General features: G+C 65.7%; 46 protein-coding genes, 1 tRNA gene and 1 riboswitch (1 of these 48 running past the window's edge). Of the genes, 18 read left to right on the plus strand and 29 right to left on the minus strand.

Annotated features, from left to right (window positions below):
* Positions 1–632: the 5' portion of a LysR family transcriptional regulator ArgP gene (locus QK290_RS09945; RefSeq protein WP_282330504.1), read on the minus strand. Its footprint begins 271 nt before the window's first position; the window shows 632 of its 903 coding nt (coding positions 1–632); the start codon lies at positions 630–632; the stop codon falls past the left edge of the window.
* A gap of 70 nt (positions 633–702) precedes the next feature.
* Here QK290_RS09945 and QK290_RS09950 point away from each other — a divergent pair, with 70 nt between their 5' ends.
* Positions 703–1,326 carry a LysE/ArgO family amino acid transporter gene (locus QK290_RS09950; protein ID WP_282330505.1) on the plus strand — a complete coding sequence of 208 codons (624 nt, stop codon included), beginning with the start codon at positions 703–705 and terminating at the stop codon, positions 1,324–1,326.
* 108 nt (positions 1,327–1,434) lie between these two features.
* Here QK290_RS09950 and QK290_RS09955 read toward each other — a convergent pair whose 3' ends face one another.
* Positions 1,435–2,661, minus strand: a complete 1,227-nt coding sequence (locus tag QK290_RS09955; RefSeq protein ID WP_282330506.1) for a glutamate--cysteine ligase — start codon at positions 2,659–2,661, stop codon at positions 1,435–1,437.
* 219 nt (positions 2,662–2,880) lie between these two features.
* On the opposite strand from QK290_RS09955, the gene QK290_RS09960 reads away from it, so the two are divergent.
* A complete protein-coding gene (locus tag QK290_RS09960) occupies positions 2,881–3,696 on the plus strand; it encodes a DUF559 domain-containing protein (RefSeq protein ID WP_282330507.1) in 816 nt (271 codons plus the stop codon).
* 101 nt (positions 3,697–3,797) lie between these two features.
* On the opposite strand, the gene QK290_RS09965 is transcribed toward QK290_RS09960, so the two are convergent.
* The 4 genes from QK290_RS09965 to QK290_RS09980 form a co-directional block, all read right to left on the minus strand.
* Complete coding sequence (locus QK290_RS09965; RefSeq protein WP_282330508.1) at positions 3,798–5,321, minus strand: UDP-N-acetylglucosamine 1-carboxyvinyltransferase; 1,524 nt, start codon at positions 5,319–5,321, stop codon at positions 3,798–3,800.
* 134 nt (positions 5,322–5,455) lie between these two features.
* A complete protein-coding gene (locus tag QK290_RS09970; protein ID WP_282330509.1) occupies positions 5,456–6,250 on the minus strand; it encodes an energy-coupling factor transporter transmembrane component T in 795 nt (264 codons plus the stop codon).
* Positions 6,247–7,887, minus strand: coding sequence for an ABC transporter ATP-binding protein (locus tag QK290_RS09975; RefSeq protein WP_282330510.1), 1,641 nt, complete (start codon positions 7,885–7,887; stop codon positions 6,247–6,249). The genes QK290_RS09970 and QK290_RS09975 overlap by 4 nt, the downstream gene beginning before the upstream one ends.
* Complete coding sequence (locus QK290_RS09980; protein WP_282330511.1) at positions 7,887–8,537, minus strand: ECF transporter S component; 651 nt, start codon at positions 8,535–8,537, stop codon at positions 7,887–7,889. Before QK290_RS09980 ends, QK290_RS09975 begins: the two co-directional genes overlap by 1 nt.
* Before the next feature lie 64 nt (positions 8,538–8,601).
* Positions 8,602–8,743: riboswitch (TPP riboswitch) on the minus strand.
* Positions 8,744–8,799: 56 nt separating this feature from the next.
* On the opposite strand from QK290_RS09980, the gene QK290_RS09985 reads away from it, so the two are divergent.
* Together QK290_RS09985 and QK290_RS09990 are read left to right on the plus strand one after the other, a co-directional pair.
* Positions 8,800–9,342 (plus strand): heme-degrading domain-containing protein, encoded by a 543-nt coding sequence (locus tag QK290_RS09985; protein ID WP_282330512.1) that lies wholly within the window; start codon positions 8,800–8,802, stop codon positions 9,340–9,342.
* Between the two features lie 41 nt (positions 9,343–9,383).
* The gene (locus QK290_RS09990; RefSeq protein WP_282330513.1) at positions 9,384–9,647 is read left to right on the plus strand and encodes a DUF4235 domain-containing protein; all 264 of its coding nucleotides are present in this window, start codon (positions 9,384–9,386) and stop codon (positions 9,645–9,647) included.
* 117 nt (positions 9,648–9,764) lie between these two features.
* Here the strand turns inward: QK290_RS09990 and mnhG are convergent, their stop codons facing one another.
* From mnhG to QK290_RS10020, 6 genes are read right to left on the minus strand one after another with little or no spacing between them, the layout of a single operon-like run.
* The gene (gene mnhG, locus QK290_RS09995; RefSeq protein ID WP_282330514.1) at positions 9,765–10,187 is read right to left on the minus strand and encodes a monovalent cation/H(+) antiporter subunit G; all 423 of its coding nucleotides are present in this window, start codon (positions 10,185–10,187) and stop codon (positions 9,765–9,767) included.
* On the minus strand, positions 10,177–10,455 hold the full coding sequence (locus QK290_RS10000; RefSeq protein ID WP_111908152.1) for a monovalent cation/H+ antiporter complex subunit F: 279 nt from the start codon (positions 10,453–10,455) through the stop codon (positions 10,177–10,179). The genes mnhG and QK290_RS10000 overlap by 11 nt, the downstream gene beginning before the upstream one ends.
* Positions 10,452–10,997 (minus strand): Na+/H+ antiporter subunit E, encoded by a 546-nt coding sequence (locus tag QK290_RS10005; protein ID WP_282330515.1) that lies wholly within the window; start codon positions 10,995–10,997, stop codon positions 10,452–10,454. The genes QK290_RS10000 and QK290_RS10005 overlap by 4 nt, the downstream gene beginning before the upstream one ends.
* Positions 10,994–12,601 carry a Na+/H+ antiporter subunit D gene (locus QK290_RS10010; RefSeq protein WP_282330516.1) on the minus strand — a complete coding sequence of 536 codons (1,608 nt, stop codon included), beginning with the start codon at positions 12,599–12,601 and terminating at the stop codon, positions 10,994–10,996. The genes QK290_RS10005 and QK290_RS10010 overlap by 4 nt, the downstream gene beginning before the upstream one ends.
* Positions 12,598–13,191: a Na(+)/H(+) antiporter subunit C gene (locus QK290_RS10015; RefSeq protein WP_282330517.1), complete on the minus strand. Its 594-nt coding sequence runs from the start codon at positions 13,189–13,191 to the stop codon at positions 12,598–12,600. Before QK290_RS10015 ends, QK290_RS10010 begins: the two co-directional genes overlap by 4 nt.
* Complete coding sequence (locus QK290_RS10020; protein WP_282330518.1) at positions 13,188–16,232, minus strand: Na+/H+ antiporter subunit A; 3,045 nt, start codon at positions 16,230–16,232, stop codon at positions 13,188–13,190. The genes QK290_RS10015 and QK290_RS10020 overlap by 4 nt, the downstream gene beginning before the upstream one ends.
* A 193-nt stretch (positions 16,233–16,425) precedes the next feature.
* Here QK290_RS10020 and QK290_RS10025 point away from each other — a divergent pair, with 193 nt between their 5' ends.
* From QK290_RS10025 to QK290_RS10035, 3 genes are all read left to right on the plus strand, one after another.
* Positions 16,426–17,829, plus strand: a complete 1,404-nt coding sequence (locus tag QK290_RS10025) for an MFS transporter (RefSeq protein WP_282330519.1) — start codon at positions 16,426–16,428, stop codon at positions 17,827–17,829.
* A gap of 128 nt (positions 17,830–17,957) precedes the next feature.
* Positions 17,958–18,440 carry a TrkA C-terminal domain-containing protein gene (locus QK290_RS10030; RefSeq protein ID WP_282330520.1) on the plus strand — a complete coding sequence of 161 codons (483 nt, stop codon included), beginning with the start codon at positions 17,958–17,960 and terminating at the stop codon, positions 18,438–18,440.
* Positions 18,441–18,445: 5 nt separating this feature from the next.
* Positions 18,446–19,627 carry a cation:proton antiporter gene (locus QK290_RS10035; RefSeq protein WP_282330521.1) on the plus strand — a complete coding sequence of 394 codons (1,182 nt, stop codon included), beginning with the start codon at positions 18,446–18,448 and terminating at the stop codon, positions 19,625–19,627.
* 50 nt (positions 19,628–19,677) lie between these two features.
* Here QK290_RS10035 and dcd read toward each other — a convergent pair whose 3' ends face one another.
* The gene (dcd, locus tag QK290_RS10040; protein WP_185261861.1) at positions 19,678–20,253 is read right to left on the minus strand and encodes a dCTP deaminase; all 576 of its coding nucleotides are present in this window, start codon (positions 20,251–20,253) and stop codon (positions 19,678–19,680) included.
* Between the two features lie 138 nt (positions 20,254–20,391).
* Here dcd and QK290_RS10045 point away from each other — a divergent pair, with 138 nt between their 5' ends.
* Positions 20,392–22,110, plus strand: a complete 1,719-nt coding sequence (locus tag QK290_RS10045; RefSeq protein ID WP_348994453.1) for a CAP domain-containing protein — start codon at positions 20,392–20,394, stop codon at positions 22,108–22,110.
* A 3-nt stretch (positions 22,111–22,113) separates the two neighbouring features.
* Here QK290_RS10045 and QK290_RS10050 read toward each other — a convergent pair whose 3' ends face one another.
* Positions 22,114–22,557, minus strand: coding sequence for an SRPBCC family protein (locus QK290_RS10050; RefSeq protein WP_282330522.1), 444 nt, complete (start codon positions 22,555–22,557; stop codon positions 22,114–22,116).
* Positions 22,558–22,807: 250 nt separating this feature from the next.
* On the opposite strand from QK290_RS10050, the gene QK290_RS10055 reads away from it, so the two are divergent.
* Positions 22,808–22,881: transfer RNA gene (locus QK290_RS10055), tRNA-Gly, on the plus strand.
* 40 nt (positions 22,882–22,921) lie between these two features.
* On the opposite strand, the gene QK290_RS10060 is transcribed toward QK290_RS10055, so the two are convergent.
* Positions 22,922–23,299: a hypothetical protein gene (locus QK290_RS10060; protein WP_282330523.1), complete on the minus strand. Its 378-nt coding sequence runs from the start codon at positions 23,297–23,299 to the stop codon at positions 22,922–22,924.
* 199 nt (positions 23,300–23,498) lie between these two features.
* On the opposite strand from QK290_RS10060, the gene QK290_RS10065 reads away from it, so the two are divergent.
* Both QK290_RS10065 and QK290_RS10070 read left to right on the plus strand, forming a co-directional pair.
* Positions 23,499–23,636, plus strand: coding sequence for a hypothetical protein (locus QK290_RS10065; RefSeq protein ID WP_185261864.1), 138 nt, complete (start codon positions 23,499–23,501; stop codon positions 23,634–23,636).
* Entirely contained in the window at positions 23,633–24,787 is a 1,155-nt protein-coding gene (locus QK290_RS10070; protein ID WP_282330524.1) for a N(5)-(carboxyethyl)ornithine synthase, read from the plus strand. Before QK290_RS10065 ends, QK290_RS10070 begins: the two co-directional genes overlap by 4 nt.
* On the opposite strand, the gene QK290_RS10075 is transcribed toward QK290_RS10070, so the two are convergent.
* A complete protein-coding gene (locus QK290_RS10075; protein WP_282330525.1) occupies positions 24,784–26,181 on the minus strand; it encodes an MFS transporter in 1,398 nt (465 codons plus the stop codon). The genes QK290_RS10070 and QK290_RS10075 overlap by 4 nt on opposite strands.
* Positions 26,182–26,341: 160 nt before the next feature.
* On the opposite strand from QK290_RS10075, the gene QK290_RS10080 reads away from it, so the two are divergent.
* Together QK290_RS10080 and QK290_RS10085 are read left to right on the plus strand one after the other, a co-directional pair.
* On the plus strand, positions 26,342–27,196 hold the full coding sequence (locus tag QK290_RS10080) for a LysR substrate-binding domain-containing protein (RefSeq protein ID WP_282330526.1): 855 nt from the start codon (positions 26,342–26,344) through the stop codon (positions 27,194–27,196).
* A 156-nt stretch (positions 27,197–27,352) separates the two neighbouring features.
* On the plus strand, positions 27,353–27,667 hold the full coding sequence (locus tag QK290_RS10085) for a hypothetical protein (protein ID WP_282330527.1): 315 nt from the start codon (positions 27,353–27,355) through the stop codon (positions 27,665–27,667).
* Between the two features lie 127 nt (positions 27,668–27,794).
* On the opposite strand, the gene QK290_RS10090 is transcribed toward QK290_RS10085, so the two are convergent.
* Together QK290_RS10090 and QK290_RS10095 are read right to left on the minus strand one after the other, a co-directional pair.
* A complete protein-coding gene (locus QK290_RS10090; RefSeq protein WP_282330528.1) occupies positions 27,795–31,274 on the minus strand; it encodes a bifunctional proline dehydrogenase/L-glutamate gamma-semialdehyde dehydrogenase in 3,480 nt (1,159 codons plus the stop codon).
* Positions 31,275–31,553: 279 nt separating this feature from the next.
* A complete protein-coding gene (locus QK290_RS10095) occupies positions 31,554–33,017 on the minus strand; it encodes an amino acid permease (RefSeq protein WP_282330529.1) in 1,464 nt (487 codons plus the stop codon).
* 151 nt (positions 33,018–33,168) lie between these two features.
* Between QK290_RS10095 and QK290_RS10100 the strand changes: the two genes are divergently transcribed.
* The 3 genes from QK290_RS10100 to QK290_RS10110 all read left to right on the plus strand — a co-directional run bounded on the left by QK290_RS10100 (position 33,169) and on the right by QK290_RS10110 (position 35,599).
* Positions 33,169–34,095, plus strand: a complete 927-nt coding sequence (locus QK290_RS10100) for a LysR substrate-binding domain-containing protein (RefSeq protein WP_282330530.1) — start codon at positions 33,169–33,171, stop codon at positions 34,093–34,095.
* A 107-nt stretch (positions 34,096–34,202) separates the two neighbouring features.
* Positions 34,203–34,628: an aspartate 1-decarboxylase gene (gene panD, locus QK290_RS10105; protein ID WP_181037322.1), complete on the plus strand. Its 426-nt coding sequence runs from the start codon at positions 34,203–34,205 to the stop codon at positions 34,626–34,628.
* Between the two features lie 44 nt (positions 34,629–34,672).
* The gene (locus QK290_RS10110) at positions 34,673–35,599 is read left to right on the plus strand and encodes an AEC family transporter (protein ID WP_282330532.1); all 927 of its coding nucleotides are present in this window, start codon (positions 34,673–34,675) and stop codon (positions 35,597–35,599) included.
* A 62-nt stretch (positions 35,600–35,661) separates the two neighbouring features.
* Here QK290_RS10110 and QK290_RS10115 read toward each other — a convergent pair whose 3' ends face one another.
* The 8 genes from QK290_RS10115 to QK290_RS10150 form a co-directional block, all read right to left on the minus strand.
* Positions 35,662–38,301, minus strand: coding sequence for a trehalase-like domain-containing protein (locus QK290_RS10115; RefSeq protein WP_282330533.1), 2,640 nt, complete (start codon positions 38,299–38,301; stop codon positions 35,662–35,664).
* Between the two features lie 121 nt (positions 38,302–38,422).
* The gene (locus tag QK290_RS10120; protein WP_282330534.1) at positions 38,423–39,508 is read right to left on the minus strand and encodes a glycosidase; all 1,086 of its coding nucleotides are present in this window, start codon (positions 39,506–39,508) and stop codon (positions 38,423–38,425) included.
* A 3-nt stretch (positions 39,509–39,511) separates the two neighbouring features.
* Entirely contained in the window at positions 39,512–40,444 is a 933-nt protein-coding gene (locus QK290_RS10125) for a carbohydrate ABC transporter permease (protein WP_282330535.1), read from the minus strand.
* Positions 40,444–41,409: a sugar ABC transporter permease gene (locus QK290_RS10130; protein ID WP_282330536.1), complete on the minus strand. Its 966-nt coding sequence runs from the start codon at positions 41,407–41,409 to the stop codon at positions 40,444–40,446. The genes QK290_RS10125 and QK290_RS10130 overlap by 1 nt, the downstream gene beginning before the upstream one ends.
* 12 nt (positions 41,410–41,421) lie before the next feature.
* Positions 41,422–42,732, minus strand: a complete 1,311-nt coding sequence (locus QK290_RS10135; RefSeq protein ID WP_282330537.1) for an extracellular solute-binding protein — start codon at positions 42,730–42,732, stop codon at positions 41,422–41,424.
* 62 nt (positions 42,733–42,794) lie between these two features.
* Positions 42,795–43,844, minus strand: a complete 1,050-nt coding sequence (locus QK290_RS10140; protein ID WP_282330538.1) for a LacI family DNA-binding transcriptional regulator — start codon at positions 43,842–43,844, stop codon at positions 42,795–42,797.
* A gap of 255 nt (positions 43,845–44,099) precedes the next feature.
* On the minus strand, positions 44,100–45,089 hold the full coding sequence (locus tag QK290_RS10145; protein ID WP_282330539.1) for an LLM class flavin-dependent oxidoreductase: 990 nt from the start codon (positions 45,087–45,089) through the stop codon (positions 44,100–44,102).
* Between the two features lie 185 nt (positions 45,090–45,274).
* Positions 45,275–47,608, minus strand: a complete 2,334-nt coding sequence (locus tag QK290_RS10150) for a chromosome segregation ATPase (protein WP_282330540.1) — start codon at positions 47,606–47,608, stop codon at positions 45,275–45,277.
* A gap of 177 nt (positions 47,609–47,785) precedes the next feature.
* On the opposite strand from QK290_RS10150, the gene QK290_RS10155 reads away from it, so the two are divergent.
* Together QK290_RS10155 and QK290_RS10160 are read left to right on the plus strand one after the other, a co-directional pair.
* Positions 47,786–49,513, plus strand: coding sequence for a helicase HerA-like domain-containing protein (locus QK290_RS10155; protein WP_282330541.1), 1,728 nt, complete (start codon positions 47,786–47,788; stop codon positions 49,511–49,513).
* A 129-nt stretch (positions 49,514–49,642) separates the two neighbouring features.
* Positions 49,643–50,635, plus strand: coding sequence for a hypothetical protein (locus QK290_RS10160; RefSeq protein WP_282330542.1), 993 nt, complete (start codon positions 49,643–49,645; stop codon positions 50,633–50,635).
* Between the two features lie 101 nt (positions 50,636–50,736).
* On the opposite strand, the gene QK290_RS10165 is transcribed toward QK290_RS10160, so the two are convergent.
* The 3 genes from QK290_RS10165 to QK290_RS10175 all read right to left on the minus strand — a co-directional run bounded on the left by QK290_RS10165 (position 50,737) and on the right by QK290_RS10175 (position 55,331).
* Positions 50,737–52,788: an NHL domain-containing thioredoxin family protein gene (locus QK290_RS10165; protein WP_282330543.1), complete on the minus strand. Its 2,052-nt coding sequence runs from the start codon at positions 52,786–52,788 to the stop codon at positions 50,737–50,739.
* Complete coding sequence (locus QK290_RS10170; RefSeq protein ID WP_282330544.1) at positions 52,788–54,941, minus strand: cytochrome c oxidase assembly protein; 2,154 nt, start codon at positions 54,939–54,941, stop codon at positions 52,788–52,790. Before QK290_RS10170 ends, QK290_RS10165 begins: the two co-directional genes overlap by 1 nt.
* 102 nt (positions 54,942–55,043) lie before the next feature.
* Positions 55,044–55,331, minus strand: a complete 288-nt coding sequence (locus QK290_RS10175) for an HU family DNA-binding protein (protein WP_056341443.1) — start codon at positions 55,329–55,331, stop codon at positions 55,044–55,046.
* Positions 55,332–55,827 lie beyond the last annotated feature (496 nt).

A 55,827-nucleotide genomic window follows, 5' to 3' on the forward strand; every position in this document is an offset into this window, starting at 1 on the left:
GTCAGCCTGCGGAAAAACCCGTCCTGCAGGTCATCCTTTCGGTCAAAGTCCACCACCGGGGCCTGGCTCCCTGCAACAAGTTCCGGCCCGTCGGGCCACCAGCGCCGGAGGTAGCCGGGACTTGCCACCGCACGGTACCGCAGGGAACCCAGCCGTTCCACGCTGCAGCCCTGGACCGGTTCCGGCGTTGCGGTAACCGCGGCCATCACCGATCCTGCCCGGAGAAGCTGGGTGGAATGCTGCTCATCTTCCCTGCGGAGTTCGAAGCACGCGCCGAGGTCCGGCGGCAGACTTGCAAGCGCAGGCATGAACCAGGTGGAGAGTGAGTCCGCGTTCACCACCAAGGGGATGGGCGCCATCGGCCGGTCCCGGCTCGTCCCTAGCTCCTGCTGGGCGTCCCATTCGAGCTGCCGGACCTGCCTGGCGAACCGCAGGATGGCTTCCCCGGCAGTTGTGGGCCGGACGGGGTTGGTGCGCTGCAACAGGATCTGGCCGGCCGCGTCCTCCATCGCCTTGAGCCGTTGGGAAATTGCCGACGGCGTGACGTACAGGCTCCGTGCCGCCGCCTCAAGCGTCCCCTCATCCACCACCGCCGCGAAAGTCCGGAGCTGCTCAAACTGGAACATCTTCATTAGCTTTCCTTAATAGAGCTAAGAATATTTAGCTGGAGTAATCCTACGTCCGGCCCGTACGTTGGAGGATATGGATCTGACTGCACTTATAGGCCCCACCGCGCTGGGCTTCAGCACGGGCCTTGCCCTGATCGTGACCATCGGCAGCCAGAACGCCTTCGTGCTCCGGCAGGGCATCCGCGGCGAGCATGTGGCCGCCGTCGTCCTAATCTGCAGCGTCTCCGATGCGCTGCTCATCGCTGCGGGCATCGCCGGAGTGGGGGCGCTGCTCCAGTCGAGCCCCGTGATCGTGGACGTGGTCCGGTTTGCCGGAGCCGCCTTCCTGGTGGGCTACGGCATCTTGGCCGCGCGCCGGGCACTGCGTCCGGGGGCGTTGACGGCATCGGCGCGCCAGCCCGCCGTCGGCCTCGGCGCCGCCCTCAGCACGGTGCTGGCCCTGACCTGGCTCAACCCGCACGTCTACCTGGACACTGTGCTGCTGCTCGGATCGGTGGCCAACCAGCAGGCGCACGATTTGCGATGGTGGTTCGGGGCCGGGGCCATCGCCGCCAGCGTCGCCTGGTTCAGCGCGCTGGGTTTCGGGGCCAGGGTCCTGCGGCCCTTCTTCGCGCGGCCCTCATCGTGGCGCATCCTGGACGGGCTCGTCGCCGTGGTCATGCTCACGCTGGGTGTACGCTTGGCGATCGGTGCGTGACGTCGATGTTCCTTAGCGCGAACGGACACTGCCGTTGACCTTGGAGACGGTGCGTCGGGCACGTGCGGAGGCCGGCGCGAACTGCGTCAGGGGAACGTTCAGGAGAGCTCAGGACTGGCGCACCCGCAGCAGCTCCGGGGCCTCGTCCTCCGCCAGCAACCCGGAGGTGCCGCGCATCGTCACTTCCACGGCGTGGGCAACCACGGCCCCCAGCCCGCCGTCGTCGGGTCCTGTTTTTTCCATTGCTGCGTCCCGGACCCTGCGCTGTTCGTTTGAGCCGGTGCCGCGGGCAATGATGTCCTCAACACCCTGCCGGGCCAAGGCGAGCTCGTCCTGTTCGGCGAGGACAGGCGCCAGATAATCCACTAAAGACCGTACGACGTCGACGGCGGGCGCCGGCCGGAAGGTCCCGAAATCCAGCAGCTCACCGCTCATGCCGCTGCTGCTCGCCTGCCACGCCGCCATCCGCAGCAGCACCGTGGGCACCGGGGCCGGATCCACGCCGTCGCGCCATTCGCGGCTGGCCGATTCGACCAGGGCCCGGACCAGCACCGCGATCAGGGCAGCATCCTCGGCACGGAGGCAGACATCGGCCACCCGGACCTCTACGGTGGGGTGGTTCCGGGACAGGCGCGCGTCGAAGTAAATCATGCCTTCGTCCAACAGCACGCCGCTGTCCAGCAGGCGCGTTACCACCCGCCGATATGCGGAATATGTCGTGAAAATTGCCGAGGGGCCGGACGTGGGCCAGCGGTTCCAGGCCTGGGTGCGGTAACTCTCGAATCCCGTGCGCACCCCGTTCCAGAACGGCGAGTTGGCGCTCAGGGCTGTGAGGACAGCAAGCTTGTCCCGGATCCTGTCCAGCACCGCCACGCCCTCGTCCTTGGACTCGATGAAAGTGTGAACGTGGAAACCGCAGGTCAGCTGCTCCTGCGCAGTCAGACCGAAGCGTTCCAGCATCCGGGCATAGCGGGGGTCCGGGGTGGTGTGACTGGCGAGGCCAAACGGAGAGGTGGCCAGCGCGGCCACCCCTGCCCCGTTTTTGGCCGCCGCCTGGTCCGCCAGCAGCCGGCCGGCCCGGATCTGCGGCAGCAGTTCTGCGTACTCGAGGCAGGGCCGGGTCTGGGTCTCGATCTGCTCAAGCTTCAGCTCGGCAGTCAGGCCTGTCCCCTCGTCGTGCGCGGTTTGGTCCGTACCTGCCATCACATAGTGGCGCTCCGGGGCGTCGTCGGCAGCCATCCGGCGGCCGGACAGCATCGCATCCGCCAGGGCAAGCGGCTCCCCCGTGTCCGGATCAACGATCAGGAGCTCTTCCTCGACGCCGAATGTACGCATGCTTATATTGTGCTGCAACGGGCAAGGACGCGGCAGCCCGCGGGGTCGGCGGATTCTGCTCAATCATCGGGCATGCACGAGCGGTGAGGCCCGGAATGCCGCGGCCTGAAGCCGGGCCAGCGCGAATGATGGTGCAGAATCCGACGCGGGATTTCCACATGGCAAGACTTGGCTCTCCAAACGGGGCCAGAATCGTGGCTAGCTCGATCCATGGATCCCTTGGACTTTCTGAAATCCCTGGGCGGTGTGGCCCGGGTTGGCACGCTTCGCCGGGAAGGCCATTCCGAACGCGCCGTGCGGAGCCTGGCAACGGCCGGAGCCGTCCAACCGAGGAAGGGCGTCTGGGCGCTCCCTGGCGCCGACCCCGAATTCCTGCAGGCCATCGTCGACGATTCGCTGGTGACCTGCGCATCCAGCGCGTCCCGCTACGGGCTGTGGCTCAAAGACAAACCCGGTTGCCTACACTTGGCCAGCAAACACAGACGCGGCGGGCATTCGCCGAGGCACGGCCGTCTCCGTTTCGAACCTCACTACCGCCTGCCGATCGCGAGCCTTGAAGACACCGTTATACACGGTTTGACCTGCCTGAACGAAGTCGACGCCGTGGCGTTGGCACAGTCGGCCATGCAGCAACACGGGGTGACCCGGGCAATCCTCGAGTCCGAGCTGGCAGCCAAGTACTACGGAACAGCACGGAGTCGGCTGGCCAAAGCAGATGGGCTGTCTGAATCGGTGCCGGAAATCAGCGCACGCCTGCTGTTCGAATCGGCGGGGTTCCAGTTCCGCAGGCAGGTGCAGATCCCAGACGTCGGGCGCGTGGATATCCTGATCGAGGGCTGGCTCATTGTGGAAGTCAACGGTTACCAGTTCCACAGCTCGCGCGCGGCCTGGCGCAAGGACATGACCCGGTCCAACACCGCGCAGACCCAGGGTTATGCAGTCCTGAGCTATGCTCCCGAACAGATCTGGAACAGCCCGGACACGGTCCTGCAGGAAATCCGGGCGGTTCTGGAGCGTGGCAGGCCTCACGGGTGAAGGATTCTGCTCAATCATCGGGTATGCACGAGCGGTGAGGCCCGGAATGCCGCGGCCTGAAGCCGGGCCAGCGCGAATGATGGTGCAGAATCCGACGAAGCCTAGTCCTGGAAGTACTCCACCTTGGCGCCGATGGTGTTGAGCCGTTCCGCCAGGTCCTCGTAGCCGCGCTCGATCACGTAGATGTTCCGCAGCTCCGACACTCCTCGTGCCGCGAGCATGGCCAGCAGCAGGCAGGCGGCGGGGCGGAGTGCCGGCGGGCAGCCCACCTCGGCGGCCCGCCACTTCGTGGGGCCATTGACGTAGATTCGGTGCGGGTCCAGCAGCTGCACCTGGGCGCCGAGCCGGTTGAGTTCGGTGAGATAGATGGCCCGGTTCTCGTAGACCCAGTCATGGATCATGGTCTGGCCATGGGCGTTGGAGGCAATGACCGCGAAGAACGGCAAGTTGTCGATGTTCAGGCCGGGGAACGGCATCGGGTGGATTTTGTCCTCCGGAGCCCGCAACTCGGACGGTTTGGTAGTCACATCCACCAGCCGGGTGCGGCCGTTGCGCGCCACGTACTCGCCCGAAATCTCCAGCTGCTGGCCCATCTGCTCCAGCGTGGCCAGCTCGATCTCCATGAACTCGATGGGGACGCGGCGGATGGTCACCTCTGAGTTGGTGACAATCCCTGCCGTGATGAGGCTCATGGCCTCGATGGGGTCCTCGGACGGGAAATATTCAATGTCGACGTCGATGAGCGGCTGCCCGGTGATCTTCAGCGTGGTGGTGCCCACGCCGTCGATCTTCACGCCCAGCATCTCGAGGTAGAAGCAGAGGTCCTGGACCATGTAGTTGGGGCTGGCGTTGCGGATGACGGTGGTGCCGCGGCGGTGCGCCGCTGCCATGATTGCGTTCTCGGTGACGGTGTCTCCGCGCTCCGTCAGCACAAAGGAGCGGTCATGCGTGTCCGGCGGCGGAGCCTGCACGGCGTAGAAACCGGCCGTGGCTTCCACTGAGAGCCCGAACTGGCGCAGCGCCTGCATATGCGGCTCAACGGTGCGCGTGCCCAGATCGCACCCGCCCGCATACGGCAAGCGGTATTCCGCGGATTCGTCCAGGAGCGGGCCCAGGAGCATGATCACGCTGCGTGTGCGCCGCGCGGCGTCCACATCCATGGCGTCAAGGTCCAGGACGGCCGGGCGGCGGAGCTGGAGATCGGTGTCGTTAAGCCACGTGCACTCGACGCCGATGCTGGTCAGGACCTCCACGATCCGGTTGACCTCTTCGATCCGGGCGAGGCGGCGCAGGACGGTGGTGCCGCGGTTGATCAGGCTGGCGCACAGCAGCGCCACACCGGCGTTTTTGCTGCTGTTGACATCCACCGCCCCGGAAAGCGTGCGGCCGCCTTCGATCCGCAGGTGCGTCATCTGCGGTTTGCCCATTTTGACGATGCTGCGGTCGAGAATGGCTTCGAGCCGCTGGATCATTTTCAGGCTCAGGTTCTGCTTGCCCTGCTCCATCCGGGCGACGGCGCTTTGGCTGGTTCCCAGCGCGCCCGCGAGCTGGCCCTGGGTCCAGCCTTTCTCGGTCCGGGCGTCCCTGAGTGTGGCGGCGATATGCTCGGCGGTTTCCTGAATCATCTACAAGAAATATCACGGATGAGCTAAGGCCAGAGTATTTGGCTCTCAAATCCCGGCGCGTCGGCCGGAATACCCGCCCCATGCGATATTCGATACACCGCACACTGCAGGCAGGCCGCCCCCGCAGGATCGAGCTAACGCCAGACGAAGTTCCACGTCCCCATCGCGGCTGCGGCAACCACGGCCGCCGCCGCGATCAGCACGCCGCCCGCCAGCACCCAGGCGTCCAGCGTCGAATAGGTGGATTCCCGGGCCCATGTCCGCTGCCCGGTGCCAAAACCGCGCGCTTCCATGGTGATGGCCAGACGGGATGCGCGGCGGATGGCTTGGACCAGGAGCCCAAAGCTCTGCCCAAGGGTGGCCCGCAGCCGTTTCAGCGGGGTGCCCTGCGAGCCCACCCCGCGGGCCCGCCGCGCCATGCCGATGGTCTGCCATTCCTCGGCCATGAGTCCCACCAGGCGCATCGCGGCCAGCGTGCCGAGGACAAACCGGTGCGGCAACCGGGCTCTCTGGGCCAGCGCGTCGGCGAGATCGGTGGGGTCCGTGCAGGTCATGAGCAGGATCGCAGGGAGGGCAATCGCGAGGCCGCGGAGCATAAAACCGATTCCCAGCTGCAGGGAACCTTCGCTGATGGACCAGATCCCGACGTCGAGCAGTACAGCGCCGCTATCGGCCGCGACGATCGCTGTGCTCCAGCCGCCCAGGGCTGCCGCTATGATGAGCGGCCAGCCTCGCTGCCACGCGAGGCGCAGGGTGAGGCCAGCCAGCGGGAAGAGCGCCAGTTCCGCCGCAATCGCCACCGAGGCAGACACCCAGTCGATGGAGAGCGCCAGCACCAGTGTGATGAGGAAAACGACGGCGAACTTGGCCAACGGGTTGGCGCGCGTCAGCAGTGCCTGGTTGCCGCGGAGAGTCAGGGCATCCCTCATGCCGCACCCGCTTCCTGGCGGGCGCCGCCGCGTGAGACCGGGCCAAGCCGCAGTTCGGCGCCGCCCAGGACGGCGCTGAATTCCTGGTCGTGGGTCACGGAAACCACGGAGGTCCCGGCGTCCAGCAGTTCGGAAAGGAACGATGCGAGCTCGGCCCAGGTATTGGCGTCCTGGCCGAACGTCGGCTCGTCCAGCACCAGCACACGCGGGTGGGCTGCCAGGACGGTGGCCACCGATAGGCGCCGCTTTTCGCCGCCGGACAGTGTGTACGGATTGGCGTCCACCAGGTGCGTCAGGCGCAGCCGTTCCAGCAGCTCTTCAACCCGCTCCTCGCCATGGCCCAGATGCCGCGGACCGAACATCAGTTCGTCCAGCACCCGGCCGGTAACGAACTGGTGCTCGGGCTCCTGGAACACGGTTCCGATGCGGGAAATCAGCTGGTTGGCTTTCCATTTGAACGGATCGATCCCGGCGCCCGCGGAAAGCTCGACGGCGGCAGACACCTTCCCGGCCACCGGCGCCAGCAATCCGGCGAGCGTCAGCGCAAACGTTGACTTCCCGGCGCCGTTGGGCCCCGTGATGGTGAGTGCGTGGCCGGAACGGACCTGGGCTGTGATGCCCTGCTGCACCGGCACCGGCGGGATGGTCCGGAAGCCGCGGCGCCGCGGACGCTCACGGGAGACTGCCAGATCCGCGGCGGCCAGCAGCAGCTCACCGGAGCCTGCGGACGCGCGGCTCCGGGTTGCCGGCACATACCCCGGCACCCAGACGCCAGCACCGATCAGCATGTCCCGGGCATCCGCGAGCACCTGGTCCGGCGGTCCGTCCAGGAGGACAGCGGATGTAGCGGCCAAACTTCCTGCGGAGCCCGCAGCGGAGCCCGGCTGGAGCACCACAATCCGGTCAACCAGGTCCTTCCAGACGGACACCCGGTGTTCCACCACAACGAGTGTGGCGCCGGTTTTGTCCAGGCAGCGGCCCACAGCGTCCCGGACTTCCAGCACGCCGGCGGGATCCAGGTTCGCGGTGGGCTCGTCCAGCAGAATCAGCCCGGGCCGCATCGCGAGGATCCCGGCCAGCGCCAGACGCTGTTTCTGTCCGCCGGACAGAGCCGACGTCGGGTGGTCCAGCGGAAGCCCGGCGGCACCCGGCCCGCCGTCGGCGTCCACACCAGTGCCATTGGCGTTCAAACCAGCTCCGGCCCCGATACTTCGCAGCCCGACGTCGTCGAGCGCTTCATGGACGCGCCGCCAGATCTCGTCCCGTGGAACGGAGAGGTTCTCGGCGCCGAAGGCGACGTCGTCACCCAGGCGCGACAGAACCACCTGCGTTTCCGGGTCTTGCTGCATCAGCCCCGAGCGGCCGCGCTGCCCGCGGGGAACCACGCCGTCGATCAGCAGCGAACCGGTTTCGTCGGCGTCGTCCCCCTCATCCCCCAGCACCCCCGCGAGCGCGTGCAGCAGCGTTGACTTGCCCGCGCCCGAGGGGCCCAGCAGCAGCACCCGCTCGCCTGGTGCGATGTCGAGGTCGAGCCCGTGGACGGCGGGGGCGGAACGGCCGGCATGCCGCCAGCCCCAGCCACGGGCGGACACCGTGGCGGGGCGCACTCCGGAAGTGCCGGCGTCGGAAGCGGTCATCAGTTGAAGACGGGCTCCGACGCTGCCTTCCGGGATGCGAACGAGCTCAGCACACCGGTCCGGGCGAGGCCGCGGGTGGCGATCCAGGACAGCGCGCCCGCAATCACCGCGCCGGAGATGGTGCAGAACACGATGTAGGCGAGCTTGTCGCCGGGCTCGTAGGCGATGTTCCAGCCCCACGGCAGAAACGAGTCGTTGAGGCCGCAGAACAGCCCCGCCCCGGCACCGGCCAGCAGCGCGGCGATGAGGTTGTATTTCTGGTGCAGGAAGGATTTGAACCGGAAGTTGCCGTACACCAGCAGGAAGAACACCAGTTCGGCGCCCAGGCCCTGGAGGAGTCCGGAGATCAGCACCGTGGCGCCGTACTGCGAGCCCATGATGAGTTCGCCGGTGGCGGCCACAGTTTCGCAGAAGAGCGCCGCGCCGGGTTTACGGATGATGAGCATGCCCAACACTGCCGGGATCATCCAGCCGCCGGCGATCAGGCCGGTCAGCGGGGGGTAAACGGCGTTCATGGGGGCGGAAATGATGCCGGCGCCCTGGGACCAGGCCCAGAAGATGACGCCGCCGGTGATGGCGATGAGCGCCGCCACCACGATGTCCACAACACGCCAGGTATTGCCGGTCTTTTTGAATGCTGCAGTTGTCATATTGTCCTCCTGAGGAACAGGAGGGGAAAGTGCCCCAGTAAGCGGCGCTGCCGCCGTTGCCGGACACTTCGAGAACTCGACTCCCTTGCGCCGGTACTAGCCGGATCAGGTTCGAGGGTCTGCGGCTGTCCGCACTCTCAGCGCCAGCCTGCGGTTCCCTGGCAATGCCAGTGATGTCCGACGGCGGCGCTCCCCTGTCGTAATAAATCTGCCCTGATGGGCGTGCTCCAGTTTACACCGCGGGCGGGGTAGATTGTGGGCCATGACTGCCAACAACCCGACTGTGACTGCGTTCAATCCCGACGCGACGGTGCCCCAGCCGGCGGGGCTGCTGGAGGCCCTGATCGCCCGCATCGAGGGCGAGGTCAGCGAGCTGCAGTTTCCCCATTTCACCAGGGATGATTCCCTCAACCTGGGGCTGCTGCTGGTGGAGCTCGGCAAATCGCGCCGGCTGCCTATCGCGATCGACATCACGAAGGGTGACCAAGTCCTTTTCCATGTTGCCCTGGACGGGGCCACCCCCGACAACGAGCACTGGATCCGGGCGAAGCAGCGCACCGCCGCCAGGTATGAGATCCCGTCGTTGCTGGTGGGCCTCCGCGGCCGGCTGCACGGCGGCCGGATCGAGGACCACGGCTGGTTCGATGAGTCCACCTACGCCCCGCACGGCGGCTGCTTCCCGGTCTACGTCGCCGGCGTGGGCGCCGTAGCCACGGTGACGGTCTCGGGCCTGCCCCAACAGCAGGACCACGATCTCGTGGTGGAGGCCCTGCGGGAGATTCTGGAGTCCATGCAGCCGGGTTAGGCTAAAGACAGTCCCGGATCCGCTCACAAGGAGTTCAACGAATGAACCTGTTCATCAAGCTGCTCGGCACCGCAATCAGCCTCGGCGCCGGATTCGTCGGCACCAAGATGGTCAATACCGTGTGGGAAAAGTCCACCGGCCGGAAGCCTCCCACCGGCAAGGATGAAGACACCCCCACGAGCCTCCGCTCAGCGCTGACGTTCGCGCTTATTTCGGCCTCGGTCAGCACCATCATCCAGGTGCTGGCCAACCGCGGCACACAGCGGGCCATTACCCGCTTCGCCAAGTCCCAGGACATCGTCTAAGCGCACCACCAACCCATGAGTTTTTGTCCAGCTAAAGGCCTCCAAACGGCCCTGACGCCGTGTTATCTGGACAAAAACTCACGCGCGGGGCGGGACGCTGGCATCGGCGAATGAGGCTCAGTCCCGCCGGCCGCCGTCGTCCGCTTCATCCCGGGAGGAGTCATCCCGGGCGGATTGTGCCGCCTTCTGAACCACGGCGTCGAGTTCATCGGAGCTGAGCAGCTCGCGGTGCAGGTGCTTGGTGCGGTACCCGGCGCGGCCCACCATGTGGGCAGAAACCGGCACGGTCAGCAGCTGGAAAATCCAGGCCACGAGCAGCGCGGGCCACACCCACCAGGTGCGCATCTGCAGGCCGATGGCCGCAAGGAGCAGGAACAGCCCCAGCACCTGGGGCTTGGTGGCCGCGTGCATGCGGCTGAGCAGGTCCGGAAAGCGGAGCAGTCCGACGGCGGCGGCGAGGGACATGAGGGCACCCACCACCAGGAACACCGCCGACACGGTATCGATGACGTTATCAACCACGCTGGCCTCAGGATTCATTGGCTTGCTCCCGACGGTCGGCCACAAAGCGCGCAACTGTCACTGACCCGATGAAGCCGACAATGGAAAGCGCCACCAGCAGCATCAGGTTGTTCAGGTGCCGGTTGACGGCCATATCGATACACAGGGCCGCGCCGAGGATCGCAAGCAGGACGTCGGAGGCCAGCACCCTGTCCAGCAGCGACGGGCCGCGGGAGATCCTGATGATGGCTCCCGCCGCTGCCAGCGAAAGAATGACTGCCGTAACAGCCAGAACGGTCTGCATCATGCTGCGGCCTCCTGCCGGATTGCTTCGAGTTCTTCGCGGGAACCCATAATCCTGATCAGGCCCGCCTCGATCGAGCGGACTTCCCTGCGCAGGTTCTCGACCTCTTCCGGGCTGCTGACGTTGAGCCCGTGGAGGTACAAGGTGGACGTTGACCGGTCCACTTCCACCACCAGGGAGCCCGGGATCAGGGAGATCACGTGCCCGGTGGCGGTGACCATGAGGTCCTGGTGGCTCCGCAACGGCACTGCGACGACGGAGCTGATGACCCGGGGTCCGCGGACAGCCGCCAAGTACATGACCTCAACGCTCGCTGCCGCCACCCTGCCCAGGAAACGCAGGGCAAATGGCACGGCGTGAAGAATGTTGAAGCGGCCGCTGACTTCTACCGGCGGCAGGTAGAACATCCGGGCCACGAGCACGGCCAGCAACGCGCCGAACAGCAGGCTACCGGGGCTGAAGTCCTGCCACAGGGCGCCCCAGACGATCACCAGCCATACCAGCAGGGGCAGCTCCTGGCGCAGGGAAATCCGCCGGCGGCTCATTTGCCTCCTCCGTCTTTCAGTGCCATCGAGGGAACCTGCGTGTCCTCGCCCAGAACGGCCTGAATGTAGGCGGATCTGTCCAGCATTTCGTGGGCGGCCTGGTCCGAGACGGTGAACAACGGGCCGGCGAAGACCGTCAGTGACACGCCCAGCGCCACCAGGCCCAGCGTTGAACCCACCATGGTCCGGGGCAGCAGCGTGACATTCTTGCGGCCGGCCCGGCTGCCGGTGTCCGAATCCTCGGGCGCAGCCAGCAAGACGGGGTCCGGGTGCTCGGCGTCCGAGGGCTTGCGCCAGAACGCGCGGTTCCAGACCCGTGCGACAGCCAGCAGGGTTAGGAGGCTGGTGACCACGCCGCCGATCACCAGGGCGTAGGCCAACGGCGTGCCCAGTTCGATGCCCGCCTGGATGAGCCCCACCTTCCCCAGGAACCCGGAGAACGGTGGGATCCCGGCCATGTTCATGGCGGGTATAAAGAACAGCAGGGCCAGCATGGGTGACAGCGTGGCCAGGCCTGCCAACCTGTCCACGGAAGAGCTGCCGCCACGGCGTTCGATCAGGCCCGTGACCATGAAAAGGCTGGTCTGAATGGTGATGTGGTGGGCCACGTAGAACACGGCGGCGCCAAGCCCGGCCACCGAGGACATAGCCAGCCCAAACACCATGTATCCGATGTGACTCACCAAGGTGAAGGACAACAGACGTTTGATGTCGCTCTGCGCCAAGGCGCCAAGGATTCCCACCACCATGGTCAGCAGCGCCGCCACCATCAGCGGAGTGTTCAGGCTGTCCCCCGGGAAGAGCAGGGTCTCCGTGCGCACCATCGCGTAGACCCCGATTTTGGTCAGCAGGCCAGCGAATACCGCGGTGACCGGCGCGGGCGCCGTGGGGTAGGAGTCAGGCAGCCAGAAGGAGAGCGGGAACACGGCCGCCTTGATGCCGAAGGCCACCAGGAGCATCACGTGCAGCAGGGTCCGGGTTCCCCCGTCCAGGTCCGCAAGCTTAATGGCGAGATCGGCCATGTTCACGGTTCCGGTGGCGCCGTAGACCATGGCGATGGAGATCAGGAACAGCACCGAAGACACCACGGAGACCACCACGTACGTGACGCCGGCGCGGATGCGCGGGCCGGTTCCGCCCAACGTCATCAGCACATAGCTTGCCGTCAGCAGGATCTCGAAACCGACGTACAGGTTGAACAGGTCACCGGACAGGAACGCGTTGGAGACCCCGGCTACCAGGATCAGATAGGTGGGGTGGAAGATCGACACCGGCGCGTCGTGGTCGCCGTCGGCCATGCCCTGCCCGGTGGCATAGACCAGCACGGCGAGGCTGATGGCCGACGACACCACGAGCATGAGGGACGAGAACTGGTCCACCACCATCGTGATGCCCCACGGCGGCAGCCAGCCACCGATATTCACGGCGGCGGTTCCGCCGTCCCACACGGAGCCCAGCAGCAGGCACTCCAGCACGAGCGTCAGGGACAGCACCCCGATGCTCACCGCGCGCTGGGCGCGGGAGTGACGGATCAGGAGGAAGGCCAGGGCAGCACCGAGGATGGGAAGAACGACGGCGAGCGGGGCAAAGCTTGCGATGTTCACTTCACACCTCCTTCGGGACCAGGGGTTACGTTCTGCGAGCCGGGTTGCTCTTCAGCGGCGGCATCCGCGGCAGGAATCTCCTTGGCCCCGACCGTGACAAAACCGCCGGACGCTTCCGGGCGCTCCGCCGTCGGGGGGTGGTCAGAGACGGCGCCCCCGTCGCTGCCGAGCATGGTCAGGGGAAACTCGGACGTTTCGGCTGGGATAGGGGCATCATCCTCGGCATCGAAGCGGGGCGTCTCGGCGACGCGGAGGTCCTCGACGTCGTCCTGGATCTCATCCTGGCGGGCCAGGACCCACGTGCGGTAAATGATGCCGAGCATAAAGGCCGTCACTGCGAAGGAGATCACGATCGACGTGAGGATCAGCGCCTGCGGAAGGGGGTCCGAGTACTCCTGGGCGGCGGTGTCCTTGTTGTACAGCGGCGCCAGCCCGGCATAGCCGCCGGTGGCCAGGATCAGCAGGTTGGTGGCGTTGGCCAACAGCATCAGTCCCAACAGCACCCGGGTGAGGCTGCGTTCCAGGATCAGGTAGATCCCGCACGCATACAGGGCACCCATGACGGTCAGCAGAGTCAGGTTGATGCTCATCCTTGGTCCGTAGCGGCGGCGCCGGCGGGGACGCCCACGGGCTCCTGCACCCGGGCAGCGGCAGGGTCGTGGTCGGTTGGCAGGTCTTCGGCAGGAGCAGTCCGCTGCTCTTCGAAGTGTTCGTCGATCTCGGAGCCCAGGCTCCGCAGAACGTCCAGCACCAGGCCGATCACCACGATGTACACGCCGATGTCGAAAATGGTGGACGTGACGAACTTGATGTCCCCGAATACCGGAAGCCAGAGTTCAATGATGGCGGTCTGCAATACCTGGCCGCCCAGCAGCAGCGGCACCACACCGGAGGCGGCCGCCGTAGCGAGCCCGATCCCCAGCAGCGTCCCGGCGCCGACCGGGGTGGCCTCGCGCAGTTCGAACCGGCCACCGGCCAGGTACCGGATGGCCAAGGCAAGCCCGGCAGTCAAACCGCCGGCGAATCCGCCGCCCGGCAGATTATGGCCGGCCAGAAGAAGGTAGAGCGAGAAGATGATCAGAGAGTGGAAGATCAGCCGGGTGACCACTTCAAAGATAATGGAGCGCCGTTCCGGTGCCAGGGTGCGCCCCGCCACAATCCAGGCGTCCCGGGCGGAGGCTGCGAATTTGCGGCTGATGGCCAGAGCTGCTGCGTCCCGCGACCCTGGTTCCACCGCAACCTGGCGGCCAACGCTGCCCTCGGCGATAGTGTCAGGGACCCTGCTCCGGTCTCCACGGCCGCGGACGAAGATAAGGCTGGCCACCCCTGTGGCGGCCAGGGCCAGGACTGATATTTCACCGAAGGTGTCCCAGGCGCGGATGTCCACCAGCGTCACGTTGACGATGTTCAGACCGCCGCCGCCTTCATAGGCGAGGCGGGGGAATTCCAAGGACACCGGGGCGGCCACCCGGGCGCCCATGGCGTGGATGGCGGCGAAGACCATCGTGATTCCGAAAGCCGCCCCGATGATCACCCGGACCACCCGGTACTTGCCGCCGGTGCGGTCGCGGAGTTCGGCGGGCAGGCTGCGCATGGCCAGGACGAAGGCCACCAGAATGATGGTTTCCACAAGTACCTGGGTGAGGGCCAGGTCCGGTGCGCCCTGGAGCGCGAACATCAGGGCGATCCCGTATCCGGTCACGGAGACCATCAGCACAGCGAGGAACCGTTTGTTGGCCTTGACCGCGGCAAGCGCGCCGATCACAACCCCTGCCCCGACCACCGGCTGCAGCGGCGAGTAGGGGTCGATGAAATAAAGGTTCGCAGGGAGCGGCTTGCCCGCCATCAGCATGGCCGTCAGCGGCAGGACGAATGCCACGGTGAGGATCACGGCGAGGTAGAAGTACAGCGAACCACGCTGCGTGCGGCCCGTGATCCAGACGGCGGTGTCATCCAGGGCGCCGATGGTGAGCTGGTAGATGCGGTCGCCGTCGATCCAGCTGGGCACGCGGGACTGCGCGCGGGCCACCAGGGTTCGTCCGAAGTACATCGCCAGACCCAGCGCGAACGTGAGGGCCGTCAGTCCCAGGGATGCCGTGAAACCGTGCCACAGCGCAAGGTGGCCTGCCTGCTCGGCCGGTGTGCCGGCGTCGGACGCGGTGGAGGCGAACAGCGCGGCGTAGGGCTGGACCCAGGCGTCCACCGGCGCCGGCCAGAGGCCGTAGACGATACTCAGGAGGCTGAGGAGGGCCGGGGCCGCCAGGAAGGAAGGCTTGACCGCCTTGAACGTGGTCCGCTCAATACCCGGCTTCACCGCGAACGCTCCCCACATAAAGCGGGCACTGTAAGCGAACGTGAGAATGGACCCAATGACGATGCCCACGAGCACCACCATGCTCCAGGCCTCGCCGTCGGATGCGTGGTGGACAAAGGCTTCCAGGACGGATTCCTTGGCCACGAACCCTGCGAGCAGCGGGACACCGGCCATCGAGGCGGCACCGATGCCGGCCACAATTCCGAGCGCCCGCGACGACCGGAATACGCCGGACAGCTGGCGGACATCCCGGGTCCCCGCCTGCTGGTCGATGATGCCAACCACCAGGAAGAGGGTGGCCTTGAAAAGTCCGTGGGCGAGGAGCATCGCGAGCCCTGCGAGGGCTGCATCCGGCGTGCCCAGGCCCGCGACCATGGTCAGGAACCCCAGCTGGCTGACGGTGCCGTAGGCCAGGATGAGTTTGATGTCGGTCTGCCGGAGGGCCCGATAGCCGCCTACCAGCATGGTGGCCAGGCCCAGCCCCAGCACGATGATTTGCCAGTACGTGGTGTCGGAAAATCCCGGGGCGAGCCGCGCCACCAGGTAAATCCCGGCCTTCACCATCGCCGCGGCGTGGAGGTATGCGCTCACCGGGGTGGGAGCCGCCATGGCTCCGGGAAGCCAGAAGTGGAAGGGAACCAGGGCGGACTTACTGATGGCGCCCGTCAGGATGAGTACGACGGCGGCAGCAACGGTTGCGCCCGAAGGTCCGCTCACCAGGGTGGGAGCCTGCGCCAGAACCGCCGAAATCCGGTAGGTTCCGGCACTCTGCCCCAGCATGATCAGCCCCACCAGCATGGCCAGTCCGCCCGCGGTGGTGACCATCAGGGCCTGCAGCGCCGAACGCCGGGCCGCCAGCCTGGTCCGGGCGAAGCCAATCAGCAGGTAGGACAGGATGGTGGTGAGTTCCCAGAAGATGAACATCAGAAGAAGGTCGTCAGCGATCACCAGGCCAAACATCACTCCCGCGAAGGCGAGGAATTGGGCGGCGAACCCACCCAGATCCCGGTCTTCGGGGCTGAAATACCGGGCGCAATAGACGAGCACCAAGGCGCCGACGCCCAGGATCAGCAGCGACATCACCCAGGCAAGGGGATCGAGCCGGAAAGCGAATTCAAGATCCAGCCCGGGAATCCACGGGAAGACCTGCGAGACCGCGCCGGCGTCCGAGTACACGGCGCCGTGCTGGAACAGCAGCCAGGCAAAGGATGCAGCGGGCACAGCCGCCAGCGCGTAGAAAGCGTTGCGCCCCCACGCCCTGAAGAGAAACGGCGCCACGGCGGCCACCGCAAAGTGCACGGCAAGAACTGTGATCACTGGTATCTCCGCAATGTCAGGGATTCGATTGTCAAAATGTCAGGGCAGGCGGTTCATGTGTCAGGTTCGGTGGCCACAGTTTAGCAAGGCAGCCCTGACACTTCCCCGGACCAAACCACGCCGCCCTGGAATTTCCCCGGTGCTCGGCGTATCATCACCGCCCTGTTCGCCACGGGCGGATACGATTCAGGCTATGAACACCGCCAGCGCTCCTGAGGCCATGCAGCCGTCATCGGAACTCGCGGCCGGAACCCATGCCACCAGCAAGGGCCGGGTGCTCGCCTGGGCCGCCTGGGACTGGGGTTCGGCGGCCTTCAACGCAGTCATGACCACCTTCGTCTTCACCGTCTACCTCACCTCCAACGCCTTCGGCGGCGAAGACCAGGCTTCTGCCGTTCTTGGCAGTGCACTGGCCATTGCGGGGATCGCCATCGCGCTGCTTGCTCCGGTGACCGGGCAGCGCTCGGACAACGGAGGCCGCCGCAAGCTGTGGCTTGGGGTCAACACGGCCGCCGTGGCCATCCTGACGGGCCTGTGCTTCTTTGTCTTCCCTCGGCCGGAGTTCCTTCTGCTGGGCGTTTCTCTCATCGCGCTGGGGAATGTGTTTTTTGAGTTCGCCGGCGTCAACTACAACGCCATGTTGGCCCAGATCTCCACGCCGAAAAACATCGGCAAGGTTAGCGGATTCGGCTGGGGCATGGGCTACCTGGGCGGCATTGTGGCATTGCTGATTGTGCTGCAGCTCTTTGTGCAGCCGAGCTTCGACTGGTTCGGCGCCTCCACCGAGGACAGCCTGAACATCCGGCTGGTAGCTGTGTTCTCCGCCCTGTGGTTCTTCATCTTCGCCCTGCCGGTGCTGTTCGCTGTCCCTGAACTCCCGCGGCCGGAGCGGGCCCAACCCCTGGGACTCCTGGCCTCCTACCGCCTGCTGTTCCGGCGGATCAAGGCAATCTATGCCACCAGTCCGCACACCATCTATTTCCTCCTGGCCAGCGCCGTCTTCCGCGACGGCCTCGCGGCCGTGTTCACGTTCGGCGGCATCATCGCGGCCGGCACGTTCGGCTTCGAATTATCCGAAGTCATCTTCTTCGCCATCTTTGGGAACGTGGTGGCGGCCGTGGGGGCGGTCATCGGCGGGTTCCTGGACGACCGGGTGGGGCCCAAGGCCGTCATTGTGGGTTCCCTCGTGGGGCTGCTGATCGCCGGGACCATGATCCTGGTCCTCGGCAACGGGGACTACATCTTCTTTGGCACGGCGTGGGCAGGCAGCACTACGTTCTGGGTCTTCGGACTGTTCCTGTGCCTGTTTGTGGGACCCGCCCAGTCCTCGTCGCGGGCATACCTGGCCCGGCTGGCACCCCACGGTGAGTCCGGCGAGCTGTTCGGCCTCTACGCCACCACCGGCCGCGCCGTCAGCTTCCTGGCTCCGGCGCTGTTCACCCTGTGCATCGTGCTGGCCACTCCTCTGGTGGCGCCCGGCGAGGCCCAGCGCTGGGGCATCCTCGGCATCATGGTGGTGCTGCTCGCCGGCCTGCTGGTTCTGCTCCCGGTGAAGTCGCCGGACAAGACCGCCATCGCCGTCGTCCCCGTCTCCTAGCACCAACGGATACCTGGGCCCCGCTCCCTGGAAGCGCGAATGGGCGCGTAAAGAGCCCCCGGCCGCCTGCCCGAGCCGCCCTGCGCACACCCAACCGAAAACCGTTGGTGGAGACTAGGCTGAGTTGTATGAACGTGGACGAGACTGACCTCCCCGGCCTGGGCCGTCGGAAGGACTTCATGACGGCTTCCGGCCGCCGCATCGGCGTGGTGGAGCTGCGGGAGGGCACGATGGAACTCATCGTTTCCACCTGGGACGATCCTGACACCTGCCAGGCGTCGATTCCCCTGACCGGGGATGAGGCCGCCGCCCTGGGTAACCTCCTGGGCGGGCAGCACCTGGCCATGAAACTGAGTGAAGAGCACAAGGAGATTCCGGGCATCGTGACCCGTCAGTTCTCCATCGCTCCGGAATCGCCGTTCCAGAACCAGCCCATGGGAAAGGCCTGCATCCGCACCCGCTGCGGAGTCTCGATCGTGGCGATCATGCGTGAAGGAGAGGTGCTCCCGTCGCCGGGACCCGACGTCGTCCTTCACTCCGGTGACCTCCTGGTCGCAGTGGGAACGCAAGAAGGCCTCGATTCGGCGGCCGACATCCTGCGCAACGGCTGAGCGCCATGGACCCGCTGGCCCTGACCCTCATTGAACTGGGGGCCGTTGTGTTCTGCCTTGGCCTCCTGGCCAGGCTGGCCGGACGGATCGGAATGTCGCCCATCCCGCTCTACCTCGTTGGCGGACTCGCCTTCGGCGCAGGCGGCGTGGTCAAGCTCGAAGGCATGCAGGAATTCGCACATCTCTCCGGCGAAATCGGCGTGATCCTGCTGCTGCTTATGCTCGGTTTGGAATATACGGCTGCCGAGCTCTTCACCGGTCTGCGTAGGTCCTGGCAGGCCGGTGTTCTTGACCTGGTGCTGAATTTCATCCCGGGCGCGGGGCTGGCGCTGCTGCTTGGCTGGGGCCTGGTGGGCGCGATGGTCATGGGCGGTGTCACGTATATATCGTCTTCCGGGATCGCGGCCAAGGTCATCACGGACCTGGGCCGGATCGGTAACCGCGAGACCCCCGTGGTGCTGTCCATCCTGGTGTTTGAGGACCTGGCCATGGCCGTGTACCTGCCGATCCTCACCGCAACCCTTGCCGGCGTCGGCTTCCTGGGCGGGCTCACTACCGTGGGAATCTCCTTGGCAGTGGTCACCGTGGTGTTGATGGTGGCGCTCCGCCACGGCCACCGGGTATCCCAGGCCGTGCACAGCGAAAATTCCGAAGTCTTCCTGCTCAATCTCCTCGGCGCTGCACTGCTGGTGGCTGGCGTAGCATCCGCCCTGCAGGTTTCGGCCGCAGTGGGCGCGTTTATGTTGGGCATCGCCATTTCGGGGGCCACCGCCCACAGCGCCACCCGGATCCTGGAACCGCTGCGGGATCTCTTTGCAGCCATCTTCTTTGTGGCCTTCGGGCTCAACACCGACCCGACCACCATCCCGCCGGTGTTCGGGTGGGCCCTGATCTTGGCTGTCATCACGGCCATCACCAAGATGGTCACAGGCATCTGGGCCGCCAAGCGGGCCGGCATTGCCCGCCCGGGGCGCTTCCGTGCCGGCGCCGCCCTGATTGCGCGCGGCGAGTTCTCCATCGTGATCGCCGGGCTGGCCGTGGCGTCAGGCGTGGTCCCGGACGAGCTGGCCGCCCTGGCAACCGCCTACGTGCTGATCATGGCCATCCTTGGGCCGCTGGCAGCGCGCTATGTGGAGCCGGCGCTGAAGGCCTTCGGTGGATCCGTCCGGTTGTCCGCAAAGGCGTAGGGCCGGGCTCAATCACGCATCCGGGGGATCTCACCCCTCGCTGAAGCGGCTCAGACCTCGGTGCGGTGGAAGTTCAGGTGGCTGCGGCTGGCTGTTGGCCCGCGCTGGCCCTGGTAGCGGTTGCCGTATTCGCCCGAGCCGTAGGGGAACTCAGCTGCAGAGGTCAGCCGGAAGAAACACAGCTGGCCGATCTTCATGCCGGGCCAGAGCTTGATGGGCAGCGTGGCCATGTTGGAGAGCTCCAGCGTGACGTGGCCGGAAAATCCCGGATCAATAAACCCTGCGGTGGAGTGGGTCAGCAGGCCCAGGCGGCCCAGCGAGGATTTGCCTTCCAGCCGCGCAGCAATATCGTCAGGCAGCGTGACAGTCTCGTAGGTGGAGCCCAGCACAAACTCGCCGGGGTGCAGGATGAACGGCTCTCCGCTCTCCACTTCCACCAGCCGGGTCAGCTCAGGCTGCTCTTCCGCTGGGTCGATATGCGCGTACTTGTGGTTGTCGAAGAGTCGGAAAAACCGGTCGATCCGGACATCCACGGACGACGGCTGGACCATCTCGGGATCGTACGGTTCGAGGACGATCCGTTGGGAGTTTAGTTCGGCACGAATGTCGCGGTCAGAGATCAGCACCGTCCCAAATTACTATGTGTTGTCCACAGCGCACACTTTTTCGTTGTTGCTGCCGCCTACTGGGGCTAATGTTGCCTCAGAATGACACCGCCGGATGGTCTCCCCGGTTGGTACAACTGAACTGATCTGGGGTTGGTTTTGAATAAATTTGCGGCGCCCGCCGTTGTGGCGATGCTATGTGCGCTCGCGCTGGTGTCCCCGGCCGCCGGCATGTATTCCGGCCCACCAGTGGATGGGCCGTCAGTCCAGGTGGGTGCCCTGGGGCCGCGCACGGTCACGTTGGGCCCGGCGGGAACAGCGGACGACGGCGGCGCACCCGACGTTGGGACCAGCACCGGTTCCCTACTCGCCCCAGCCGTGGAACCGGTGATCGCACCGGCCTCGCCCGCCGGGGAAAGCATGTCAGGGACCGCAGCAGCGCCTCCGACGGCGACGGTGGCTGCCCCCGTGACCGCCGCTTCCGAAGCAATCGCGCCCGAGCCGCCCTCCATCCCACCGCTTTGGGCCCCTGACTCTGAACTGGCGGACAACAAAACCGCAGCGCCCGTCCCCCCGGTCCCCGCAACCGAGTCCCTCACCACCGGATCGCTTGGCACCGAGGCCCTGGTGCCGGACAGCAACACGGCCGCCATCCTCACGGTTTTCAACGAAATCAATAAGTACCGGGTGGCCAATAGCCTGGCCCCGGTCAAGTACCACCCCACGGTCGCCGGCATGTCGCAGGAGTGGTCCGACAGCATCGCATCCCGCGAAGTCATTGAACACCGCGCCAGCTTCTGGACCGACCCCCGGGCCCTGAACCCCAACAACGGCGCGGGTGAGGTCATTGCCATCCGCACGGACCGGAACGCGGCACAGCTGGTGGAGTGGTGGAAAAACTCGCCAGGCCACAACGCCATGCTGCTAGACCCGCGCTTCAACGTCATGGGCGCCGGGATCTCCTACACGAACAGCCTGTACACCATCTGGGGCGTGGTGAACTTCTTCGGCTACACCACCCTGCCCGCCGGCACAGTCACCTCCCCCGGGGGCAGCTCCGGCGGAGGCGCTTTCCCCGTCCCGGCGCCCACCCTCTGCGATCCGGCCGTCAAACACATGCCGCCCACCCTGGACCTGACCAGCGCAGCCATCAACAGTGCAGCTGATCTGGTGACCATCAACGCCTCGGGCCAGCTGGTCAACCGCCCCTCCACCGGGAACAGGACCTTTGGTGCTGCCAAGATCATCGGCTCCGGATTCGGAACGGCCAAGGAAGTCTTCACCACGGACTGGGACCGCGACGGCGCCTACGACCTCCTGACCCAGTGGAACGACGGCCGGCTGACGCTCCACCGGGGTATCGCCACCGGGGGGTTCCAATCCTCGTACACGCTGGGCACGAGCGGCTGGGAAACCATGACGCTGGCCGTGGGCGGCTGGTGTGCCAACAACCGGCTTCCCCAGCTGGTTGCCCTGGATCCCGCCGGCACCCTGTTCCTCTATCCGAACGTGGGCCTGGCCGACATGTCCACGCGCACCCAGATAGCCACCGGCGTATCGGCCAGGAAGCTCGCCATGGTGGACTTTGACGCCGACGGTTTCCAGGATCTCCTGGCCATAAAGCCAGACGGCGGTGTGCTGCTTTACCGCGGAGCTGGCACTCCGGTGCCACGCGCCGAAGCCCGCCTTACCGTCATCACCGGCTGGACCGATGTCACGGGAATCCGTCCGCTGCGAGACGTGACAGCCCTGAACTCCACGGGGGTGGCACTGCGCCGGGCCAATGACGTGGTGCAGTACTGGAACCTGAGCACCGGAACGCTGGCGTCGCCGTCGAACATCACCGGAAGCTGGGCGGGCCAGCGGCTGGCGCAGTAGCCCTCAGGCCGCCGACCGCACTTCCAGGACATCCTTGAGCCGCGCGAGCTGGGACACTTCGGCCTTGATGGTGCGCTGGATGCCGGCGTTCATCAGGCCCAGGAGGCCCTTGGGCTGGTATTCGAGGGCGAACCTGACCCTGGTGCCGGCCGGCTCGGTGCTGAGGTAGTAGCCGCCGGAGTGCTGCGACGGGACGGAGACCACCTGGAACTGGATCTCGGCGCCCGGCCTGGCCTGCGTTATTTCGAAGTCGGCGGAGATGGTCCGGCCTGACCGGCCCGTGGTGGTCTGCCGGTAGACGGCGCCCTTGGTCCCGGCGGCGCCGGACACCAAGCTGATGCTGCGGATGCCCCTGCGCCATTGCGGAAGGTTCATGCCGTCCACCAGGAACGTGTACACACTCATTGCGTCGCACCGGATAAGCACCTCGTGCTCTGCAAATGCCATGGGAGTCCTTAGTTAGCGGCGGTCAGTAGTAGCCCGCCCCACCCCCCATGACACAGCAGCTAACGGGTTCAGAGTAGCCACTCGGCCCGCCGGGGACCTAGCCAGCGGCGGCGCCGTTATTGAAGAGTTACTGGATGACGCGGCGGGTAGCGCCCATCCCGGCGGACACGCACGCGGTGCGTGGCCGCGGTGCGTACGCTGCATCGCATCTGCGCTAAGCTAAGTTCTGCCCCGCTCAAACCGGGGCGATGCGGCTGTAGCTCAATGGTAGAGCGCTAGCTTCCCAAGCTTGATACGCGGGTCCGATTCCCGTCAGCCGCTCCACAGTCTTCGAATCATGGTTTTCGCCGCGCCGCAGCGAGTCCTAGCCGCGCCGGGCCTTCCTGATGTCCCGTTCCACGGCATTCTTCAGCGTCGCAAGCCTGGCCGCCTCCTGTTTCCGATAGGCGCCCTCCTTGACCCCGGAAAACATGCGCCCGATTCCCTTGGGAACGTACTGCGCAGTCACGGTCAGCCTTGTGCTGTCCGCCACGGGATACACCACGCACGAACAGGTGATGGTTTCCGTACGGGTTTCGTGCGTTTCGGTCCAGGAACGGTCCGCCACCAGGTTGTCGACATGGAGCACCACGCCCTCCTGGCCGGTACCTGCCGAGCGGGCCTGGAGGTCCACGCAGAACGCATAGACCTCCGGCCGGCCACAGGGGACAAGGACCGTACTCTCAATCGTGATGGTTCCCATGATTCTGTTCCCGTACTTCCGCAGGCCTGCCCGGCACAGTGCCCAGAGCGCTATTTTCACACCGGGAACCCTCGGGCACAATGGCTGGCGCGCCTGCGGGTCTGTTCCAACTCTGTCCGCTTATTCTCCGGTGGCCGTTAGGCCCTGCCGTGTATCGTCAGAAGTCAGGAGCCTCTTCGGTTCCGCTACAGGAGCAATCATGGCTGACAAGTCCCCGCGTCAAGCAGCATCCAAAAAAGCCGGCAAGTCCATCAAGGAGAAGCGCGCCGACAAGCGGGCCGCCGGAGCCCCGGCCACCTCCCTGGACGTTACGTCCAAGGCCGCAAAAAAGAAGTGAGTGGCAAACAGAGCCACCTGACCCTCGGCGTCCTGGCCTCCACCCGGAAACAGGACGAACGCCGCGTCCCCATCCACCCCCTGCATTTCGAGCGGATCGCGCCGGAACTGCGCCAGCGCATCATCCTGGAGCAGGGCTACGGCGAGCGCTTCGGCGTCTCGGATGACCACCTCGGAACCCTGGTGGGCAAAATGGCCACCAAGGAAGCGCTGCTGGCGGAGGCCGACGTCGTCCTCCTGCCCAAGCCGCAGCCGGAGGATCTCGCGGAACTGCGGGACGGCCAGATCCTCTGGGGCTGGCCGCACTGTGTCCAGGACCGTGCCATCACGCAGCTGGCCATCGACAAGAAGCTCACGCTGATTGCCTTCGAAGCGATGAACCACTGGGCGAGCGACGGCGGTTTCGGGCTTCACGTGTTCCACAAGAACAACGAGCTGGCCGGCTACTGCTCCGTACTTCATGCGCTCTCGCTCACCGGATCCACCGGGGACTACGGCCGCCGCCTCAGTGCCGTGGTGATCGGCTTCGGCGCTACCGCCCGCGGCGCCGTGACCGCGCTGAATGCGCATGGCATCCATGACGTGCAGGTGCTGACCAACCGGGGAGTTGCGGCGGTTGGCGCCCCGATCCACTCGGTCAACATCGTCCAGTTTGATCACGACGACGAGGCCCCCTTCCTGAGCCAGGTCATCACTGAGCGGGGTCGGGTTCCGCTGGCGCCGTTCCTGGCCGAAAGCGACATCGTGGTCAACTGCACGCTGCAGGACCCGAACAATCCGCTGACGTACTTGCGGGCTGAGGACCTCGCGGCGTTCAGCCCCGGCAGCCTGGTGGTCGACGTGTCGTGCGACGAGGGAATGGGCTTCAGCTGGGCGCGCTCCACCACATTCGCCGAACCGATGTTTACCATCGGCGACCACATCAACTACTACGCCGTGGACCACAGCCCGTCCTACCTCTGGAATTCCTCCAGTTGGGAGATCAGCCAGGCCCTGTTGCCGTTCCTTGAGACGGTCATCGGCGGCCCGGAGTCGTGGGACGGAAACGAAACCATTTCCCGCTCCATCGAGATCCGCGAGGGTGTGGTCCTCAACAAGGACGTGCTGGAGTTCCAGCGGCGGGAGCCGGAGTACCCGCACTACCCGGCCTAGCCGGCACCCTCGGGCCGCGGCGCGTACGCCTCACGGCTGATGATCCGCAGCGGGTGGCGGCGGTCCTTAAGGTCCACCCTGAGTGCCAGCTCGCCCTTTCGGGCCAGGACGACGCCGACAGTCACCGCGGCGAGCGCCGGCACCCCGCCGGAGACCATGAGTGCCACGTGCGGGTCCACGTGCTCCGCGATCCAGCCGAGCATCGGCCCGCCGATGGCCTGGCCGCCGATCAGCACCATGATGTACAGGCTCATGACCCGGCCCCGGATGCCCATGTTTGAGCTGATCTGGACCAGCTGGTTGGAACCGGTCAGGAACATCAGGCACCAGAATCCGGACAGGACCATCACCACGCTGAACCACACCATGGACGGCGCCAGCGCGGCCAGGCACAGCATCAGACCGTACATTCCGGCGCAGAACACCACCGACCGGAGCCGCAGCTGGCGGCGCCGGGTGGAGGCGACAGCACCGGCCAACGCTCCGAGTGCCACCAGTGCGTTCAGCAGGCCGTAGCCGCCGGCACCGACGTCGTAGACGTGGTCCGCGAAGGCGGCGAGCAGGACGGGCAGGCTCATGGCGAAGACGGAGATGAAGCCGGCCATCAGCCACGGCCAGTAGATGGTGGGTTTGCTGAGCGCGTACTGCAGCCCCTCACGCAGCATGCCCTTTTTCTTGGGGGCGGGAGCGCTGAGGAACAGCTGGTCCTTGCGCAGGAGCAGCAGCATGGTCACCGTGGAGCAGCACGCCAGCGCATTCGCGGCGAAGGCCCAGCCTGCGCCGACGGCAGTGAGCAGCAGTCCTGCCAGCGCCGGGCCGATCAGGCCGCCCAGCTGGAACGTGGTGGAGTTGACGCTGATGGCGTTTCGCAGGTACCTGGGACCTACCAGTTCGTTGACGAACACCTGGCGCGCGGGCTGATCCAGTACCGTGACCAGGCCCAGCAGCAGCGCGATGAGGTAGACGTGCCACACTTCGATGACGCCGGTCAGGGCAAGCACCGCGAGTGCCGCCGCGAGGACCGCGGCGAGGCTCTGGCAAAGGATGAGAATCCTGCGCTTGGCGAACCGGTCCGCCATCATGCCGCCCCAGGGACCCAGAAGCAGCGACGGCATGAACTGCAGAGCCACCGTGATGCCCACGGCGGTGACGGAACCGGACAGTTCCAGCACCAGCCAGTCCTGGGCGATCCGCTGCATCCAGAGGGCGATGACCGCGACAAAGTGCCCGATCGCGAAGATGCGGAAATTGGGGACCCGCAGGGAGATAAACGTGTGCCGCCAGGGCAGGTGTTCACTGACGAAGGCGATGGGTTGGGTTTGGATGGAAGCGGCGGAGGCGGAGTCGATGACGGGCTGGCTGACGGTTGGCGACGTTGGCGGTGGGGGTGCCACAGGGATGTCCTCAGGGAAGCGGGCGGACTGGGATGCTTCCCACGCTAGGCTGGTCCCAGATGATTATGTAGCCCTATCGCGTCTATAACTACCATTACAAAACGTAATGTCTCCCACTCTGACGTGGGTGAATAGCCGCCCGGCAGTCAAGGAGTCCATCGTGTTCGAACCCGCCCAACTCCGCTCCTTCCTTGCTGTGGCCGAGACGCTCAGTTTCACCAAGGCAGCGGAACGCCTGGGCCTGGCACAGCCCACAGTCAGCCAGCACGTCCGCAAGCTGGAGACGGCCGCCAAACGAATCCTCGTCAGCAGGGACACGCGCGATGTCCGGCTCACGGACAACGGGGACGCGATGGCCGGCTTCGCCCGCACCATCCTTGCGGCCCACGATGCCGCCACCCGGTACTTCTCCGGCTCGGCCATGCGGGGTAGGCTGCGTTTCGGCACGGCAGATGACCTGGCCATCACCGGCCTCCCCCGGATCCTTCGTGAGTTCCGGCAGGTCTATCCACAGATCAACCTGGAGCTCACCGTTGGCCAGAGCGATCAGCTGTACAAGAAACTCAACGCGGGCCAGCTGGACCTGGTGTTTGTGAAGTGGGTGGCCGGCGTCAAGGACGGCACAGTGGTCCAGCACGACACCTTTTCCTGGGTGGGACTGGAGCAGACGTCCCTGGAGCCCGGGGATCCCGTCCCCCTGATCGCCTACCCCTCCCCCAGCCTTAGCCGGAAACTGGCCATCGATGCGCTGGAATCAAGCGGCCGGACCTGGCGGATCACGTGCACCACCCGGCAGATCAGCGGCGTCCTGGCGGCACTCCGGGCAGGCATCGGCGTTGCCGTGATGCCGACGTCGCTGGTTCCCGAAGACCTGAAAATCATCACCCGCCGGTTCGACCTGCCGCCGGTAGGCGACGTCGACTTCACCCTCATCCGCAACCCGCTGGCCAACGCCGAGGTGATCGACGCGCTGACCCAGGCCATCGTCGGACGGACGCTCAAAAAGTCGGTCTGACCAAATTTGCCGCAGGATTCAGGGCTGAAACGAACCATTGAAGTAAAAGCCCGCCTCCTCTATGCTGGATTCTCCATGGGGTCAAGCAGTGGCCGGTTCAACACTACGAGTGCGCCCCGCAGCCCATGATGTGGCCGTACTCGGGATAGGCAGCCAATGACGACAGCCGAGAATACCCATTTACACCCTGTATATACCCAGCGGCATAGCACTGCACGGCCGCTGGTCACCCCTCATTCCAGCTACAGCACCGGCATTTCGCGGGCCGCCGAGTACATCGGCAAGCCCACATGCGACAAGTGCGGCACGGATGAATTCATTTACCTCGAGTCCTTCATTCCGCCGGTGTACCGGCGTGACGGGGCGGTCAGGACACTGGGCGAAGTCGCCTACACCTGCACCCGTTGCGAAAATTTCTCCGCCCACAATGTTCCTGCATCGTGGACTCCCCCAGGCTGGTATCTGGGCTAATTACCAACGGTCTCCAGGCTCGCCCCGGCGCAGCCCCTGATCACTACTCAACTATTCAGAAGCGAAGGCCCGGCAACCGCCCGAAGGCGGCCACCGGGCCTTTTCGTGTCTGTTGGGCCGGTCAGCCCTAGATCAGCGACGCCGAGAGGTGGTTCGGGGTGCCGAACCGGTGGGCCGTGACGCTGATGGCCTGCTCGTGCAGGAACGGCAACAGCTCCACCCGTCCGGCCTCCGTGACCGCGTGGGCGTAGATCGCCAGGTCCGGACGCCCGTCCGTGGCCTCGGCGAGGGCGGTGGCGTCACCGCCGATCAGGCGGATACGCGCGCCGGAGAGTTTGCCCGCCGCGGCGAGGCGTGCCGCCGAAGTCAGCCAGCCGGCGTCGGACTCCACCGTGACGTTGATGTCCAGCCCGATGAGCACGGCGCGCAGCTGGGCGGGAAGGTCGACGGCGGTGGAGACGGTGAGTGCCGAACCGGCCAGGACGCCGGCCGCCACAGTCCGCGCCAAGTGGGCCAGTGGGGCACCTTCGGAGAGCCGCACGGTGACCGGCAGCCCACGGTAACGGAAGATGTTCCGCTCCGCACTGAGCCCGGAAACGTCCTTGGCGTTGCCGAACTCCTCGGCCCAGGCCTGTGCGTCGGAGGCCAGGGAACGTTGCAGCGTCCCGAGTTCGCCCGGCTGCAGGGCGCCTGCGGCGGCGTTCAGGATACGGCCGACGTCGGCGTTGGTGATCGGGGCGTCAGCAGTGCTGGCTGTGCTGGTCCAGTCACCGAGGCCGGCCAGGTAGTTGGGTCCGCCTGCCTTGGTGCCGGCCCCAACGGCGGATTTCTTCCAGCCGCCGAACGGCTGGCGCTGCACGATAGCGCCGGTGATGCCGCGGTTCACATAGAGGTTTCCGGCCTGGATAGAGTCCAGCCAGGTGCCGAGCTCGTCCGGGTCCAGGGCGTGCAGGCCGGCGGTGAGGCCGTACTCCACCTGGTTCTGGATCTCGATGGCCTCCTCCAGCGTGTCAGCGGTCATGACGCCCAGGACCGGTCCGAAGAATTCGGTGAGGTGAAAGTAGGACCCGCGGCGCACTCCGTAGCGCACGCCCGGGCTCCAGAGACGGCCTGTTTCGTCCAGCTCGCGCGGTTCCACAGCCCAGGTTTCGCCCTCGCCGAGGGTGGTGAGGGCGTTGAGCAGCTTGCCGTTGGCCGGCTCGATGATGGGGCCCATCTGGCTGGTGGGGTCCTGCGGGTAGCCCACCTTCAGCGAGGTGACGGCATCAACCAGCTGGTTGTGGAATCGCTTCGATTTGGCAACAGTGCCCACCAGGATTACCAGGGAGGCTGCGGAGCACTTCTGGCCGGCGTGGCCGAACGCGGAATACGCCACGTCCTTCGCGGCCAGGTCCAGGTCCGCACTCGGCGTGACGATGATGGCGTTCTTGCCGCTCGTCTCGGCCAGCAGCGGCAAGTCCTTGCGGAACGAGCGGAACAGCTCGGCGGTCTCGTAGCCGCCGGTAAGGATCACGCGGTCCACTGCGGGGTGCGAGATCAGCTGCTGACCGAGCTCACGCTCGCCGAGCTGGACCATGGTCAGCACGTCGCGCGGGATGCCGGCTTCCCACAGTGCTTCGATCATCACGGCACCGCTGCGGCGGGCCTGCTTGGCGGGTTTGATCACGACGGCGGAGCCGGCTGCAAGTGCCGCGAGGGTGGACCCTGCCGGGATGGCGACCGGGAAGTTCCACGGCGGGGTCACCACGGTGAGCTTGGCCGGGACGAACGTGGCGCCGTCGACCTTTTCCAGCTTCCGGGCGGACTCGGCGTAGTAGTGGGCAAAGTCCACAGCTTCGCTGACCTCGGGATCGCCCTGGTCGATGGTTTTGCCGGTTTCGCTGGCCATGACCTCCAGGAGGTCGGCGCGGCGGGCTTCGAGGAGGTCGCCGGCGCGGTGCAGCATCCTGGCGCGCTCGTCGCCGGTCAGGGCACCCCAGGCCTTGCCCTTCTCGACGGCGGTAGCGATGACGGCGTTCAGGGTGTCCGCGTCACTGATGGTTGCGGCCTCGACGGCGGCGTTGCCCAGCGTGGAGCCTGCCACTCGGCCCAGGATGGCACGGCCCCAGTCGCGGTTGGCGGGCAGCGACGGATCGGTGTCCGCGGTGTTCTCGAACGAGCCGTGCGGCATCGGCGCGGCAGGGAGGGCGCGGTTCTGCCGGCGGTTCGGGCCCGGGACCTCGCCGTCGAGCGTGTCGAGGGAGGCGAGGAAGCGCTGCTTCTCACGCTCGAAAAGGGATTCGTTCTCGCTGAGTTCGAACACCGCGGACATGAAGTTGTCCTGGCTGGCGCCCTCTTCGAGGCGGCGGATCAGGTAGGCGATGGCGACATCGAACTCGGCGGGGTGCACCACGGGGGTGTAGAGCAGGAGCGATCCAACGTCCCTCTTGACGGCTTCGGCCTGGCCCTGCGCCATGCCCAGCAGCATCTCGAATTCGATGCCGGCTTCCACGCCGCGCCGCTTGGCGAGCAGCCAGGCGAACGCGATGTCGAAGAGGTTGTGGCCCGCCACGCCGATCCGGATGTTGTTGATCCGGTCCGGGTGCAGCGAGTAGTTGATGACGCGCTTGTAGTTGGTGTCCGAATCCTGCTTGGTGTGCCAGGTGGCCAGCGGCCAGTCGTGCAGCGAGGCTTCGACGTGTTCCATGGGCAGGTTGGCGCCCTTGACCACGCGGACCTTGATGGCAGCGCCGCCGTTGGCGCGGCGCTCGGCGGCCCAGCCCTGGAGGCGGATCATGGCGGCGAGGGCGTCCGGGAGGTAGGCCTGCAGCACAATGCCGGCCTCGAGGTTCTTGAACTCGGGCTTGTCCAAAATCCTGGTGAAGACCGCGATGGTCATGTCCAGGTCCTTGTATTCCTCCATGTCCAGGTTGATGAACTTGGCGTTCTTCCCGGCGCCGGCGAAGGACGCGGCCTTGGCGAACAGCGGTGTGAGCTTCTCGACAACGTGCTCCACGGCCTCGTCGAATGCCCAGGCGGAGTGCGGGGCCACGGTGGAGGAAACCTTGATGGAGACGTAGTCCACGTCCGGGCGGGCCAGGAGCGTGTGGGTTCCCGCGAGCCGGCGGGACGCCTCGTGTTCGCCCAGGACGGCCTCGCCGAGGAGGTTCACGTTGAGCTTGATACCGTCCTTACGGATCTTGGCGATTGCCGGGCCCAGCTTGGCGTCGGTGGCGTCAACGATCAGGTGGCCCACCATTTCGCGGAGCACACGGCGGGCGATCGGGATGACAACCTGCGGCAGGACCGGGGCCATGGTGCCGCCGAGGCGGACGGCACTGCGCATGTACCAGGGCAGGAACGCCGGGACCTTGGGCGCCAGTGCGGCGAGGTTGCGGGCAGCCACGTGGAGGTCCTCCGGGCGGACCACGCCGTCCACGAAGCCCACGGTGAAGTCCAGACCGTTCGGATCCTTCAGCACACCGGCCAGCTGCTCAGCCGAGGCATCAACAGGAACTTTCGAAGCCTCGGTCAGCCAGCGGCGCACCAGCGTGATGGTATCCGCCGCGAGGGCACGGGCCTGCGGGACGTCTGTCTGTCCGGCGGCTTCCGTTGCAGTGTGGGTCATGGTTTGCTCGTTCTTTCCTTGGTCTGGAAGGGGTCTCATTCATCAGTATGATCTTGCAGTCACATAAGATAAAGCGATGTTTTCTAAGCAATACAGGTTAGAAAAATCAACTCTTTTCTCGAGGGCTTAAACAAGAATCGGCAGGCCAACCCCGCCCCGATGCCCTATCACTTTTGGTCGCTAAAACGCGGGTTTGGGGACCAAAAGTGATAGGGCACTGTGGATTAGGGGGTGAACCTGCCGACAAATGAGAGAGCGTCCGCGGCGGGGAGGCCGGGGTCAGCCGAGGGGCCGGTGCATTCCCACGGCTTCCTCGTGCCGGGGACTGTCAGGGTTCATCAGCGAGTGCTTGCGGCCGTAGCCGAAGTAGATGACCAGGCCAATGACGAGCCAGACGCCGAAACGCAGCCACGTCTCCCAGTGCAGCTGAAACATCAGGAATCCGGACGCCAGGACGCCGAAGGCCGGAACAAGCGGCATCAGGGGCAGCCGGAAGGTGCGTGGAGCGTCAGGCTTCTTGTAGCGGAACACAATCACCGAGAAGCAGACGACCACGAACGCGGCCAGGATGCCGATGTTGGTCAGGTCGGCGACTGCCTTGATCGGGAACACGCCGGCCAGCAGGGCGGAAGCGATGCCGGCAATCCAGGTGACGCGCTGGGGAGTGCCGTGGCGGTCCGTCTTGGCGAACCAGCCAGGGAGCAAACCGTCCCGGCTCATCGAGAACCAGACACGGGTGACGCCGAGCAGGAAGGTGAGCATGACTGTCAGGATGGACAGCACGGCAAAGACCGAGATGATCGTGGCGATGACCGGCAGTCCCACCCCGTTGAACGCGGAGGCGAAACCGGCTTTGGGATCGATGTCCTGGTAGTTCTGCATGCCGGTGAGTACCAGGGTGGCGGCGACGTACAGGAGCATCGCGATGATGAGGGACATGATGATCGCCTTGGGCATGTGCTTCTTGCCGTCGGTCGCCTCTTCCGCGGCGGTACTCATGGCGTCGTAACCGAAGACGGCGAAGAACACCGTGGCCGCGCCCGCTACAACCGGGCCGAAGCCGCTGGGCATAAACGGGTTGTAGTTGCCCGTATCGATGTAAAAGATGCCCAGACCGATGATGAACAGGATCAGGACGACCTTGATTCCGACGGCCACCAGTTCGAAGCGGCCGAACGTCTTCGTGCCTCGCGACAGGATCCAGGTCACGAGCAGGCAAACCGCGATCGCCGGGATGTTGACGATACCTCCAGTTCCCTCGTCCGGAGTCGCGGTCATCCAGGCGGGCATATGGATGCCGATGCCGGTCAGAAACGCGTCGAAGTAGCCGGATATGCCGATGGCCACTACAGCCACAATCGCGATGTACTCGAGCAGCAGATCCCAGCCAATGAACCAACCAATGATCTCACCGAGCGCCACGTAGCCGTATGTGTAGGCCGAGCCCGCCCGAGGGATCATGCCGGCGAATTCCGCGTAGGACAGCGCGGCCGCCGCGCTGGCGAGGCCGGCGATCAGGAAGGAAAACAGCACCGCCGGGCCGACGCCGGGGTTGTCTCCGCTACCGGCAGCCACCAGCCCGGCCAGGGAGAAAATACCGACGCCGATGATCCCGCCGACGCCGATAGCCGTCAGCTGCCAGAGCCCGAGGCTCTTGAACAATCCGCTGTGTTTATTCTCTTCTTCGATGTCGTCAATGGGCTTGCGTCTCATGATCGACTGGGTCATATCTTTAGGGCTCATCAGGTACTCCTGCGTGGGGTGCGGCCCCATCGCGGCGCCCCGGAAGAGGCTGTGACAGGGGTAACTCAAGTACACCAGTATGCAATCGCAATTGCGTTAGATAAAGTGACTACTTCTAACCAATATCCATTAGATTCATCAAGGAATGGCTATGCTCGATGTCCGTCGCCTGCGGCTTCTGCGCGAACTGAAGATCCGGGGCACCCTGGCGGAGGTGGCGGAGGCACTGCAGTACAGCCCGTCGTCGGTCTCCCAGCAGCTGGCCCTGCTGGAAAAGGAAGTGGGCGTCGAGCTGCTCCGGAAAACGGGGCGCCGCGTGCAGCTGACGCCCCAGGCCGAAGTCCTGGTGGCCCACACCGCCCAGCTGCTCGAAACCATGGAGCAGGCGGAGGCGGACCTGGCGGCGTCGCTGACCACTGTCACGGGAACGGTCCGGATTGCGGTGTTCCAGTCCGCGGCCCTGGCCCTGATGCCGGACACGCTCACGCGGATGACGGCGGAGTACCCGGAGGTCCGGATCGAAATGATCCAGCGCGAACCCGAAACAGCCCTTCACGAGACGTGGGCACGCGACTTTGACCTGGTCATCGCCGAACAGTATCCGGGCCACGCCGCCCCGCGGTACCCGGAACTGGACCGCATCAAGCTGACCACTGACGCGATCCGGCTGGCCGTTCCGCCGGCGGACTCCAGCCGGCCGCCCATAACGTCGCTGGAAGACACTGCCGCACTTCCCTGGGTTATGGAGCCCCGCGGCGCAGCCTCACGGCACTGGGCGGAGCAGGCCTGCCGGAGTACCGGATTCGAGCCCGACGTGCGCTTCGAAACAGCAGACCTGCAGGCGCAAATCCGGCTGATTGAGTCCGGAAATGCCGTGGGGCTGATGCCGGACCTCGTCTGGACAGGGCGGAGCACCACCGCCCGGCTGCTGGATCTGCCGGGGCATCCGCGCAGGACCGTGTTCACGTCGGTGCGCCGCGCCAGCGCACAACGGCCCGCCATCCTCGCCGCCCGCGAGACGCTGGCAGCCACCGCCATCTCAGTAGCAGGGACGGACGACGGCGGCTCGTCCGGGTAGGTGCCGGATCGCCCGGTCACGTTCCGGGCGGCTGCTCGGGCAGCCTCCGGGGCCATGTTCAGTACGTCACAGCGCGATCCGGGAGCCGGCGCTAGACTGGGCGGGTTATGAATCGCACAATGTTCAAGTCCAAAATCCACCGGGCCACCGTCACACACGCCGACCTGCACTACGTAGGATCGGTCACCGTTGACCTGGACCTGCTGGACGCTGCCGATATCCTTCCCGGTGAGCTCGTGGCCATCGTTGACGTGACCAACGGTGCGCGCCTGGAGACCTACACCATCGCCGGCGAGCGCGGCTCCGGTGTCATCGGCATCAACGGGGCAGCAGCCCACCTGATGCACGAGAACGATATTGTCATCCTCATCACCTATGCCCAGATGACCACGGAAGAGGCCCATGCCTACACCCCGAAGGTCATCCATGTGGATAAGGACAATAAGATTGTCCAGATCGGTAACGACCCCGCTGAGTGCCACACCCCTGGCCTGATGCGCCCGCCGTTCGCCCTTAACAACGCCGCCCTGTAGCCGGAGCGTGAGTCCGGGCAGGCACCGCCGCCTCGGAGGCTTTTTTGGTAGGCGTGCTGCAGGGCTTCTTTGTTGTCTGGTTCATCATCATGGTGGGCTGGTACGTGGGCCGCCAACGGATCCTTGGCGACAACGCCCGCCAGGTCCTCGGTGGACTGACATTCTTCGTGGCCAGCCCCGCCCTGCTCTTCGAGACCCTCAGCAAAGCGCAGCTGGGGGACGTCTTCGCGGAACCGCTGCTGGTCACTGCAGTGTCCGCCGTCTGCACCGCCCTTATGTTCTTCAGCATTGTGAAGTTCGTCCTGAAGCGTGCATTGCCGGAGGCAGTGATGTCCTCGATGGCCGCGTCCCTGGCCAACTCCGCGAACCTTGGCATCCCCATCGCCGTATACGTCCTGGGCGACGCCCGTTATGTGGCGCCGCTGCTGATCTTCCAGCTGGCCTTTTTTACGCCGGTTTTCCTGATGATCCTGGACGCCAGTACCAGCTCGCACCGCACCACGCCCTGGGGATTCATCCTGATGATCCTGCGGAACCCGATGATTGTTGGCTCCGGCCTGGGCCTGCTCGTGGCAGGGACGGGGCGGGAGGTTGCGTCGCTGCTCCTGGAGCCGATCCACCTCATTGGCGGTGCCGCCATTCCGGCCATGCTGATCGCCTTCGGCATGAGCCTGAGCGGCAGCCGGCCTTTGCAGGCTGCCGCCGGCAGACGCGTGGACACGCTTCTGGCCAGCGTCTTCAAACTTGTGGTCCACCCGGCCATTGCCTACGTTTTTGCCCGCTTCGCCTTGGGTGTCGAAGGCCAGGCGTTGTTCGCGGCCGTAGTGGTTGCGTCCCTCCCTACGGCGCAAAATGTCTTCGTGGCGGCCAGCCGTTATCAGACCGGCATCACCGTGGCCAAGGACACCGTCCTGATCACCACGGTGGTGGCGGTACCCGCCATGATTGGTGTCGCCCTCCTGCTTAACTGACCAGCGCGAACGGACAGTTGAGGCCCTCCTCCGCAGGGCCTCAACTGTCCGTTCGCGCAAGGTTACGGCCTCTTGACCTCCGGCCTGTGCCTGTCCAGGATCCGGGCGCAGCGGATGAACCCCAGGTGCGAGTAGGCCTGCGGGTGGTTCCCCAGGTGCGTCTCCGTGCTGGGATCGTATTCCTCGGGCAGCAGGCCGGTGGGGCCGAAGAGGTTCACCAGCTGGTCGAACAGGTCCCAGGCGTCCTCGATCCTGCCGACCGCAACGTAGGCCTCAATCAGCCAGGTGGTGCAGATGTGGAAGCCGCCCTCCAAACCCGGCAGGCCGTCGTCGTACCTGTACCGGAACACGGTGGGGCCCACCCGCAGTTCCCGTTCCACGGCGGTGACGGTGTCCAGGAACCGCTGGTCCGTGACATCCAGCAGGCCGGAAAGCCCGATGTGCAGGACGGCTGCGTCCAGGTCGGGGCTGTCGTAGGCCACCGTGTAGGACGCGGCCGAGTCATCCCAGCCTTCGCGCAGGACTTCCTCCCGGATGGTCCGGGCTGTAGGTTCCCACGACGGGTCCGGCGTTCTGCCGTGCCGGGCGGCGGTCCGCAGTGCGCGGTCAAGCGTCACCCAGCACATCACCTTGGTGTAGACGTGGTGCCGCGGCGGACGCCGGGCCTCCCAGATGCCGTGGTCGGGTTCGTGCCAACGGGCCAGCACGGCGGCCGCCATCTGCACCAACAGATCCCAGTGTTCATCCTCGAGGGCACCATTCCGTGAGCTGACGCTGTGGATCAGTTCAGCCACCGGGCCGAAGACATCCAGCTGGACCTGGTGGTCCGCGGCGTTGCCGATCCGGACCGGCCGGGAACCCGCATACCCGGGCAGACTGTCAATGATGGCCTCCGTGGACAGGGGCGCCCCCGTCACCGAGTACAGCGGATGCAACCATTCCGGGCCCGGCGCGTGCTCAAGGATCCGGCCCAGCCAGCTGAGGAACCCGGCCGCCTCCGCCGTGGATCCCAGGTCCACCAGAGCGTTCACGGTCATGGACCCATCCCGCAGCCAGCAGTAGCGGTAATCCCAGTTCCGTGTGCCGCCGATTCCTTCGGGCAGGGACGTGGTGGGCGCGGCCAGTACGGCACCCGTGGGCTCGTGCACAAGGGCGCGGAGAACCAGGGCTGAGCGGCGGACCAGCGATGGCTTCACCGAGGGCAGCTCCAGTTCCTGCACCCAGCGGCGGGAGTGGAGCGCAACCCCGGCCCGCCGGTCGGTCTCCCCGCCGGGGTGCACCTGCGCAGGTTCGGTGTCGCCGCAGCGCAGGTTGAGGACCACCGGGCCGTCCTGGAGGTTGACCGAAGCGGTGGCCGTGGCGTGGAGGCCGTCCGAGGTGATGGTGAAACTGACGCCCGGGGCAAAAAGGAAAATGGGATCGGAGGTTCCCACCACATGGAGTTCGTCGCCGCGGGCTTCCATACTGAACGGCGCGTTGGCGTAGTCCGGCCGGGGTGCGAAACCGATCTTGGCGCCACCGGTGCCGGAGAGCACCCGGACCAGGCTGGTGATCCCTTCCGGTGCGGGCTCCAGGTAGTCCGTGACGGTCACGTCCGCCCAGCGCGTCTCAACAATCATGGTGCTGTCCACGTAGCGCTGGCCCAGAACCTGCGAGGACTTGAGCGGCTCCACGGAGAAGTGCCCGGCGGCGTCCCCGCCCAGGATGTGGGCGAACAGCGACCCTGAGTCCGGGAGCGGGTGGCTCATCCAGCAGACCTTGGCATCCGGAGTGACCAACGCGGTGGAGGATCCGTTGCCGATCATCGTGTGCCGCTCGAGCCCCACTGCGTCCTCGCCGAAAAGCCAGGCCCGCCGCAGCTCGAACAGGAGGGCCAGGATGCGGGCGAAGGATTCCGGGTCGCGCAGCCGGTGGAAAGCACGGGTCTCCCCCTCCCCCACGCGCAACCCCAGGTCAGGGCCGCGGAGCGTAGCGATGGCCAGTTCGTCGCTGTAGGCGTCCCCGGCGTACAGCGCCGCACTGGCACCCAGCCGGGACCGGAGGTTTTCCAGGGCGTCAGCCTTGGCCGGTTCCGTTACCGAGAGGTCCAGGACCGAACCGTCCACAATGAAGAACAGCCCATGCGCTCTGGCGATCTCCCGCGCCGTTTCCGTCACCACCTGCACCACGCCGGGCGAGGCCGGCCGGGTGTGCACGGACACGGCCACCGGCTTCCGCTCGATCCAGATGCCCTCCTGGTAACCCACGGCCTCAGTCAGGGCTGTGCTTACCGCGTGGAGCGTGGCTTCGGTGGCAAGGTCCTGGCTGTGGGCGAAGGCCATGTCCGACTCCGCGCCGTGTGATCCGATGAGATGCACCTCCGCGGGCAGCCGCGACACTGCGGCCAGGTCACGCAGCGAGCGCCCCGAGATGACGGCGGCATGCGTGTTGGGCAGGGCGGCCAGGGCGCGGAGCGCGATCGCAGCGCTCCCCAGGGGAAGGGTCTCCGTGGAGATTCCCTCCGCATCACACAGTGTTCCGCCGTAATTGCAGGCCACCAGCAGCCCGGGGACGCGGGCCAGGACTTTCAGTTCGGCCAGGAGGGTGGGCGTAAAGCCTTCGTCCGCCAGGTCCGACTGGATGAACGTCCGCAGCAGCCCCAGCGGCAGCGATCGGGTCAGCAGGGCGGAATCCGCCACGCTTTGGTTCAACGGCGTAGCCATGCGTGCACTCCTTAAGCAGGGCCTGGCCCGGGAAGGCCGGAGGGGGCAGTTTAATTGTCCGCCCGAACGATTTCCTCCGAAAGTCCCACTTATTGCGGCTGTGTAAAAGTCCGACGGCGGGTCAGACCCGGTCCAGCTTGGCCACACCGATTTTGGAGTCCGCCATCCCGTAGAACACGAACAGCTGGTTGCCTATTTTTTCGATGGCGGTGGGGAACACCACGTTTGGCACGATCCCGGAAATCTCGTCCTCGGTTTCAGGCGCCAACAAGGGCTTATCGCTGCGGGCGATGACCTGGGACGGGTCATCCGCGGACAGGATCATGGCCGCCGCGGTGTAGTTGACGTTCTGCTGCTGCTCGAAGGCAGACGCGGCCATCTTGCCGGCCACGCCGTGGTGGATCAGGAGCCAGCCTTCGTCCACGCGGATGGGGGGCGGGCCGCCGCCGATCTTCAGTTCCTCAAAGGGAAACTCGCTGAGGGCCACCAGCCGGTGCTTGCCCATGTGCACCAGGTTGCGCAGGTCCCGCTCCACGTCGGCCACAGCCACGTAAGAGATCCAGATGCCGGGACGGTTGTCCGTGACGCCGGCGGGCAGGTGCTCGCCTTCGCCGGGACGGATCCAGCCGAGGTCCCACATGGGGCGGTGCAGCATGGCGTAGGAAGGCACGCCGTCGGGGTCGTTCACCGGCTCCGGGAAGAACACCGCGTCCTTGTTGGGAAAGAGGTTCAGGTCCATGGAGAGATCGGCCTGGTACTCGAAGAAGCAGGGGCCCAGGCGTTCCCAGTTCCGGAGGTCCTCGGAGTGCGCGAAGGCGAGGCGGGGCCCCAGCGGGCCATACGCCACATAGGTCATGAGGTGCTTGCCAAGGGCGGGCACCCAGGTGGTGCGCGGATCCTCGGTGCCGGCGTTGTTCATGCCGCGTTCCCAGCCCTCGTCCGGGGACAGGACCACGCCCTCGCGTTCCACGCCGGTGGGCACGCCCTCCTCGTTGATGACCACCTTGGCGAGGCCCACACGGGACACGTTGCCCGTGGCCACAAGCCGCGGCAGCAGGTACAGCTCGCCGTCCGGGCCGCGGCCGCTGGCGGGGTTGAGGACGCCCTCGGCCTCGAAACCGCTGCCGGGTTCGGGGGTCATGATGACGCCGGCACGGGTGAGGGTGAAGGGGACAGTGGGGAGTGCAGAAGTGTGGGGGGAAGTCATGGATTAGCCCTTTACGCTGGAACCGATATTGGTGGAAATGAACTGGCGCTGGAAGAAAATGAACAGCGCGACGGCGGGGGCCGCCAGGACGCAGGCACCGGCAAGGATGGCACCGAACGGGTTGGACGCCGTGGCGGCCACGTTGGAGATGTAGTTGGCCAGGGAAACAGCCAGCGGCTGCAGGGACTGGTCCTTGGTGACCAGGAACGGCCACAGGAATTCGTTCCAGGGGCCGATAAAGGTCAGCAGCACGGCGGTGACGATGGCTGGCCGGACCAGGGGGATGGCGATCTGCCACAGGATCCGCAGCTCCGACGCTCCGTCAATGCGGGCCGCCTCAAACAGGGTCGAGGGCAGCTGGAGGAAGTACTGGCGGAACACAAACACCGCCGTGGAGTTGATGGCGAACGGCAGGATCATGCCCAGGAAGCTGTCCGCCAGGCCGTAATCGCGCACGATCATGACGTAGAGCGGGATGAGCAGCAGCTGGAACGGGATCATCTGGACCAGCAGCATCATCCCGAACACCACGCCGCGGCCACGGAACTTCATCTGCGCAAGGGCATAGCCCACCAGCAGCCCGAAAATCACCGTGAAAAAGATGACGCCGCCGGTGAAGATGCCGGAGTTGAGCAGGCCGCGGAACAGGTTGATGGACTCGTTGATCTGCACATAGTTCGCCCCGGTGATATTGGCCGGATTGGGAAACGCGCCGAAAATCGACGTGTCCGGGGAGGTCTGCAGCGACCCGATGAGCATGTAGTAGAACGGGAAGAGGAAAACGAAGGCGCCCCCACCCAGCAGGATGAAGCTGCCCACACCCAGATTGCGGCGCTTTTCGACGCCCGAGTCGGGACGCAGGGCGGGTTCCGCTGGTTCCGGGTGCCGGCTGGCGTCGTCGTCGTTCTTGGCGTTTTGTGCGTTGGTGACGGACATCAGTCCTCCTTCCCGCCCACGAGGCGTTTCTGGATCAGGGCGATCAGCAGGACGCCGATCACCAGCACCACGCCCAGCGCGGCAGCGACGTCGGGGTTCCCCTGCAGGATGCCCCGTTGGTACATGATGAACACCGGGGAGGCCGAAGCCCCGTCCGGGCCGCCGCCGCCGGTCAGCAGGTACGGCTCAGTGAAGAGGTTCGCACCGGTGATGGTGGCCAGCAGCGTGACCAGGACGCTGGCGGGCCGGACGCCGGGCACGGTGATGTTCCAGAACTGGACCCACTTGTTGCCGCCGTCCACAGACGCCGATTCGTACAGCTCATCGGGGATGTTCTGCAACGCCGCGAGGTACAGCAGGATGAAGAATCCCAGCTGTTTCCACGTCACGTACAGGGCCACTGTGGGCATGGCCAGCCACGAATTCACCAGCCAGGAGGGGGCCGGGGCGAGGGGCCCCAGCAGCGTGTTCAGCAGCCCGCTTCCCTGGAACAGGAACAGCCAGACACCGACGACGGCGACGCTCGCCGTCACGTACGGGACGTAGTAGCTGAGGCGGAAGAACGTCTTGAGCCGGGTCACGCGGTTCAGCGCGTTGGCCAGCAGCAGGGACAGGCCCACTGTGAGCGGGACGTTGATGATGAGGAAGACGCCGATGTTCAGGAAGGAGCGCTGGACCGCGGGGTCGGACAGGACGGTGATGTAGTTTTCGAACCCCACGAACGGCCGCTCCACCTTGACCCGTGGTGCGGTGAAGAAGAAATCGTGGAAGGAAATGTAGACGGCGTAGCCGAGCGGAAACGCCAGGACAGCCAGGACGTAGATGACGTAAGGGGCGCTGAACAGCAGGCCCAGCGGCTGGGGGCCCAGGAAGTTCTTACGCTTCCTGGGCCCCAGCCGCCGGTCCACCGGTCCACCAGCCGGTTTCCCCGTGACGGGGTTGCCTTCAGAGGAGCGGAGTGACATTGGGGGTCACCGCTACTTCTGGGCTACCAGCTGGTTGATCTTGTCCGCCGCGTCCTTGAACGAGGTGTCGATGCTTTCGTTCCCGAAAATCACGGCCTTGGCGTAGGCGGTGCGGAAGGTCTGCCAGACTTCAACCGAGTTGGAGACGTTGGGGACCTCCACGGTCCGCGCGGCCTGCTCGGCGAACTGGGTGTACCCCGGGTTCTTGGCGAAGTAGTCCGCGTAGACCGTGGGAAGGTCCTTGCGCATGGGCATCTGGCCGGTGTCGGTCAGCAGCTTGCCGTCCTGCTCCTCGCCGGTGGCGAACTTCAGGACCTCCCAGGCAGTGCCCTGGTTCTCGCATGCCGAGTACATGGCCACGTTCTTGGCGTCGGAGAAGGTTGAGGTATCAGCCTTGGCCGCGGCAGCGGGGACCGGGACTGCGCCCCAGTTCACCTTGTCCTTGTAGGCCGCGATGGCCCAGGGACCGGCCAGGGACATGGCGGCCTTGCCCTCCAGGAACGAATCGCCCTGGTAGACCTCCTTGGAGGCGAGGTTCTCCTTGTAAAGGGTCTCGAACATGGCGGCTACCTGCTTGCCCTGGTCACTGTTGAACGTGGCTTTGCCATCCTTCACCAGCGGGGTGCCGTCCGTGTTGGCTGCGTAGAAGGAATAGAAATCGAACCAGGCCTGGAAGAAGTCGCTGGCCGGTGAGGGCCAGAGGGCGTTGGGAGCTGCACCGGTCTTCACTATGGTCCGTGCCGCGTCCAGCAGTTCGGCCTGCGTCCCGAGCTTCGGGTTTGCCGGATCCAGCCCGGCCTTGGCGAAGAGGTCCTTGTTGTAGAAGAGGACCACGGGGTTGGACTTCCAGGGCAGTTGGTAGATCTTGCCGTCCGCGGACTTGTACTGGTCAGCGAGGTCTCCGGTGCGGTCCTTGATGTATTGGAGTCCGTCGGGGAAGCTGTCCAAAGCCACCAGGCCGCCCTGCTTCTGGAACTGGGGCACGGCCACGGGGGCCGTGTTGAAGACCAGGCAGGGCGCATTTCCAGCGGTAATGGCAGCGCCGATCACTTCCTCGGAACTCTTGCCGGCCGGGATCTCCTGCGCGTCGATCTTTTGATCCGCGTGCGCGGAGTTCCAGGATTCCACCATGGCCTTGCCCCACTTCACCTCGAACTCGTTGTTGGAGTACCAGATCTTGATGGGGCCCTTGGCCGTCGTGGGAGAGCTGGAGCCACCGCCGTCGCCGCCCCCTCCGCTGCCGCCGCAGGCAGCTAGGCCCGCCCCCATGACGGTCAGGGCGGCCACTGACAATATTCGCGTGGCTTTGGTAAAGCGCTTCATTGCGACTCCTTGGTACTGGTCCCGGTGGGGATCTGCTACTGGTTGGTGTGCTTTTTTGCTTGCTATGGGGATTGCTGGGGGACTGGCTTGGTGGTTGCGGATGGGGCGGGGCCGGTGGAGGCGCGGATCAGCAGGGAAGGTGCCTGCAGTTCCGTATCCTGGCCGGAGTGCGTGCCGTTGAGCTGGTCCAGGAGGGCCTGCGCAGCAACTCTGCCCCAGCGCATGGGGTCAGTGGCGATCGTGGTGAGGGGCGGGTTGAGGTACTGCGTGAACTCGGCATTGTCGTAACCGGTGATGGAAAGATCTCCCGGGACGCTCAGGCCCTGGGCCTGGACGAAGGACTGGCCGGACGTCGCCATGAGGTCGTTCGCGTAGACAATCGCGGTGGGCCGGTCCGGCCGGCGGAGCAGTTCCGCGGTGGCGGCCACTCCCCCGGCCGCCGTGAAATCCGCTTCGGCGAACAGATCCGCTGCGAGGCCGGCAGCAGCCATGGCCGCTTCCCAGGCCTGGCGGCGGCTGCGGCCGTGGATGTATTCCGGGGCGCCGCCCACGTGACCGATCCGGACGTGCCCCAGGGCGAGCAGATGTTCGACGGCGGCCGTGATGCCGTCCGTGTCATCCATGGACACCGCCGGGAACGGTGAGTCCGCATCCGGCCTGTTGAGCGTCACGGCCGGCAGCTTGAGCTCGCGCAGCAGGCCGATCCGGGAATCGTTGTGCCGCACATCGGTCAGGATCACTCCGTCCACGCGGCCGCCGTCGGCCAGTTTGCGGTAGGCCCGCTCTTCGGCACCGGGGGCGGTGGCAACGCTCAGGACCAGCGTGTAATCGTGCTCGGCGAGGGTGGTTTCGATGCCCGCAATGAACGACGGGAAGAAAGGGTCTGTGCCGAGGAGCTTGGGATCGCGGGCCACCACCAGGCCCAAGGCGTACGCCTTCGCGGAGGACAGTGCCTTGGCGCGGAGGCTCGGCTTCCAGCCAAGCTCTTTGGCGACCTGGAGGATCCGGCCCCGGGTGGCGTCGCTGACGCCGGGCTGGTTGTTCAGCGCATAAGAGACAGCACCTTTGCTGACGCCGGCCGCGTGGGCGACGTCGCTGATGGTTACTGCCATGATGTGGGGCCCTTCGGGTTTCGGGTCCCGTGACTCACGCCACTGAACCGGTTCAGTAGGCTCTACTTAACCGGTTCAGCTGAAGGATGTCAAGAGTCCGGCGGACCTACGGATACGAATCGCGTCACGCGGGGCACGCTTTTGGACCACGACGGCGGCGCCCGCCGCGTGATTCCGGGGGACCCCGCCGTCGGGCCTTCCAAAAGGTGCGTGGCGTGACACGGTAAGTCACCGCTCGCTGGTGGCTGCCCGGGACTAGACCCGGGCCAGCCCGGCACCCTCCGCGAGCAGCTCCACAGAGCGGATCCTGGCCTCGGTGCCGGTGTTCTGGTGCGCCACAATGAGTTCGTCGGCGTCGGAGTGCTTGGCGAAGCCGTCCAGGTAGTCGAGCACCACGTCCGGGGTTCCGATGGCCGAGTACGTCATCATCTGCGAGACGTGCTGGCCCTGCGGGGAGTCCAGGATCATGTCCGCTTCATCGTCCGAGAACTCGCGCCCGCCGCCGAAGAACAGCGAGACACGGGCGCGCAGGGTGGCCCGGAAAGCCGTCTGCGCTTCGGCAGCGGTATCGGCGGCAACCACGTTGACGCCGGCGATCACGTGCGGGGCGTCCAGCTGGGCCGACGGCTTGAATTCGCTGCGGTAGAGCGCCACGGCATCCTGCAGGGCGTTGGGCGCGAAATGCGAGGCGAAAGCGTACGGGAGGCCCAGCTGGGCAGCCAGGCGCGCGCCGAAAAGCGATGAACCCAGAATGTACAGCGGGACGTTGGTGCCCTTGCCGGGAGTGGCCTCCACGCCCTGGATCCGCGTGGGACCGGTCAGGTAGCCCTTCAGCTCCAGGACGTCCTGCGGGAAAGTGTCCGCGGACATGGGGTCCCGGCGCAGCGCGCGCATGGTGTTCTGGTCGCTGCCGGGGGCGCGGCCCAGGCCAAGGTCGATCCGGCCGGGGTGCAACGTTTCCAGGGTGCCGAACTGCTCGGCGATGGTCAGCGGCGAATGGTTGGGCAGCATAACGCCGCCGGCACCCAGCCTGATGGTCTTGGTGTGGGCGGCCACATGGGCGATCAGCACGCTTGTGGCCGACGACGCGATCGCGGACATGTTGTGGTGCTCCGCGTACCAGATCCGGCGGTAGCCAAGCTCTTCCGCCCGCTGCGCCATGGCCACGCTGCCCGCGAAACTTTCCGCCGCCGTCTGGCCTTTGCCGATAGTTGCCAGATCAAGGATGGAGAGGGGAAGCGTCACGTCGGTGCCGGCCTTTCAATGCGTTGCGTAGGGTGGCCGGCCGGGTCGCGGCGGGCACACAGTGGACAACGACGGCGGCTCCCGGGTTATTTCTGCGGGTCTTAAACCAACGCGGGGTCACATCGCGCCCATCCCGGAGGACTTTATAGGCGCGATGTGACCCCGCGTTGGGTTGGACTCACGAATCAGGCGGCGCACCCCCCAAGGGCGATCGATGAATCGACGGCTGCGATCTGCTTCTGGACGTCCCCGAGCCGGGTCTGGAGTGCGGTGACAACGTCTTTCTGTGCCTTGACTGCGTCGTTGCTCGGCTTCTTCTGGCCCTGGAGTTCCCGAAGCTTTGCCTGCGCCGCCGTAACCTGCCCGTCGAGGGTGGTCAGTTGCGATTGCAGGGACGCCAAGTTTGCCTCCGCGGCACTGATTTCCCCGTTGAGCTGGTTGAGCTGGCTCAGCAGCGGATTCACGCGTGTCTGCAGGGCCAGTACTTCTGCTTCTTTGGAGGTGATTTGGGCGTTAATGTTGGCCAGGTCGGCTACGAATTTGTCCGCGATCTGGTTAAGAGCGGCGATTTCGCTAGTCTTCGCCGTGACGGCGCTGTTGGCCCCATCGACTGCAGCCTGGAGGCTGGGGAGCTGGCCCTGCCAGGCTGCGAGCTCAGTCTTCTTCGCATCCATTGCGGATTCGGCCGCGGCTTGGGCCTGTTGGGCGTCGGCGAGGGCGGACTTGCGCGCATCCAGGACGGCCTGCTGGTCGGTGATGGCAGCGTGGGCTTCCTGGACACCCGTTTCCAGGCCCGGCAACGCGGCTTCGAGGTCCGTGACGATCTTTTCCTGTGCCGCCACAGCACTGGCGGCTGCCGCTGCGGCACCCTGTAGGGCCGTGAGCTCGTTCTGCAGGTTGGTCAGCTCTGCCTGTTTGGCGGTGACTGCTCCGTTGGCCTGATTTACGGCGGACTGGAGTGAGGGTACCAGGGCTTTCAGCGCCGCAATGTCTGCTTCCTTGGAGGTGATAGCGGCGTTTGCTGCGGTCAGCACAGCCTGCAGCGGCGCGGCCTGCTGCTGCAGCGCGCTGCTTTCCTGCTGCTTGGCCAGGAGTTGGGTGTTCAGCGTTCCGACCTGGCTATTCAGCGTGTTCAGGTCGCCCTGCAGGCCGGAGATCAGGGTGTTCTTGTCAGTGATCTGCGCGTTCACGGTGGCCAGCTCACCCTGCTTGAGTGTGCGCGAAGCCTCAAGCTCCCGCTTCCTGCTGGAATTTCCCTTGATGGCATCGATCTGGGCCGTCAAGTTGGCGATTTCGGCTTCAAGACTAGTCTTTGTTGACTGCAGTGTCGCCAAGTCGCCTTGCGCCTGGGTCAGTTGGCTCTGTTTGGCCGCAATCTGCGTGTTCAGGGTTGCGATCTGGCCCTGAAGCGCGGCAATGGTGACGTTCACCGCCGCGATGTTGTCAGCATTGGTCTTCACGGCTGCAGCTGCGGCCGCAGCGTCTGCCTGCAGAGTGGTGAGGTCGGCCTGGGCCGCAGTGATGGCGGCATTCTTGTCTGAAAGGGCGGTCGCGGCGCCGGCGGCCGCGGTCTGGAGGTCGGCCAACTCAATGGTGGCAGTGGCGATTTGTGCCTGTTTCGCGGTGACGGCAGCGTCGGCATCCGCGGCCTTCCCCTGAATGACCGACAACGTCTGCTGTGCCGCCGCGACACGTGCCTGCTGCGCCTGCAGGGCATCTTCGGCGGTGGTTCCCGCCTCCTGCAGGCGCGTGAGCTCTGCTTCATCGTCAGTCACGGCTTGGGACGCGAGGCCGACAGCGGCTGCGGCCTGCTGTGCCTGGGTAGTCAGAGTTGACAGTTCTGCCTGGGCGGCCTGGATCTGTGCTTCCATGGCCGACAGGTTGGATGCTGCGCTGTCAGCTGCCTGTTGCAGGGTGGCAAGCTCGGTCTGGGCTGCGGCGATGGCTTGGTTGTTTGCCCTTAGTTTCGCGTCAACTGCCTCTGCCTGGCTGCGGAGGTCTCCGGCTGCGGCTTGGGCGGCCGCAAGGTCTGCCTGCAACGGCGTCAGCTGACCTTCGACGTCCGATTTCTGACCTTGCAGTGTGGCGAGGGCAGCCTGGGCGTCAGACACAGCGGCGGCCTTTGCTGCCTGATCCGATGTCAGCACGTCCAGTTGGGACTGGGCGGTCCCAGTTGCCTGGGTCAGGGCCGTCTCCTGGGCCTCAAGGTCAGCCAGCGCTTTGTCCGCGGCGGCAATCTGCGTCGTCAAAGTTGATGCCGTCGCCTGCAGCACGCTGCGTTGGGCCTGCAGGGCAACTATCGCGTCGGCGTTCTTCCTGGCCGCGGCCTTTAGGAGGTTCTCCTGAACCGAGCCCCGGTGGGCCAACTGGTTCACCACGCCGTTGCAAATGCCGGTTGCGGACCCCGAGTCCGCGGTTGCCGGCATAACAAAGACAAGCGTGCTGGTCAGCAGGCCAGGCAGTACAACCGCAGCAGCAAGTCGCCGCGCGAGGCCAGATTTTGATGAGGCGATGGGCATTTCTAGCTCCTGAGACCGTAGGGGCAGCCAACTCCGGCTGCAACACAGTTCCCAGCGTATTTTGGGCATCTCCCCGGCACACGCGTAGTGGGCACCTGTCTTTTTGGCGTGAGTACTCGTTTTTGGGGGGAATCGCCGGGCCACTACTCGCTTCGGCGGCCCCGCTAAGCTAGCGGCATGGCCAACAAAACCACTGCAGAAAAACTCGCCACCATCCAGAAGGGCTACACCCTGGAAGGCGCCACCATCGAGCTGGGTGCCGCCATTGTGGACGGCGAACTCCACAAGGAAGCCCAGGTCCGCCTGCCGCTGGCCATGATGAACAGGCACGGCCTGGTAGCCGGCGCCACCGGCACCGGCAAGACCGTCACGCTGCACATGATGGCCGAGCAGCTGTCCGCGGCCGGAGTTCCCGTGTTCCTCGCGGACATCAAGGGCGATCTTTCCGGCCTGGCAACGGCGGCCGCCGGCAGCGACAAGCTGAAGGCGCGCACCGACAGCATCGGCCAGGCCTGGGCAGGCAAGACGTTCCCCGTGGAGTTCCTGGCCCTGGGGGGCGACGGCAACGGAATTCCCGTCCGTGCCAGCATCACCTCGTTTGGCCCCATCCTGCTCTCGCGCGTTATGGAGCTCAACGACACCCAGGAGTCCAGCCTGCAGCTGGTCTTCCACTTTGCGGACAAAAACAACCTCGAGCTGATCGATTTCAAGGACCTCCGGGCAGTCATCCAGTTCCTCACCTCCGACGAAGGCAAGGACGCGCTGGAGGAACTGGGCGGCCTGTCAAAGTCCACCGCCGGTGTCATCCTCCGTGAACTCGTGAATCTTGAAGCGCAGGGCCTGGAACGGTTCTTCGGCGAGCCTGAATTCGACACCGCCGAGCTGCTCCGGACCGCCCCGGACGGGCGCGGCGTCATCACCTGCCTGGAGCTGCCCACCCTGCAGGCCAAGCCGATGCTGTTCTCCACCTTCCTGATGTGGCTGTTGGCGGACCTGTTCGAGGACCTCCCCGAGGCAGGTGACCTGGACAAGCCCAAGCTGGTGTTCTTCCTCGATGAGGCCCACCTGCTGTTCAACGGCGCATCCAAGGCCTTCCTGAACGCCATCACCACCACAGTCCGGCTGATCCGTTCCAAGGGTGTGGGGATCTTCTTCGTCACCCAGACACCCAAAGACGTCCCCGCCGACGTCCTGGGCCAGCTGGCCAACCGCATCCAGCACGCCCTCCGCGCCTTCACCCCGGAGGACGCCAAGGCCCTGAAAGCCACCGTGTCCACGTTCCCGGTCAGCGATTATGACCTCGAGGAGACCCTGACGTCCGCGGGGATCGGCGAGGCCATCATTACCGTTATGAATGAGAAGGGTGCGCCGACGCCGGTTGCCCACACACGCCTGCGCGCCCCGGAATCCGTCATGGGCCCCAGCACAGAGGAGCTCATCAATAGCACCGTGGGCGGGTCCGCTTTGCTCGCCAAGTACGGGACCGCCGTGGACAACGTCTCCGCGTACGAGAAACTTACCGGCAAGACCGCGGCTCCCACCGGCGGAGCCGCCCCGGGTCAGCCTCCGGCTCCGAGGGCTTCCGGGCAGTCACGTCCGGGCCAGTCCGGTTCGGGCCAGGCCGACGTCGACGCCGAGGCCCGCAGGATCGAGGAGGAAATCCTGGGACGGCCCAGCAGCCGGCCCGCGCCGGTGCCCGATCGTGGCGCCGGCACTGATGCGCCCTCGCGGCGTGCACCGGAGCCTGCGACCCCTGCCAGCGGCGGCATGGCGGGCGACCTCGCCGGAGTACTCGGCGGGGCCCTGGGCGGCGGGTTGAAGAGCATGGCCCGTTCCCTGGGTACGCAGCTTGGCCGGGAACTGCTACGCGGCGTTTTCGGCACCTCGTCCCGGCGCCGCCGGTAGCAAAAACCGGACGATGTCCGCCCTGGCTTTCCCGCCGTCGGGCGTGAGGAAAGCCGGCGCCCCCCGCTACACGGGGCGGCGGCAACACCTGTGTTCAGCGGGCTTGCAGGTAACGTAAGGGAAGTGCAGATGAGTCAGGCGTTGGTGAGGATGGCAGCAGCGTGGCTGCTTGGCCTCATGCTTGCCGTGGCCGCGGCCATCGTTGGGGTCAACGTGGTGAACAATACGGTGGCCAGTCCACAGCAGCCTGTCCGGGAATACCTGGACGCCCTGCACGAGGGCGACGGCGGCAAGGCGCTGGGCCTGTTGCGGGCCACGGTGCCGCCCAGCAATGCCGCCATGCTCGACGGCACAGCACTGCAGACCGCCGCATCCCGTCTGGCGAACATCACCATCGGCGATGCCGAAGAACGCACAGGAAACCAGGTCATGGTACCCGTGCAATACACGATCGATGGCAGCAGGCTTAACACTGAGTTCCTGCTGGAGAAGACCGGCGCCGAATGGCTGTTCTTTAATACGTGGGCGTTTGTGCAGTCGCGGCTGCCCACAGTGGGCCTGACGGCAGTGAACGCCAGCGAAGCCAACCTCAACGGCGTCCCGGTGAACATGCCCCAGGGCAGAAATTCATTCGCCGTGTTCTACCCGGGCGAATACGAGGCATCCCTGAACGGTGAATACTTCGCTGCTCCCGCCACGCGCGCCACGGTGACGTCCCGCGATGTCCCGGTGGCTCCCTTGAACCTCCTCACCGAGGCCACCGACCAGCTGCGGAAGGACGTTGGTGCGAAGGTACAGGAGTTTCTGGACACCTGCGCCGCCGAAGCCGTGAAACAGCAACAGCTGCAGCCGGACTGCCCCTTCTACTTCGCCAGCAACAACAATGTGGACGACGGCACCATCAAGTGGACCATCACGAAGTACCCGGAGATTTCCATCGAGCCCTTCGATGGCCGCTGGGTGATTGCACCCCTCGACGGGAAGGCCAAGGTGGAGGCGGTCCAGCAGAGTTCCTTCACCGGCGCCTGGTTCCCGCTCAACGAAGAGGTGGACTTCAGCTTCACCACCCGCCTGGACGTCGCCGGCGACACCATCAGGGTCACCCCGCTGCTGAGCTACTAGCCCGGCGCCGTTGGCCCGGCTGCCGCGAGACGCAAAAGGCTGCCACCCGTGACACGAAATCCTGGGAGGCAGCCTTTTCGCCTAAAGCACGACGACGGTGATCAGTCCATTCCGCGCAGGTCCAGGACCAACTCGGTGTCGCCGTCGTCCGTCAGAAGAACCGGGATGCCCCAGTCCTGCTGGTACAAGTGGCAGGCGGCGTGGTCCGGAATCTCACCGTCCGCATCCTCCGGGCCGTCGCAGGCGGCGGCACGGGCGGTGATGTGCAGGACGCCTTCCGGAATGCCGGAAGCCAGCTCCAGTGTCCGGAGCAGACCCACCGAGGTCCCACCGCCGGACACAAGCAGCTCCGGTGGAGTGGAGGAGATCTTTAGCTGCGTGGGGTCTCCCCAGCGGTCGTCGAGCTTCTGCCCGGTGGGCGCGCTGAAACGCACGGTCAGCTCGAGCAGCCCGGGGGCTACCGGGCTCTTGGGCCGTTGGGTCTGCGAGGCGCCCTCGTCAACCTGCTGGGCTTCCTTGGGGATGGGCACGTAGACCAGCTGGTGCCTGTTGGCCTCCACCACTACCAGCAGCGGTTCGGAGCCTGCGGCGTGCGTGTGGTCCACAAGCACGTCGGAGGGTTCCGAGAGTCCGCGGGCCAGTGTGGACACGGTCCCTGCGGCGGGATCGTAGCGCCGCACGGCACCGTTGTACGTGTCGGCGATGGCAATGGAGCCGTCAGGCAGGACAGTGACGCCGAGGGGATGCTGGAGGCGTGCCTCGGACGCGGGGCCGTCGCGGAAGCCGAAGTCGAACAGGCCCTTGCCCACGGCTGTCTCCACGGTGACCGTGCCGCCGTCGTCAATGATCAGTTTGCGGAGGGCTGACGTTTCGGAGTCCGCCACCCAGATGTTGCCGTCGGCATCCTCGGCCAGTCCGGACGGCTGCGCGAACCAGGCTTCGTGGGCAGGGCCGTCCAGCAGGCCCTCCAGTCCGTTGCCGGCAATAATTGCCACTGTGCCGGTGACGGGCTCGAAGCTGAAGATCTGGTGCGTGCCGGCCATGGCGATCACCACGGCGTTGAGCCTGGTGGACCAGACAACGTCCCAGGGCGAGCTGAGGGAAACTTCCAGCGGGTGCTCGGTGAGCTGGCCCGTGAAACCGGCGGCGTCTTCGTCCACCCGGGCGGGGCCGGTTTCCAGCAGGCGCTGCACGCCGTTGCCAACAATGGTCGTGGCGTTGCCGTCCCTGAGCGTGAGTCCCCTGAGCCGGTGGTTGACGGAGTCTGCAATGACGACGTCGTAGCCCGCCTTCGCTGCCACCTCGTCCGGAAGCAGCACCAGGCCCTGCGGTTCGTTGAACCGTGCGGTCGGTTGAACGGAGTCGACGGCGGCGGCCTGGCCGTCAGCGTGGCCCTTGGTCCCGGAGCCGTAGGTGCGCAGCACCGTCTGGAAGTCGTTGCCCAGCTCCACGAGACGGTGGTGGCCCGTGTCGGTTACCAACCAGGAACCCCCGGTGGCGGTATCCGCGGCAGCCGGAGTCCCGCCGTCGGACGTTCGCTGCCCGGCTGAACCCTGCGCGCCTGAACCGGTTCCCGCTGAACCGCGTCCGGCGGGCAGGAAGAGTGCCTTGCCGGGGAAGCGCAGCGTGCCCGAGGTGGCTTCAGGCGCCACGTAAGGGCCGGAGCCGCGGTGGATCGTGCCCTTGGCCTCGTGCTCGGCGATCAGCTCGGGGATGAGCACGGCCAGGCCGTCAGCGTGGCCTTCACCGGACAGGTGCGCCACGATGTAGCCCTCGGGGTCGATGACCACCAGCGTGGGCCAGGCGCGCGCGGTGTACGCCTTCCAGGTCTCCAGCTCGGGATCGTCCAGGACGGGGTGGTGGATCTCGTAGCGTTCCACGGCGGCGGCCAGCGCCACGGGATCTGCTTCGTGCTCGAACTTGGGTGAGTGCACGCCAACGGTGACCAGGACGTCGGAGTACTGTTCCTCGAGCGGGCGCAGCTCATCGAGGACGTGCAGGCAGTTGATGCAGCAGAAAGTCCAGAAGTCGAGCAGCACGATCTTGCCGCGCAGGGCTTCGAGGTCCAGCGATTTGCCGCCGGTGTTGAGCCAGTTACGGCCAACCAGTTCGGAGGCGCGGACCCGGAGTTGGGTACGTACGGTTTCACTCATCAGCGGCCTTCCAGCTTTGAGTTGCGTTCAGCCAATCTGGCATCACGTTCAGCCAATTTGGCAAACATATCGTTGTAAGCAGTGAGATCGGCGTCGTTATTCCTGTCCGCCGCCCGGTCGGTCCGTTTGGACTCCCTGGCATCGGACCGGGACCACATGATCGCGACGCCGATGGCCACCAGGAGGGTGGGCACCTCGCCGATGCCCCAGGCCACGGCCCCGCCCATTTGCTGGTCCAGGAGAGCGGACGGCCCCCAGGCACGGCCAAGGTTGCCGAAGTAGTCGGCCGCCAGCAGGCTGGTGCCGCCCATGATCGCGACGCCGAAGAACGCGTGGAAGCCCATGGTCGCCAGCAGCAGCAGCAGGCGCATGGGATACGCTGCGCGGCGGGGCAACGGGTCCGTGCCGATCATGCTCAGGATGAAAATGTAACCCGTGAGCGAGAAGTGCACGATCATGATCTCGTGGCCCACGTGCTCCCGCATGGCAAAGCCGAACGCGTCCGAGTAGTAGAACAGCACGATCGAGCCAGCGAAATTGGCCGCGGCGAAGAGCGGGTGCGTGACCAGTTGGGAGAACTTGGAGTGGATGAACACGAGAAGCCACTCGCGGGCCCCGCGGGTACCGTCGCCGCGTGCAGGCAAGGCCCGCAGGGCCAGCGTCACCGGGGCTCCGAGCACCAGGAAGATGGGGGCCACCATGGTCAATGCCATGTGGTCCACCATGTGCGCGGAGAACAGGATCCTGCCATAGACCGACGGCGGCCCTGACGTGATGTAGGTCAGCACCAGGAGCCCGATCACCCAGTTCACGGCGCGGAACCACTGCCACTTGTCGCCGCGTCGGACCACCTTGGCGACGCCCAGGATGTAGGCAACCAGCCCGAAGAGCACCACGGCCACCCAGAGCCAGTCAAAGCGCCACTCCGTCAGCCAGCGTTCCGGCGTCAGTTCAGGCGGCAGCTCGTAGCCGGTGATGATGAAGGCCGGCGAGGCATCCGGTGCAAACGTGGTGGGCTGCGGCGGGGCCGATCGGCTCAGGGCGACGGCGACGCCAGAGGTGGCACCCATAACCAGGAGTTCCACGAGAACCAGCTGCCACAGCACGCGGCGCGAGGACATTGCCGAGCCTTTGCCGCCCAGCTGCGGGATGACCCATTGCCGGTGCATCAAACCGATGCCGCCAAGGACTAAGGCGGCCGCCGACTTCGCAAGGATCAGTTGGCCGTAGGGGGAACCAAGGAGGTCACCCCAGTTGGTGATGCGGATGCTGGCATTGACGACGCCGGAGGCAAAGACCAGCACAAACGCAAAGCCGGCCAGGGAGGAGAAACGCCGCAGCGTCGGTTCGGTGATGTCGGCGGCGGTCCCGGGCCTCGAACCGGCCAGGATTCCGGACAGCAGCGCCAGGACAATAATGCCGCCAACCCAGGCGCTGACCCCCACGAGGTGCAGGCCGAGGGAGTTGATGGCACCTTCGTGGTCAGACGAGCTTGAGGAGTGGCCGATCAGCGCGGCGGGAACCAGTCCCACCAGCGCCAGGATCAGCGTCAGCGCAAGGCCGCCAAGGGACCTGACGCCAAACAACGCGGTAGTCACCACGGCCGCGATGATGGTCACGGTCAGCCAGGCCCGGCCGGTATCGATGTCCGTCATGAAATACACCAAGGCGCGGGTGAATTCAGCGTCCCCGCCGACCGCTTGGCCTGCAACGTCTGAGTAGGTGAGGACCAGTACGGCCACCGCAGACAGCGTCCAGGCAGCACCCGCCGCCGCGGCAATGGCCAGGCTCCGGGCGAAGGCCGGGTGTTCCGGAGCGTCCCCGCGCTGCTGGTTTCGGGACCGGGGTCCGGCAGACCTTGGCAGGATACCGACGGCGAAGATCAGTCCGCCGATAACTGTTGCCAGTGCCACGTTGTGGATGGCCTTGCTGACGGGAAGCCCCCAGCGGACCAGGGCTCCGGGGTCAGAGACCTCACGGGCCGCAGCCGCGCCGGAGAAGAGGAGTGCCGCCACCAGCCCCAGGAAGAGGGCAGCGAGGCCCGCGAGCTGCCATGCCCGGGAAATCCCCAAGACGCCGCCACCCCGGGCCGATACGCCCCCGACGGGGCCTGGCTGGGGTGCTGCGGGACGGGATTTTGCTGCAGAAGGCACGTATCCATTGTCCGCTACCGCTGCCCGCGCGGCGAATCGGCTTAAAGCAAAGGAGCGGCAACCCTGAGGTTGCCGCTCCTTTGCTGGTGTTGCTGAAGAAGACTACTTCTTCTTGGCGACTGCAGCCTTCAGCTTTGAGCCGGCGGTCAGCTTAACGCTGTGGCCTGCTGCGATCTGGATGGTCTCGCCGGTCTGCGGGTTGCGGCCGGTGCGTGCTGCACGGTCGGTGCGCTCAACTGCGAGCCAGCCCGGGATGGTGATCTTCTCGCCCGCGGCGACGGAAGTCTCGAATACCTCGAACAGTGCATCGAGGACGGAGTTGACGGCTGCCTGGCTGGTGCCGGCCTTGCCTGCTACCTCTGAAACAAGTTCACTACGGTTCTTAGCCATTGATGTCCTCCTGGACGGTCACGATTTCTGGAGCCTGAACGCGGCATGCGTGCAAGCCACTCATCGAAAACTTACCAGCTTGGGCCCGCGAGGACCGCAAATTCCGCGTGTTTCCGCGACTTTTTGACTAAAATCACCGGTTTTCCGGGGATTTCCGGGGGAATTGTGTCCACAGCGGACGCTCCGGCAGGTGCTTTAGTGGTCCGGGGGACCCATTATCAGTTCCTGCAGCGTTCAGTCGGACGCTCTGCCAGTTCGCGAGGTGGGTTGTGCAGTGTACGACGGCGGCGGGTTGGGTGGGGTGCCGACGGGGGCTTGCTGCGTGTGGTGGGTGGGGGTGTCGAATTTCACTGTGCCGGGTGTGGTTCTGTGTGCCGGCGGGCGGGTGTTTGTGGTCCTGGTTGGGTGGTTTTTGGTGTTGGGTGGTTAACGTGGGAGAACCCCCCAACACGTGTGTGTTGGGGGGTTCTCGACCTGTAATGATGTTCCGGCGGTG

Source organism: Pseudarthrobacter sp. AL07 (genome assembly GCF_029960665.1).
Classification (GTDB): domain Bacteria; phylum Actinomycetota; class Actinomycetes; order Actinomycetales; family Micrococcaceae; genus Arthrobacter.

What these genes read in the sequence shown, in the direction of transcription:
- QK290_RS10065 (WP_185261864.1), top strand. Translation starts at nt 23,499, where the DNA reads ATGGCTGACAAGTCCCCGCGTCAAGCAGCATCCAAAAAAGCCGGCAAG.
- QK290_RS10155 (WP_282330541.1), top strand. Translation starts at nt 47,786, where the DNA reads ATGGCCAACAAAACCACTGCAGAAAAACTCGCCACCATCCAGAAGGGC.
- QK290_RS09955 (WP_282330506.1), bottom strand. Translation starts at nt 2,661, where the DNA reads ATGCGTACATTCGGCGTCGAGGAAGAGCTCCTGATCGTTGATCCGGAC.
- QK290_RS10175 (WP_056341443.1), bottom strand. Translation starts at nt 55,331, where the DNA reads ATGGCTAAGAACCGTAGTGAACTTGTTTCAGAGGTAGCAGGCAAGGCC.
- QK290_RS10030 (WP_282330520.1), top strand. Translation starts at nt 17,958, where the DNA reads ATGAACGTGGACGAGACTGACCTCCCCGGCCTGGGCCGTCGGAAGGAC.
- QK290_RS10025 (WP_282330519.1), top strand. Translation starts at nt 16,426, where the DNA reads ATGAACACCGCCAGCGCTCCTGAGGCCATGCAGCCGTCATCGGAACTC.
- QK290_RS09985 (WP_282330512.1), top strand. Translation starts at nt 8,800, where the DNA reads ATGACTGCCAACAACCCGACTGTGACTGCGTTCAATCCCGACGCGACG.
- QK290_RS09965 (WP_282330508.1), bottom strand. Translation starts at nt 5,321, where the DNA reads ATGATTCAGGAAACCGCCGAGCATATCGCCGCCACACTCAGGGACGCC.
- QK290_RS09990 (WP_282330513.1), top strand. Translation starts at nt 9,384, where the DNA reads ATGAACCTGTTCATCAAGCTGCTCGGCACCGCAATCAGCCTCGGCGCC.
- QK290_RS10160 (WP_282330542.1), top strand. Translation starts at nt 49,643, where the DNA reads ATGAGTCAGGCGTTGGTGAGGATGGCAGCAGCGTGGCTGCTTGGCCTC.
- QK290_RS10000 (WP_111908152.1), bottom strand. Translation starts at nt 10,455, where the DNA reads ATGATGCAGACCGTTCTGGCTGTTACGGCAGTCATTCTTTCGCTGGCA.
- QK290_RS10135 (WP_282330537.1), bottom strand. Translation starts at nt 42,732, where the DNA reads ATGAAGCGCTTTACCAAAGCCACGCGAATATTGTCAGTGGCCGCCCTG.
- mnhG (WP_282330514.1), bottom strand. Translation starts at nt 10,187, where the DNA reads ATGAATCCTGAGGCCAGCGTGGTTGATAACGTCATCGATACCGTGTCG.
- QK290_RS10060 (WP_282330523.1), bottom strand. Translation starts at nt 23,299, where the DNA reads ATGGGAACCATCACGATTGAGAGTACGGTCCTTGTCCCCTGTGGCCGG.
- QK290_RS10120 (WP_282330534.1), bottom strand. Translation starts at nt 39,508, where the DNA reads ATGACTTCCCCCCACACTTCTGCACTCCCCACTGTCCCCTTCACCCTC.
- QK290_RS10005 (WP_282330515.1), bottom strand. Translation starts at nt 10,997, where the DNA reads ATGAGCCGCCGGCGGATTTCCCTGCGCCAGGAGCTGCCCCTGCTGGTA.
- panD (WP_181037322.1), top strand. Translation starts at nt 34,203, where the DNA reads ATGAATCGCACAATGTTCAAGTCCAAAATCCACCGGGCCACCGTCACA.
- QK290_RS10015 (WP_282330517.1), bottom strand. Translation starts at nt 13,191, where the DNA reads ATGAGCATCAACCTGACTCTGCTGACCGTCATGGGTGCCCTGTATGCG.
- QK290_RS10090 (WP_282330528.1), bottom strand. Translation starts at nt 31,274, where the DNA reads ATGACCCACACTGCAACGGAAGCCGCCGGACAGACAGACGTCCCGCAG.
- QK290_RS10165 (WP_282330543.1), bottom strand. Translation starts at nt 52,788, where the DNA reads ATGAGTGAAACCGTACGTACCCAACTCCGGGTCCGCGCCTCCGAACTG.
- QK290_RS10085 (WP_282330527.1), top strand. Translation starts at nt 27,353, where the DNA reads ATGACGACAGCCGAGAATACCCATTTACACCCTGTATATACCCAGCGG.
- QK290_RS10140 (WP_282330538.1), bottom strand. Translation starts at nt 43,844, where the DNA reads ATGGCAGTAACCATCAGCGACGTCGCCCACGCGGCCGGCGTCAGCAAA.
- QK290_RS09975 (WP_282330510.1), bottom strand. Translation starts at nt 7,887, where the DNA reads ATGACCGCTTCCGACGCCGGCACTTCCGGAGTGCGCCCCGCCACGGTG.
- QK290_RS10130 (WP_282330536.1), bottom strand. Translation starts at nt 41,409, where the DNA reads ATGTCACTCCGCTCCTCTGAAGGCAACCCCGTCACGGGGAAACCGGCT.
- QK290_RS10115 (WP_282330533.1), bottom strand. Translation starts at nt 38,301, where the DNA reads ATGGCTACGCCGTTGAACCAAAGCGTGGCGGATTCCGCCCTGCTGACC.
- QK290_RS10095 (WP_282330529.1), bottom strand. Translation starts at nt 33,017, where the DNA reads ATGAGCCCTAAAGATATGACCCAGTCGATCATGAGACGCAAGCCCATT.
- QK290_RS10150 (WP_282330540.1), bottom strand. Translation starts at nt 47,608, where the DNA reads ATGCCCATCGCCTCATCAAAATCTGGCCTCGCGCGGCGACTTGCTGCT.
- QK290_RS09970 (WP_282330509.1), bottom strand. Translation starts at nt 6,250, where the DNA reads ATGAGGGATGCCCTGACTCTCCGCGGCAACCAGGCACTGCTGACGCGC.
- QK290_RS10125 (WP_282330535.1), bottom strand. Translation starts at nt 40,444, where the DNA reads ATGTCCGTCACCAACGCACAAAACGCCAAGAACGACGACGACGCCAGC.
- QK290_RS09980 (WP_282330511.1), bottom strand. Translation starts at nt 8,537, where the DNA reads ATGACAACTGCAGCATTCAAAAAGACCGGCAATACCTGGCGTGTTGTG.
- QK290_RS10050 (WP_282330522.1), bottom strand. Translation starts at nt 22,557, where the DNA reads ATGGCATTTGCAGAGCACGAGGTGCTTATCCGGTGCGACGCAATGAGT.
- QK290_RS10035 (WP_282330521.1), top strand. Translation starts at nt 18,446, where the DNA reads ATGGACCCGCTGGCCCTGACCCTCATTGAACTGGGGGCCGTTGTGTTC.
- QK290_RS10100 (WP_282330530.1), top strand. Translation starts at nt 33,169, where the DNA reads ATGCTCGATGTCCGTCGCCTGCGGCTTCTGCGCGAACTGAAGATCCGG.
- QK290_RS09950 (WP_282330505.1), top strand. Translation starts at nt 703, where the DNA reads ATGGATCTGACTGCACTTATAGGCCCCACCGCGCTGGGCTTCAGCACG.